Raw genomic sequence first — 57480 nt, forward strand, 5'->3', positions numbered from 1 at the left:
CGCCCTTCAGCGCTACCAGCAGCTGCGGGTCCACCTCTTTTACTTGGGCAGATGCAGCGGCGCTGAACACGCTCAGCAGCAGGGTGAAGAGGGCTTTTCTTATCATGGGGAGGGATTTTACGGGAAGGAGCCTGCTTTCGGTACTCTCATCGAGGACTTGTAGTTCGTGGCGGTTGATTAGATCTCGACACTAAATGTGAAGGTCGAGTGCTGGGTGGAAGGTTTCGAAAGCGTCGGCGACAGGGACGTCGCCGACGCAGCGTACAGGGAAGTATTAAAGGGGGCGCCTAGCTCGGTTTCGAAACCTTCCACCCAGTGCTTGGCCGCCACTGAGCTGCCTTACAAGGATCTGAAGCCGCAGTATCTCAGTGGGAAATCATTTCCAGCAGGGTGTCGATGATCTGGTCGGCAGAGAACTCCTGGTTTTCGCTATCGCGGCGACCCTTGTATTCGATATTGCCTTTCTCCAGGCCGCGGTCACCCACAACGATGCGGTGGGGAATGCCCATCAGCTCGGTGTCCGCGAGCATGCCACCCAGTCGCGCCTTGGGCTCGTCCATCAGCAATACGTCGATGCCCTTGGCGGTGAGCGCTTCGTAGATGTGCTCGCACTTCTGCTGCACCGCCTCGCTCTTGTGCATATTGATCGGCACAATCGCCAGCTGGAAGGGGGCAATGGCCTCCGGCCAGATGATGCCGGCGTCGTCGTGGTTCTGCTCGATGGCCGCCGCCACCACGCGGGAAACACCGATGCCATAGCAACCCATGGTCATCACCTGCTCCTTGCCGTTCTCGTCCAGTACCGAGGCCTTCATTGCCTCACTGTACTTGGTGCCCAGCTGGAAGATATGGCCGACCTCGATGCCGCGCTTGATTTCCAGTGTGCCCTGGCCGTCGGGGCTGGCATCACCGGGTACCACGTTGCGTAGATCCTCAACGCGCGACAGCGGCACATCGCGCTCCCAGTTCACGCCGGTCAGGTGGTAGTCATCCTTGTTGGCGCCACAGACAAAATCGGCCAGGTGCGCCGCTGCGCGGTCAACCACCACGTCGATCTTCATGCCCACAGGGCCGAGTGAACCAATACCGCAGCCCAGTTCTGCGGCGATGCGCGCTTCCGGGGCAAACTGCAGGGGGCTGGCGATACCGGGCAGTTTTTCTGCTTTCAGTTCGTTCAGGTCGTGATCGCCACGCAGGACCAGTGCGACCAGCGGAGCTTCTTTATCTTCACCCTCGTCTTCACTGTCGGTTTCTCCCAGAACGATCAGTGTCTTCACCGAGGCGTTTGCGGCGATCCCGAAGGCTTCCTCCAGGGCGGCAATGGTCTTTTGCCCGGGAGTGTGCAGTTCTTCCATCTCCTTGCCGGGAGCAGGGCGCTCGCCCGCGGGGGCAACCGCTTCTGCAAGCTCCACGTTCGCCGCATAGCGGCTCTTGGAAGAGAACGCGATATCGTCCTCGCCACTCTGGGCCAGAACATGGAATTCGTGAGAGTGCGAGCCACCAATGGAGCCGGTGTCTGCCAGTACCGGGCGGTAATCCAGGCCGATGCGGTCGAAGATGCGGCAGTAGGCATCGTGCATTACATCGTAGGTTTCCTGCAGGGACTCCGGGCTCAGATGGAAGGAGTAGGCGTCCTTCATGGTGAACTCACGCGCGCGCATCACACCAAAGCGGGGGCGGATCTCATCGCGGAATTTGGTCTGAATCTGGTAGAAGTTGGCCGGCAGCTGTTTGTAGCTGTTCACTTCGGTGCGGATCAGGTCGGTGATCACTTCCTCGTGGGTTGGGCCCAGGCAGAACGGGTTGTCGTGGCGATCCTGGATCCGCAGAAGTTCCGGGCCGTATTGCTGCCAGCGGCCGGATTCTTCCCACAGCTCTGCCGGCTGTACCACGGGCATCAGCACTTCCAGCGCGCCCGCACTGTTCATTTCTTCGCGCACGATCTTTTCCACCTTGCGCAGTACCCGCAGGCCGGTGGGCAACCAGGTATAGAGGCCGGAAGACAGGCGGCGGATCATGCCGGCGCGCAGCATCAGCTGGTGGCTAATGACTACTGCGTCATTGGGGGTTTCTTTCTGGGTGGCAATCAGATAGCGGGATGCGCGCATAGTGCTTTCTTTTAGTATCTAGTGTCGGTGAATTTCGAAGGGCGGCCATTTTACGCTGCCGGGGGCCCCTATTGGTAGAGGAGACGGAGTAGAGGGGCTCATATACAGAAAACCCCGCAAAAGCGGGGTTCTCTTGGCTGAAAGTGGCGAGACTCAGGACTCGGCCATTTCCTTCAGCTTCTTCAGCGGGCGGATTTTTACCTGGATGCTCGCAGGCTTGGCCTTGAACACGGTTTCTTCGCCAGTAAAGGGATTGATGCCCTTACGCGCTTTCTTGGCAGGCTTCTTCACGGTAGTGATTTTCATCAGGCCTGGCAGAGCAAATTCGCCGACCGCGCGCTTCTTCACGTGGCCTTCGATCAGATCGGTCAGCTCGTCCAGAACAGACTGTACCTGCTTGCGGGACAGCTCGGTGTTCTCGGCGATCTGGTTCAGGATCTGGGTTTTGGTGTACTTATCTTTGATTGCAGTCACTTTCTTGGCCTTGGGTGCGGCCTTGGCTGCTGCTTTCTTGGCTGGAGCCTTCTTGGCTGCAGTCTTCTTGGCGGGGGCTTTCTTAGCTGCTGCTTTCTTCTTCGCGGCCATAGCTAGCTTCCTTTTATTTAAGTGTTTTTTCCAGTGAAAGTGTGTGTACATCAAGGTTGACCCGGCTGCGGCGCCAGGGCGTACCCAAGTACTGAGCTGAAGTATATCCAGTTTTTGTCCGCACGCACGGGGTAAAAACAGAAAAAAAGTGCTTTTTTACAGGGTTTTGCTCGAAAAATGGCCCTCAATGGCGGTTGTGTACCGGCGTCGGGAGCACCCTGTCTGCGCAAAACATTGGCTCCTTCTTCCCTCGCGGGTGCTCATGTATAATCTGCGCCCCTTTATATTCAGTGAGATCCAGGTACACCGCGATGCCTATCTACGAATACCAGTGCAAGGCCTGTGGCCACCATATGGAAGCTCTGCAGCGTATGAGCGACGCTCCGCTGACAGACTGTCCCGCCTGTAACAAAGCGGAACTGAGCAAACAGATCAGTGCCGCCGGTTTTCGCCTCAAGGGCGGCGGCTGGTACGAAACCGACTTTAAAACCGGCAGCAAGAAGAATCTTGCCGGGGACGCCGCCAAGTCCACCAGCAGCGGAAATGGCACAGAATCCAAAGCCAGCTGAGAGATCTGGACCGGGCTGGATCCGGCAACCCTCAGATCAGCAAGCAGAATTGAAACATTACTAAGGGAATAAGACTCCATGCGCACCGACTACTGTGGCGCCCTGCGATCCGCCGATATTGACCGCGAAGTAACCCTGTGTGGCTGGGTAGACCGCCGCCGCGATCACGGTGGGGTCATCTTCATCGACCTGCGCGACCGCGACGGTATCGCGCAGGTGGTATTCGATCCGGATGCCGCAGAGCACTTCGAACTCGCCGACCGCGTGCGCAGTGAGTATGTCCTGAAGGTCACCGGCCGCGTGCGTGCCCGTGCCCCGGAAGCGGTAAACCCGAACATGGTTACCGGTGAGATCGAGGTGTACGGCCTGCAGCTGGAGATCCTCAACAGTGCGGAAACCCCTCCCTTCCAGCTGGACGAGCACACCGCTGTTGGCGAAGACGTGCGCCTCAAGTACCGCTATCTGGACCTGCGCCGCACCGAAATGCAGCGCAATCTGCGTTTCCGCTCGCAAATCACCAACGCCATCCGCAACTACCTGGACGGCGAGGGCTTTCTGGATATCGAAACTCCGATCCTGACCCGTGCTACCCCGGAAGGTGCCCGCGATTACCTGGTGCCGAGCCGCACCCACGGCGGCAAGTTTTTCGCGCTGCCGCAGTCTCCGCAGCTGTTCAAACAGCTGCTGATGGTGTCCGGCTTCGATCGTTACTACCAGATTGCCAAGTGCTTCCGCGACGAAGATCTGCGCGCTGACCGCCAGCCGGAGTTCACCCAGATCGATATCGAGACCGCGTTCCTCGATGAAAATGCCATCATGTCCATCACCGAGAACATGATCCGCAAGCTGTTCAAAGAGCTGAAAGGTGTGGAGTTGGGCGAATTCCCGCGCATGCCATTTAGTGAGGCGATGGCCAAGTTCGGTTCCGACAAACCGGACCTGCGTATCCCGCTGGAGCTGGTGGACATCAAGGACCTGATGACAGAAGTGGACTTCAAGGTGTTCTCCGGCCCGGCCAATGATCCGAAGGGGCGTGTTACTGCACTGAAACTGCCCGGTGGCAACGACAAGTTGACCCGCAAGCAGATCGACGATTACACCAAGTACGTCTCCATTTACGGCGCCAAGGGTCTGGCCTACATCAAGGTCAACGACAAGTCCGATCTGGAAAACGGCCTGCAGTCGCCGATCGTCAAGTTCCTGCCCAACGAGGTGCGTGGAGCGATTCTCGACCGCGTACAGGCGGAGAATGGCGACCTGATCTTCTTCGGTTCCGACAAGGGCAAAATCGTTTCCGAAGCGCTGGGTGCACTGCGCTGCAAGCTGGGTGAAGACCTCAACTTATACGTGGCCGAGTGGGCGCCGCTGTGGGTGGTGGACTTCCCGATGTTTGAAGAGAACGACGACGGCAGTGTCACCGCGCTGCACCACCCTTTCACCGCGCCGTCCTGCTCCCCGGAAGAGCTGGAAGCCAATCCACTGGAAGCCCTGTCCCGCGCCTACGACATGGTTCTGAACGGCACCGAGCTGGGTGGTGGTTCCATTCGTATCCACAACCAGGATATGCAGCAAACCGTATTCCGCGCCCTCGGTATCGCCGCCGAAGAGCAGCGCGAGAAGTTCGGCTTCCTGCTTGATGCGCTGAAGTACGGTGCGCCGCCCCACGGTGGTCTGGCCTTCGGCCTCGACCGCCTGGTGATGCTGATGACCGACAGCGATTCCATCCGCGACGTCATCGCTTTCCCGAAAACCCAGAGTGCGGCCTGTGTTATGACTGACGCACCCGGAGCGGTTGACGCCAAGCAGTTGCGTGAACTGAGTATTCGCCTGCGCCAGAAGGAAGAGCAGGTCGGCTAAGACGTAGGTTAATGTAGTAGTACCGCCGCAGGAGTCCGCCAGCGGGCTCCTGTGGGGAGACAGATTGAAGAAAGACCGGAGAAATATCGATGGCAGGACACAGTAAATGGGCCAACATCAAGCACCGCAAGGCCGCTCAGGATGCCAAGCGGGGCAAGGTTTTCACCAAGATCATTCGCGAGCTCACCGTAGCGGCGAAAGGCGGTGCCAACCCCGATGACAACCCCACGCTGCGCGCCACCATTGATAAAGCTCTTGGCGCGAACATGAAGCGCGATACCATCGACAAGGCCATCGCCCGCGGCGCCGGCAATGCCGACGGTGACAACTATGAAGCGGTGACCTACGAAGGATACGGCGTTGGCGGTGTAGCGGTGTTGGTGGAGTGCCTGACCGACAACCGTAACCGCACCGTCGCCGAGGTGCGCCACGCCTTCACCAAGCGCGGTGGCAATCTGGGCACCGACGGTTCCGTGGCCTACCTCTTCTCCCGCAAGGGGCAAATGTACTACGAGCCGGGCGTGGACGAAGATGCCCTGATGGAGGCGGCCCTGGAAGCGGGTGCGGAAGATATCGAGACCAATGACGATGGCAGCATCGAGGTCTCCACCGAGTTCACCGACTACATGCCGGTGAAGGACGCCCTGACCGAGGCCGGCTTCAAGCCCGATAACGCTGAAATCGCCATGATTCCCTCCACCACCATTCCGCTGGACAAGGATGGTGCGGAGAAGGTGCTGGCGCTGGTGGATATGCTGGAAGATCTGGACGATGTCCAGAATGTGTACACCAATGCCGAAATCCCCGAAGACGTTATGGCCGAACTCGCCTGATACGACTGCTTTCGCGATTTTTGCATTCGCGACCTGAACGCTCGCGACTTGAAAGTGCCCCGTATCCCGGGGCATTTTTGTATCTGGCTGATTTGCGCCCCTCCCGCCTTGACGCACCGCCGCCACCTTGGGACACTTCCCGCAACAATTGTATAAATGTACAGGGGGTAGTCCGCCGTGACCCGAATTCTGGGCATTGATCCCGGCTCGCGCAAAACCGGTTACGGCCTGATCGATGTCGAGCGCTCGAACGCCCGCTATGTCGCTAGCGGCGTCATCAAGCTCCCGGACGGTCCGCTGCCCGAGCGCCTCAAGCTGATTTTCGACGCCGTCAGTCAGATCGCCCAGCAGTACCAGCCCCAACAAATGGCCATTGAAAACGTGTTCATGTCCAAGAGTGCCGGTTCCGCGCTGAAATTGGGGCAGGCGAGGGGGGCCGCCATCGTCGCCGCCACCCATGCGGATCTGCCGGTCGCGGAATACGAAGCGCGAAAGGTCAAGCAGGCGGTGGTGGGTAACGGTGGCGCAGACAAGCTGCAGGTGCAGCATATGGTGAAAACCCTGCTGAAGTTGCCCGCTTCGCCGCAGGAAGACGCGGCGGATGCATTGGCCGTGGCGCTCTGCCATATGCATACCATGCAGACGCTGATTCAGTCGTCGGCGGGATCGCGGGCGCGCTTCCGCCGCGGGCGCCTGAGCGTAATTTAATTGATGAAATTGGAATAAGAATGATCGGAAGACTCACCGGCAAACTGGCTGCCGTGCAGCCCCCGCAACTACTGGTCGACGTTCAGGGCGTGGGCTATGAAGTGCTGGCCCCTATGACCACCATTTTTGAGCTGCCCCAGCTGGGCGGCAGTGTGCAGTTGCATACCCACCTGGCGGTTTCTGAAACCTCTCAGCAGCTATTTGGCTTTATCCGCGAAACGGACCGACAGCTGTTTCGTACCCTGATCAAGGTCAATGGTGTCGGGCCGAAGATGGCGCTGGCGATCCTCTCCGGCCTCGACGGTGCCGCCCTGGCGCGCTGTGTGGCGGACGACAACGTGGGAGCGCTGGTGAAAGTACCGGGTGTGGGCAAGAAAACCGCCGAGCGACTGATCATTGAACTGCGCGGCAAGCTCTCCCCGCAAACCGGCGATCTCGGCGATATCCCGCTGATGTCCACCAGTGCCGAGCCGAAAATTGACCACGCCGGGGAGGCGGAAAGCGCCCTGGCGGCGCTGGGCTACAAACCTACCGACGCCTCCAAGATGGTCGCGCGCGCTGCGAAGGAGCAGCCGGAAGCTGACAGCGCCACCCTGATTCGCCTTGCTCTGAAGAGCATGGCGCCAGCCTGACGCGATACCCGCGCCAGCGTATTGCCCTAGACGTAGTGTCCGAGAAAAGAATCGAGATAGCCCCGTGATTGAAGCCGACCGCCTGATTGCACCCGAACCCATAGGCCCCACCGGGCAAGAAGAGCAGTACGACCGCGCCGTGCGCCCCAAGTCCCTGTCCGACTATGTGGGGCAGCCGGTGGTGCGGGAGCAGATGGAAATTTTTATCCAGGCGGCCAAGCTGCGCAAAGAGGCGCTGGATCACACCCTGGTGTTTGGTCCGCCTGGTCTCGGTAAAACCACGCTGGCCAATATCATCGCGGCGGAAATGGGGGTGGCGATCAAGACGACTTCCGGCCCGGTACTGGAAAAAGCCGGCGATCTCGCGGCTATCATGACCAATCTCGAGCCTGGGGATGTACTGTTTATCGATGAAATTCACCGCCTCAGCCCGCACGTGGAAGAGGTGCTGTATCCGGCGATGGAGGACTATCAGCTGGATATCATGATCGGCGAGGGGCCTGCAGCGCGCTCCATCAAGCTGGATCTGCCGCCATTTACCCTGGTTGGGGCCACCACCCGCGCCGGCCTGCTGACCTCGCCACTGCGTGACCGCTTCGGCATCGTGCAACGTCTCGAGTTCTACTCGGTGGGGGATCTCACCAGTATTGTCGCCCGCTCCGCCAGGTTGATGGGTGTGGATATGGATGAGGGGGGCGCCCTTGAAGTGGCGCGGCGCGCCCGCGGTACTCCGCGTATCGCCAACCGCCTGCTGCGTCGGGTGCGGGACTACGCGGAAGTGAAAGGCAACGGCCACGTTTGCTCGGATACCGCCGACCGGGCGTTGAATATGCTCAATGTCGATGCAAGTGGTTTCGACCAGCTGGATCGCCGTGTGCTGCTGACCATGATCGAGAAGTTCGACGGTGGTCCGGTGGGTGTCGACAGTCTGGCGGCGGCGGTCAGCGAAGAGCGGGATACCATTGAGGATGTGCTGGAACCTTACCTGATTCAGCAGGGCTATCTGGCGCGTACCCCGCGTGGTCGTGTGGTAACCGCACTGGCGTACGAACATTTTGGCATTCCCAAGCCCGACCGCACCTGACGAACCGGTCGCGATCCTGTAGCATGTTCCGCCATCGCCGGTTCGAGAATTGAAGTCTCGCCGGCGGATCCCAAACCGCTATCAACAACAAAAACGCGTTTGCGGTCGGCAACTTAAGGACGGCATGTGTCAGAAGCCTTCTCCACAGAACCATTCAATATCCCCATCCGTGTCTATATCGAGGATACGGACGCTGGCGGAATCGTCTATTACGTCAATTATTTAAAGTATATGGAGCGCGCGCGCACAGAATTGGTCCGCGCCCTCGGCTATGATAAGCCCGCCATGCCACAGCAGGGGCTGTTGCTGGTGGTACATTCAGCGGAGATTCAGTATCGACGGTCTGCAATGCTCGACGACCAGTTGCGTGCCTCCGCCAGTATTGGCAAGCTCGGTCGCGCCGCCATTACCTTTGAGCAGAAAATCTGGCGCGACAATGAAATTATTTGTGAGGGCGTGGTCAAAGTGGCCTGTGTGGATGACACCAGCCGCAAACCCTGCGCATTACCTGAAACCATCTATCAAGCATTGAAGGCAGCGAGTTAAAACATGAATGCCGGTGAACAACTTTCCCTGTGGGGCCTGATTTCCAGCGCCAGTCTATTGGTGCAGTTGGTGATGCTGATGCTATTGCTGGCCTCGGTGATTTCCTGGGTGATGATCATTCAGCGCGGCACTTACCTGTCCCGCGCCCGCAAGTCCATGATCAATTTTGAACGCAAGTTCTGGTCCGGTTCGGATCTCAACCAACTGTTCCGCGATGGCAATGCTGCCGCCGAAAAGGGCAATATTGATGGTGTGGAATCTCTGTTCCGTGCTGGCTTTACCGAATTCACCCGTCTGCGTCAGCAGGGTAAAAGCAGCCCGGCGGCCGTGATGGAAGGTACCGAACGCGCCATGCGGGTGGCCATGTCCCGGGAGCAGGAGAAGGTGGAAATGAACCTGCCGTTCCTCGCTACTGTCGGTTCGGTCAGTCCGTATATCGGCCTGTTTGGCACTGTGTGGGGCATCATGAACTCCTTCCGTGGCCTTGCCACTATGCATCAGGCCACTATCGCCACGGTTGCCCCGGGCATCTCCGAGGCGCTGGTCGCGACCGCTATGGGCCTGTTTGCCGCGATTCCCGCGGTGATGGCGTACAACCGCTACTCGGCCAAGGCGGAGTGGCTGCTTTCCAGCTACGAGACCTTCGCCGAAGAGTTCTCCTCCATTCTCCATCGCAAAGTGCACGCTAGCTGAGGCGCGAGGACAGCGAAGCTATGAGCAATTTTCGCAAGGCCCCGAAGCGCAAGCTGGTCTCCGAGATCAATGTGGTGCCCTACATCGACGTGATGCTGGTGCTGCTAATCGTATTCATGGTGACCGCTCCGCTGCTGATGCAGGGCGTAAAGGTGGATCTGCCGGATGCCCCCTCGGCTCCCATTGATGACACCGACGATGAACCGCTGATTGTGTCAGTGAAGGCCGATGGCACTTATTACCTGAACCTTGGTGACGATGAAAAAGTTGCCAAGCCTCTGAAGGAAATCAAGGATACGGTGGCCAAGGTGCTTCGCCAAAAGCCGAAAACGCCGGTGCTGGTGTGGGGCGATACCGATGCCAAGTACGGCCTGATTGTGGGCGCCATGACCCAGCTGCAGCAGGCGGGTGCGCCCAGCGTCGGGCTTGTCACCGAGCCACCGTCAGAGTGATCCGGGGCGAGAGACGACTATGAAAGCCTCTTACGGCCCGGCTATCGTTATCAGTGTGGCATTGCACGCGCTTTTGATTGCGGTGCTCACCTTTGGGTGGGAGGCAGAGCACAAGCGTGAGCTCAAGCCCATGCCAAAATTTGTGCAGGCCAAGCTGGTTCAGTTGGAGTCCAAGTCCGACAAGCCCAAGGCGCCGCCCAAAGTAGATTTGCGCGAGAAGCGCCGCCAGCAGGAGCTGGAGCGTCAGCGTCAGGCGGAAGCCGAGAAAAAACGCAAAGCGGCAGCAGAGCGCAAGAAAAAGCAGGAAGTAGAGAAGAAGCGCAAGGCGGACGAGGCCCGTAAAAAGCGCGAAGCCGAAGAAAAAGCCCGTAAGGAAAAAGAGCGCAAGGAGCGGCTGGAGCAGGAGCGCATGAGCGCGTTTGAGGACGCACTCGAAGATGAAGAGGCACTGCAGGAGGCCAGCAATGATTCTGCGGCGGTCATGTCCGTTGCCCAGGCAATCCAGCAGCGCATCGAGGCGGTATGGAGCCGTCCACCCAGTGCCCGTAATGGCATGGTGGTGGAAGTGCAGATCAATTTTGTACCCACCGGTAGGGTGGTGGCCTCAACCATCACCAAAGGCAGCGGCAACGCCGCTGTGGATAGATCGGTGCTGACTGCGGTCAAGAAGGTAGAAGTATTCCCTGAAGTGGCCGACGTGGCCCGTGAAGAACCGTCGCTGTTTGAGCGCCAGATACGAACCACCAAACTGATATTCAGAGTCGAAGGCCTGCGCCAATGATGAAAAAAACAGTCTCTTACTTTTTTGCCACCCTGGTGAGCTGTGTATTGGCGGTGTCCGCCCACGCTCAGCTGGTGGTGGAAATTGTCGATGGAAACCAGGATCCCACGCCGATCGCAGTTGTTCCGTTCGACTGGTCCGGCAGCGGCGTGTTGCCGGAGGATGTCTCTTCCATTATTTCCGCGGACCTGCGCCGCAGCGGCCTGTTTGCCCCGGTGCCGCGTGACGACATGCTGTCATTTCCGAAAACACCGGAGCAGGTGAGTTTCCGCGACTGGCGTATGCTCGGCACCGAGTATGTGGTAACCGGACGTATGCAGCCACAGGCGGGAGGCTACCTGCTGAGTTTTGATCTGGTAAATATCTTTGGCCAGAGCAAGATGTTCACCAAGCAGGTAACCGGCGGTGCCCAGCAGTTGCGGGATATCGCGCACCGCGCCGCCGATGAAATTTTCGAGGCCATTACCGGTATTCGAGGGGCCTTTGGCACCCAGATGGTGTATGTGCAGGAGACCCAGCGGGGTGGTCAGCCCAGCTATGCGCTGATGTTGTCAGATATCGACGGTGCCCGCTCGCGTCAGATCCGCCGCTTCAGTGCGCCGGTGATGTCGCCCAGCTGGTCGCCCAACGGGCAGGAAGTGGCTTATGTCTCTTTCGAGACTGGTCGCCCGGCGATTTTTCGCGAGAACCTGCGCACCGGCGCCCGCCAGCAATTGACCAACTTCAAGGGGCTCAACAGCTCGCCGACCTGGTCGCCGGATGGCAGCAAGCTGGCCATGGTGCTGTCGAAAGATGGCAACCCGGAAATCTATGTGCTTGATCTGGCAAGCGGCAGGTTCACCCGTATGACCCGCCACTTCTCCATTGATACCGAGCCGAACTGGATGCCGGACGGAAAATCACTGGTTTTTACCTCGGATAGGGGAGGAAAGCCACAAATTTACCAATTGACTCTTGCCACGGGTCAAGTAGACCGCTTAACCTTCGACGGCGACTACAACGCGCGTCCGCGGGTTTCCCCGGATGGCAAAACGCTGGTTATGGTGCATCGTAGCAGGGGGGTATTTACTATCGCTACGATGGACATCGTATCCGGCAGAATGCGTGTCCTTACGGAGACGCGCCTGGACGAATCCCCGAGTATTGCGCCCAATGGCGCGATGCTGATGTACGCCACCAAGCGGGGGAGCAAGGGTATTCTAGCTGCGGTGTCGCTGGATGCCGGGGTTAAATACAGCCTGCCTTCTCAGCAGGGAAATGTCCGCGAGCCGGCGTGGTCGCCTTACTTTGATTGATGCAGTACTTGGCGCATTTCTTATTTTTTTGCGCCAAGTGTGAGATCAGACAAATAAGAAGAAGCGAAACCCTGATTTAATACCGGGTTTTACCCCTTACAGGATTTCTCGATAACACTAAAGCGGAGTTGTTTATGTTTAAATCAGTAAAAACCGGCTTGGGTCTGGCTTGCGTACTGGCAGTAATGGCCGGTTGTTCCAGCACCGACACCGATGACAGCGCCAACCAGATGGTTGAGCAAACCCCTCCTCCGGTAGTTGATGAAACTCCGGTTACCGAAACCGTAGTTCCGCTGGACAACGTCGTTTACTTCGACTTCGACCAGAGCCTGCTGAAGCCCTCCACCCGTGAGCTGCTGATCAAGCACGCTGACCGTATGCGCGCCTCTACCAGCGGCACCGTACGTCTGGAAGGTCACGCTGACGAACTGGGTACCCGTGAGTACAACCTGGCTCTGGGTGAGCGTCGTGCAAACGCCGTTCGCGACTTCCTGGTGCTGCAAGGTGTAAACGCAGCCAACCTGGAAGTGATCAGCTACGGTGAAGAGCGTCCTGCGCAGGAAGGTTCCAGCGAGAGCGCCCGTGCCATGAACCGTCGCGTGGTAATCAACTAATCCGGAAGCATGCAATTGTCTTTTCTGATTAGAAGTATCGCGGTAGCCGCAGCCTTTATGGCTGCGGCTTCGCCCGTATTCTCGCAGGCCCCGATTGTTGATCTGTCCAGTGGCAGCACCAGTAATCGCGGCACTGCAACGCCCCCGCCTCCTAGCTATCCCCACCTGGCAAGCCGCGCCGATACATCGGCTGGCAGCCTGCAGGCAAATCCCCAGGCCGAGGCCTACTACCAGATGCAGGTTCTGCAGCAGGAAGTACAGGAATTGCGCGGTGCGGTTGAAGAACTGAGGCACGAGGTCAAGCGGTTGCGCCAGCAGCGCACCGAAGACTACATGGACCTCGATCGGAGAATTTCCAAGCTGACCGGCGATACGCCGGCGAGCGACGCCCCGGTATCCGGCAATGCGGACGCAGATTCGGCCTCGCAGCAGCCCTCGGCGAACGGTAGCCCCGCGCCAGAAGCCAGTGAAAATGAGCGCGACCGCTACCAGGCCAGCTTCGGTCTGGCGCGGAATGGCGATTACGATGGTGCCAGCAAGGCATTCAAGAGCCTGCTCGATGACTACCCCAATGGCCAGTATGCCCCCAACGCCAATTACTGGCTGGGTGAAATAGCGCTGGTACAGGGCAATATCGAAGAGGCCCGCACCTGGTTTGTGGCATTGCTTGACGGCTATCCCAATTCCAGCAAGGTCTGGGACGGACGCTACAAGCTGGGAACCGTTTACTACCAGTTGGGTGACAAGACCAAGGCCAAAGAGTTGCTGGAGCAGGTTGCTGCCAGCGACCAGCGAGCCTCCGGGCTGGCGAAGCAGTACCTGAAGGAAAACTTCTAGTAGGCGACTGCCCTGCGCCGGCAGGGTGCTGGTTTTGTGATCAAAAAAACTCTATGATCCCGCGCCCGGGTGGCATTAGCCTCCCGGGCGTTTTTATATGGGTGTCCGGCGCTGCTAATCGCCGTTGACACCAGAGAGGTAGCTGCGGCGAGATATGGGTGAAGCAAACATAGAGCAATCCGGGATGGTTCCGACGAGCATCGACCTGACCGCTGAGTCGCTGCGGATCAGCGAACTCTTTTATTCTCTGCAGGGGGAGGCTCGGGATTCCGGACTGCCCACGGTATTTGTGCGTCTCACTGGCTGCCCGCTGCGCTGCACCTATTGCGACTCCGAATATGCCTTCTATGGCGGCGAGCGTATGACGCTGGCGGAAATCTTGCAGAAGGTTGATAGTCACCCCGCCCGCCACGTGTGTGTTACCGGTGGCGAGCCGCTGGCACAGCCCAACTGTATCCCGCTGCTGAGAGCCCTATGTGACGCGGGCTTCAAGGTGTCACTGGAGACCAGTGGTGCCATGCCGGTGGATGCGGTAGATCCCCGGGTCTCGCGGGTGGTGGATTTGAAAACCCCTGCCTCCGGCGAGCAGTCCCGCAACCGGATGGAGAATATTCCGTTGTTGGGGCGCCACGACCAGGTCAAGTTTGTGATCTGCGACCGCGGCGATTACGACTGGGCCAGGTTTACCCTGGACCAGTATCAGCTGGCGGACCGTGTCGGCGAAGTGCTTTTTTCCCCGAGCTACGAGCAGTTGGCCCCGCGCCAATTGGCGGAGTGGATCCTGGAAGATGGTCTACCGGTACGTATGCAGATGCAGTTGCACAAACTACTGTGGGGCGATGTGCCCGGGGTCTGAGCGCGGGCTAAACCGAAACCTGAGAATATGGATTGTGCTATGAGTGACAAGAAAGCTGTCGTTTTGCTGTCTGGAGGACTGGACTCCGCTACCGTTCTCGCCATGGCTCGCGCCGAGGGCTATCAATGTTTTGCACTCGGGTTTGATTACGGTCAGCGCAGCAGCGCGGAGCTGATGGCTGCACAGCGGGTGGCCGCGGATCTTGATGCCAGCGAGCACAAGGTGGTTAAGCTCGACCTTCGGGTCATTGGTGGCTCGGCGCTGACCGACGACAACATTGATGTGCCGGAAGAGGAAACCTCTGGTATTCCGGTCACATATGTGCCCGCGCGCAACACCGTCTTCCTGTCCATCGCTCTGGGATGGGCCGAGGTGCTGGGGGCTCAGGATATTTTTGTGGGCGTGAACGCCGTTGACTACTCTGGATACCCGGATTGCCGACCCGAGTACATCGATGCCTACGAAAAAATGGCTAATCTGGCGACAAGGGCCGGCGTTGAGGGCAACAAGCTCACGATACATGCGCCGCTGATGAAGATGAGCAAGGCGGACATCGTCAAGCGCGGGACGGAGCTGGGTGTTGACTATAGCCTGACGGTGAGCTGTTACCAGGCGCAAAGCGACGGTGCGGCTTGTGGTCGCTGCGATAGTTGCCGCCTGCGCGCTGCGGGCTTTGCTGAGGCAGGGCTGGAAGATCCTACGATCTACGCCTGAGGGCATACCTTGGCTTCCGCCAAGGGCGCTCGTTAGCTTGGGTCCATGGCTCCTTGCGGCCTCAGCTGAGGGCTCCTAAGCCCTTATATTTGCAGGTAATTTTTTTGTAATCGGGTCTTGTGTTTTCGAATTAGATCCGTAAGATACGCAGCTCCTCAGGTTGAGGGGTCAAGGGTCGTTAGCTCAGTTGGTAGAGCAGTTGGCTTTTAACCAATTGGTCGCTGGTTCGAATCCAGCACGACCCACCATCTTCCCTCCTGTTGCTGGCTTTCCGAAGCGTTTTTTCGAGCCAGTAACCATTAAAGAACCTGCCGCAAGTCGGGTTATACAAGTAGTTAGCCGAGCGTCGACCGATAGGGTAGGTGTCAGGCAATCTTAAGGGTCGTTAGCTCAGTTGGTAGAGCAGTTGGCTTTTAACCAATTGGTCGCTGGTTCGAATCCAGCACGACCCACCATTTCCTCAAGATTATCCCCCCCAAAAAAATTTCAGGGCAGTTCGGTGCCACGGCTTCGCGACCTTAGAATTTCCTGTGCAAAAGACCACTGGTTCGCGGTACCTATTCCCGACTATCGTCCGTCGGCTATCGTTTGCGTAGTCCGGCGAAATTTTTCCGGATCGGTATAATGCCGCCTTTTCCCGGCAGTATCAGAGACTCATGACAGACAGCAGCGAAAAAATTGCCAGCAGCCCGGCGCCCAATGCGATTGATGCGCGTGACTTCATCCAGGATCACCTGGCGCACCCGGCAGTGCACGAATATAGCGAAGAGGAGTTGAACCTCTGGCGCGAGCGTATCAAACGTCTGCTGAAAGAGCAGAATGCGGTGCTGGTTGCCCACTACTACACCGACCCGCTGATTCAGCAGCTGGCCGAAGAGACCGGCGGTTGCGTGTCAGACTCGCTGGAGATGGCGCGCTTTGGTGCCCAGCACCAGGCGGATACCCTGATCGTGGCCGGGGTGAAGTTCATGGGGGAAACCGCCAAGATCCTCACCCCGAACAAGCGCGTATTGATGCCGACCCTGGAGGCTACCTGCTCTCTGGACCTTGGCTGCCCGATCGAAGAGTTTTCCGCGTTCTGCGATCAGCACCCAGACCGCACGGTAGTGGTTTATGCCAATACCTCGGCGGCGGTAAAGGCGCGCGCGGACTGGGTGGTGACATCCAGTATTGCGCTCGACGTCGTCGATCACCTGGACGCCCAGGGAGAGAAAATCCTGTGGGCGCCGGACAAGCATCTCGGTAGTTACGTGCAAAAGCAGACCGGCGCTGACGTTCTGTTGTGGGACGCTGCGTGTATCGTGCACGAGGAATTCAAGGCGAAAGGGGTGGCGGACCTTAAGGCGCTCTACCCTGATGCGCTGGTGCTGGTACACCCGGAATCCCCGGCGGCAGTGGTGGAACTGGCAGACGTCGTCGGCTCCACCTCGCAGATTATCAACGCGGCGAAAACCCGCCCCAACAAGCAGTTTATTGTTGCGACGGATCAGGGCATTTTCTACAAGATGCAGCAGGAGTGTCCGGACAAGGAGCTAATCGTTGCGCCTACTGCTGGCTCTGGTGCGACCTGTCGCAGCTGTGCAAACTGCCCGTGGATGGCCATGAACTCGCTGGAAAATCTGTGTGGGGTTCTTGAGCGCGGGGACAACGAAATTCTTGTCGATCCGGAGCTGGGCAAGCGGGCGATGATACCGCTGCAGCGGATGTTGGATTTCCGCAAGCCTCTGGACTGAGAATAAAAAAGAGCGGCAATTACCGCTCTTTTTTTTACAAACTCAGGAAAAAATCAAAGCTCTTTTGCCTTCTCCTGCATCTTGATCACATCTTTCATCCGCTGTTCCAGAATCGCATGGGTCTGGTAATCGTTCTTGGCCAGGCGCACACCGTGGCGCAGGTGTTGTAACGCCTTGTCGAACACGCCGTTGAGAATGTAGTACTCCGCGCGGGCCTCATGCACACCGACGATATCGCCAGCGAGACCGTGGGTTTCCGCGAGTAGATACCAGACAGCGGGATCCTTGCGGCGGATACGACTGTGTTTTTTCAGGATGCGCTCGGCGGCCAGGTAGTTGCCGGCTTTGAAGTGCGTATTCGCCAACCCCATGATCAGCGCGTGGTTTTTCGGATTCTTGTTCACCGCACTCTGCAGGCGCCGGGTAGCGCTGCTGTAGTCATGGCGCGCTACGTCGACATCGGCTCGGGCGAGGATAAAGGCGTCTTTATCCGGCTCCTTGTCCAGTAGCGGCTGAAGTGTTTCCAGTGCGGTATCCGGTTTGCCGGCGGCGGTTTGCGCCAGGGCCAGGCCGTAGCGGGCGGCATCTTCGTTGTCATTGATACCGCGCAGCTCTGCCTGGAAGCGCTTCACCGCCTGCTGCGGCGTGGCCTCGGCGTTCACGCGGATACGCGCGCGCATGAGGTGGTACTCGCGGCTATCCCGCAGAGGAACCTTGTCCATACGGTTGGCGCGCAGCTTGGCATCTGCGATCCGCTTTTCTGTCACCGGGTGGGTGAGTAGGAACTCGGGTGGGCGACGGTAGTAACGGGTCGCCTTGAGCATCTGTTCGAACATCTCGCCGGCGGCCTGTGGATCCAGTCCCGCCTTGGCCAACGTTTCAATTCCGACCCGATCCGCTTCCTGTTCGTTCTGGCGCGAGAAGCGCAGTTGATTGTCCAGTGCCGCGGCCTGGGTGGCCGTCATGGCGGCGAGCCCCGCATCGCCCCCGGCGGTGGCTGCCAGTACCAATGCGCCGAGCATCCCGGCCAGAGTCGGTATGGTGCTATTGCGCTGGGCTTCTAAAGAGCGGGCGTAGTGGCGCTGGCTGAGGTGCGCCAGTTCGTGGGCGAGTACTGAGGCAAACTGGTCTTCGTTCTCAGCGAACAGGAACAGGCCTGTGTGCACACCGACCACACCTCCGGGTACGGCGAAGGCGTTCATGGTGTCGTTGTTGACCACAACGACATCGAGGCTTTTGTCTTCCAGGGGGCTGTATTCGGCGAGGGACTTGAGGGAATTCTCCACATACTGCTGCAGTAGCGCGTCGCTGGAGGTGCGCACCTGGCTGCGGAACATGCGCAGCCACATTTGACCAAGATCCTTTTCCCGCGCTCGGGATACCAGGCCGCTGCTGGAATCTCCCAACTGCGGGAGCTGGATGTGGTGGTCGTCCTGGGCGGTGGCGGCGATGGGAGCGGTGCCCAGCAGCAGGCCGGCAGCCACGCCGGCAGTACCCCGACACAACCGCTGCCAGCGGCGCTTCCAGGGTTGGCTGAATGATGTAAGGATCTCGGTCATATTCTCTACTGCGCCTGCCGGGTTGCCCACCGCTAACACTATACGTAACCCTGTGAGACTGTCGAGGTTTTGATCAGTTTCGCGGTAAAAGGTTCTGCTCGATGACCCATTGACCGGGAGGCGCCGTTATAATTCGCGGCGTTAACGGTTCTTTACTACATCAACGTATTATGACCAATAAGTCAAAGGTCGCTGCGGCAGCCGCGGAGTTTGATTGGGACTCTGCTTACAGGGTAGATGCCCGGGGCCTTCCCTGCCCGCAGCCTCTGCTGGCGATGCGCAGGGCGATGAAGCAACTGGCGCCGGGGGCGCTGTTACACCTGGCGGCTACGGATCCAGCATCTGAGCGGGATATACGCAGCTTTTGTGCGCTCAGTGGTGTACCGTTGCTGCGTGCTGAAACCCGCGGGGCGGAGTTTCACTACTGGCTGCAACGGGTGGCCGAAAGTAACTAAATAAATAACCTTGTCGGTTGAACTACACAATCAGACAAGCACCGTATTTCGAGAGAACAGGTTTCTATGCTTGCGATTATTAGGGGTTGGATAAATCGCTATTTCAGCCAGGAAGAGGTAGTACTGCTGGTATTGCTGCTACTGGCCGCCATGGTCGTTCTGGCGACACTGGGGAGCGTGCTGGCGCCAGTGTTGGCCGCACTGGTGATCGCCTTTCTGATGCAGGGAATGGTGCAGCGGCTACAGTCGTGGAAGGCGCCACACTGGTTGGCGGTTACTATCGCCTGTCTGGTGCTGGTGGGCACCATCGTCGGCCTGCTGTTTGTGGTGATGCCGATCATCTCGCGCCAGACGGTACGACTGTTTTCCGAGCTGCCGAACATGATCGATCGCGGGCAGGAATTGCTGTTGCTACTGCCTGAGCAGTACCCGCGCTTGGTTTCTGCGCAGCAGATTGATGAGATCTTTACCACGCTGGGCAGCGAACTCGGAACAATGGGGCAGACGGTGTTGACCTTCTCCCTCGCCAACCTGCCGATACTCGCTGCCGTACTCATCTATGTGGTGATTGTGCCAATTCTGGTATTTTTCTTCCTCAAGGATTCGAACAAGCTGCTGGGCTGGTGTGCATCCTTTCTCCCCAACCAGCGACCGATGCTGCGCCAGATCTGGTACGAGATGAACGACCAGGTCGCCAACTATGTGCGTGGCAAGGTGATCGAGATCGCCATTGTGGCGGTGGTCAGCTACATCGCTTTCCTGCTGCTGGGTGTTAACTATGCGTTGCTGCTGGCGGTTGCCGTGGGCCTATCGGTACTGATTCCGTATATAGGCGCTGCTGTGGTGACCATTCCGGTGGCGGCCATTGGGCTCTTCCAGTGGGGCTGGAGCAGTGAATTTTTCTGGCTTATGTTCGCCTACGGCATGATCCAGCTGCTGGATGGCAACGTGCTAGTGCCGATCCTGTTTTCCGAGGCGGTAAACCTGCACCCGGTAGCCATCATCCTCGCGGTGTTGGTGTTCGGTGGAATTTGGGGATTCTGGGGTGTGTTCTTCGCGATTCCTCTCGCTACGCTGACAAAGGCCATCCTGAACGCCTGGCCTACCAGCGAGCACCAGGCGGAATGGCAGGCACGGGAGGGGTTGGAGGCACCGTTGGTCGATGCGCCAATGGATTCCGCAGACGAAACGATCCGCGACTGATCGCTCGCGCGAGCCCACAGTGAGACTGCTGCGAGTACGCAAAGAGGCTGTCTCGAATCGTCCCGATTTGCTAGAGTTCGCCGCCTGTTTCGGGGGTAGTCCCGATTAACCAATTAGGAAATTCCATGAGCCTTGCCGACAAAGTACTGGCAGTAAACAACGACCTGCCAATCCGCACCGACAAGCCTGTTCACAGTGGCAAAGTCCGCTCCGTCTACTGGTTGACTGAGGCGGACAGCCGCCGCCTGATCCAGGAGAAGGGCTACCCGGTGGCACCGGATGCACCGCTGGCAGTCATGGTGATCTCCGATCGTATTTCCGCTTTTGACTGTATTTGGACCGGCGAAGGCAACCTGCGCGGTGTGCCGGGCAAAGGCGCGGCGCTCAATGCGATTGCCAACCACTGGTTCAAGCTGTTCAAGGAAAAGGGGCTGGCGGACAGCCACATCCTGGATATCCCGCACCCGGCGGTGTGGATTGTGCAAAAGGCGCGCCCAGTGATGATCGAGGCGATCGCCCGCCAGTACATTACCGGTTCCATGTGGCGTGCTTACAGTAAAGGCGAGCGCGAGTTCTGCGGTATTCAACTCCCCGATGGCCTGAACAAGGACCAGAAACTCCCAGAGCTGCTGATTACCCCCTCCACCAAGGGAATCCTGAAAGGGATTCCCGGTGTCCCCGAGGCGGACGACGTCAATATCACCCGCAAAAATATCGAAGACAACTTTGCCGCGTTCAATTTCCGCAGCGCCGGGGATATCGGCCGTTACGAGCAGCTGCTGAAAGAGGGCTTTGATGTTATTTCCGCAGAGCTGGAAAAACTGGACCAGGTATTTGTCGATACCAAGTTTGAATTCGGCTATGTGACGGATGTGGATGGCAATGAAAAGCTGATCTATATGGACGAGGTAGGTACTCCGGATTCCTCGCGCATCTGGGACGGCGCCCAATACCGCAGTGGCCAGGTGGTGGAAAATTCCAAAGAAGGTTTCCGTCAGGCTCTGCTGAATCATTTCCCGGACCCCGACATCCTGCTGAACAAGGATCGTATGGACGAACGCGAAGCGTTGGCCAGGGACAACGAGCTCCCCGAATCCATGTTGATGGACGTGTCCGCCACTTACGTGGGTATCGCGGAAAAGATCATCGGTGAGAAGCTGGAAATCTCTGATAACCCCAAGGCGGAAATCGTCAAGGTGTTGCGAGAGGAATACGGCCTGATCGAATGACCGCTTTGTGAGGAATAAAAAAACCCGGCAAGCTTGCCGGGTTTTTTCGTTTCGGAGGCTGGAAAACAGCGGTCTGGAAAGTCAGGCGGCTTCCAGCGCCTTTCTCACACTCGCCAGCTTCACACACAGTACAAAAACCGACATGGCGGTATCCAGCTCTTCCAGAGGCGGGAAGCTCGGGGCGATACGGATGTTGGTGTTCTCCGGATCTTTTCCATAGGGGAAGGTGGCGCCGGCCGGGGTCAGTTTTACTCCCGCTTCAGCGGATAGGCGGATCACTTCCGAGGCCACACCCGGGCGGGTATTGAAGGAAACAAAGTAACCGCCAAGTGGCGTCTCCCACGTGCCCACATCGGAGTCGCTGAAATTTTTGTCCAGGTGATCCAGTACGCACGCGAACTTCGGGCGCAGGATCTCCGCATGCTTCTGCATGTGCTCCTTAAGCTGGGTCAGTTCAGGGAACAGGCGCGCGTGGCGCAGCTGGTTGACTTTGTCCGGGCCGATGCTCATGGCCGACATCTGCTGCTTCAGAGATGCCAGGTTCGCGGGGCTGGCGCTGACGAAGGCGACACCGGCACCGGCATGGGTGACTTTGGAAGTGGAGGCAAACTGCAGTACCGAGTCGGCCGTTTCATTGCCCAGGGCTGCGTCCCGGATATTCGGAAGCGCAACTTGATGGTCCAGGTCGTGGATCGCGTAGGCGTTGTCCCAGAAAATACGGAACCCCGGGTTGGCGATCTTGCCCAGTTGCGCCAGGCGGTCGACGGTGTCCGCGTCGTAGGTAACGCCGGTTGGATTGGAAAACTTGGGTACACACCACAGACCGATAACCTGGTCGTCTTCGCGAACCTTCTTCTCCAGCACATCCATGTCCGGGCCTGTGGCGGTCATCGGTACCGTTTCCATCGCGATACCCAGTTGTTCACAGATGGAGAAGTGACGGTCGTAACCGGGCACCGGGCACAGGAACTTGGGTGCGCTCATGTCTTTCCACGGCTGGTTGCCGGCAAAACCGAACAGGTAGCCGGTGAGTACCGCGTGATACATGAGAGTCAGGGAGCTGTTGCCACCCGCGAGAACCTCTTCATATGGAACCTGCAGTATATCGGCCCCCAGTTCGCGGGCCACGGCGATACCTTCGAGGCCACCGTAATTGCGGGTATCGGTACCGTCGGGTGCGCGATAGTCGCCGTTGAGAATACCGTCGAGGTCGTCGGACAGGCTCAGTTGATCCGCCGCCGGTTTACCGCGGGTAATATCCAGGCTCAGGTTATGCTGGCAAATACGCTGGTACTGTTGCTCCAGCTCTTTTTCCCATTGTTGCAGCTGTTCGCGTTGGGCGGTGTCGATACGCACGGAAATTCCTCTCCTGTTGACTGGTGTTTGCGGAGCAGGAGCTTATCAGGCGCGGACAGATGGCGTCATGTTTTCTGACATTTTTTTAACGAAAATCCCGGTAAAAACAGGGTTTATTGGCAGAAAATTTGTTTCGGGTGAAACGGTATGGCATCAATCCATTTTTATTCGGACTTTGGTGTTGTTCTCCATGACACTCAGTGTTCCTGGGCAGCGAGGATCCGAAAGTCCGAGGCATAATCGAGCAGGCTGGATTTCAGGTGGGCACGCTGCTCTGGGGTGGTACTTTTCAGTACGTCACCGGCCAGTGACCTGGCCTGCGCACGCAATTGCTCCTGCATCTTGCGGTAATCCTCGGGCCACAGCGACTGCGGATTGATGAGCATTTCCCGCAACTGACTCTCATACCCCTCAGGCTTGCTGCGCAGTGTTCCAATAAACTGTTTTGCCCACAGTTGGCGTTGCGCATCCCGGCGCTTGGGGTCAAACGTGGTGGTGGCTACCTGGTGATCGATCATGGCATCCTGCTCCGGGGTCAGGTCGCCAAGCCAGCGTTCCGCCTGTTTGCGAAATTCTTTTTCCCGTTTACGTTTGGATTTTTCCCACTTCTTCAGGGATTCCTCGCGCTCCTCGCGCACGTTTTCCTCCAGCCGGTCAATTTGTTGATCGTCCAGCTGAATCACCAGCGGAAGCAACAGGTCACTCAGCATTACCACCGATGAGTGCCAGAAGGTATCCACCTGGTCTTCGATGTGTTTCAGCTTTTTCAGGTTGGCGTCGGGTGAATCGACATCGGCAGCGAGTGATTCAAGATAGGCAGCGTAGCGGGGCAGTTGAGTCTGGCGATGCCAGCGGTGGAATTCGTCCACGCGCAGCGACAGCAGGTCTTCCTGGGCGCCATCGAGGTCGAGGTATTTATTGAGGTTTCGGTCCATCCACCAGTCGAGGTGGCCGTAGACAAGGCGCACACTGGAGCAGCCGCTGGAAAACAAAAGCAGCAGCGCCAGGGCGGCGCAGAATAGGCGGAGGATCGATGGCGGTCGGCTCAGTGCTAGCTGCTGCGTTAGCTGCTGTGCCAGGTGCCGAGTGAGGTGAGAGGCATTCATGGCGATAAATATAGATCCTGCCCGACGCCTCCGCGACTTTCATACGCTTAGTTGATCCAGACTTCCACCCGGCTGTTTTTGACCGGTCCGTGTTCGCTGTCCACGGTCAGGGGCGCAAAGGCTCCAACAGACATGATCTTGCTGTCGCCCATCTGGTGACTGCGGAGTAGCGCGCCCTGTACTTTGAGGGCGCGAAAGCGGGAAATCAGGTCGGATATGTTCTGGTTGGACTTGCGGTCGGAGAAGCCAACTAGTGTCAGGGACAGGTCGCTATTTTTTTCTTCTCCCATAAAGTCCCGCAACCTTTGCAGGTCGCGCAGGGCGCGGTTGTCGAGTTCGGTGCTGCCGTCGGCAAAACGAAAGGAAATGCTCAAGCGCGAACCGTTTTCCATCAGCTGGCGGTAGTTGTCTGGCGCATTGGCATAGGGTGCCACTTCCAGCGCCACTGGTGTCAGATTGATAAATCCGATATCCGCCACCACCTGCTGGCCGTTTTGTGACTCGACAAATTGGATAAAGGCATCCACATGGGCATTGAAGCGCCCCGGATTGCGGTAGAGGTAGAGTCGCCGGGTGAGGGGGAAGTCCTCGGTGGCGATGATGCCACGGTCGGGCACCACAGCGGCGAGGTCACCAGACTTGATTGCCACCTTGTGCAAGCCATGCGCGTCGGCAAATGGCAGGTAACCGATGGCGGCGCGATCCTGCTGTACCAATGAGCGAGTCTCGTGGTTGCCTGATACTTCATAAACAAAGGGTTTGGCACTGTGGCTGCCGCCGAACACTTCGGCGTCAAATGTGGCCCTTGTACCGGACTCGATATCCCGATGCAGTGGCCGGATGGGCAGGTTGGGGCCGCCGAGCTGCGCCCAGTTTCGAATTTCTCCGCGGTAAATCTGTGCCAACTGGGTCATGCTGAGCTGGGAAACCGGATTGTCCCTGTGCACGGTTACCACCAATGCATCCAGGCCGATCACGTGTTCTGCCTGTGGCCCGGTGAAGTCGCCAAAACGGGAGAGTTTGGTAACTTCTTTGGGTTTGATCTTGCGCGAGGCCATGCCGATATCGGCGCTGCCTTCGTCGAGTGCTTTAAAACCTGTGCTGGAGCCGAGGGCAATGATTGGTACTACCACCTTCTCACCCTTGAGTCTGGCGTGGATCCAGTGCTTTTCACCCTCACTGCGCTGCGCAATATCCGTAGCACCAATGGTGTGCAGATAGCTTTTGACGTGCGCGGGAGCAAGGTCGGCACCGATAGTGTTTGAACCAGTGAGGCGGAATAGGGGCTTCGCGCTTGGCTGGGCTGCGGCATCACCGCAAGCCAGCAGAAAAAGTGCGGCGGTAAAAAGTACAGTGGTCAAAACTGATAATGATGCGCTCCTGATGACTCGCCGGCGTCCCATCGATCTCCCCTTGCAGGTTCCTGTTTCTATTAATAGCTGTTACGGCAGCCCACCGATTCCGTGTGTCTGCTCTTCCTGTAGGCGCGCGCTTTATCGCAGAAAAGTGTGACGAAGTTATTGCAATCAGAGTGAACTGATGGCGCCAGAGTCGGCACATCCTGACCTGTGGCCAGGATGTGCAGGGATTTTGGGTGGGTGTTTGTTTTTTGTGCTCTAGTGCCGTAGTCTGCCGGCTTAACCGATTTTTGCGATAGTTTGGTGCCGCTTGAAACGGGAAACGGACATACAATTAGAGAATTCACGGTTTTTTTTGAAAAAGGGCATGACAACGCTGTCATTTGTCTTGTAGTATTTCTCCCATATTGGCACAGGCGTCAATCAAGACGTCGAGTCGGATCACCCTGGGGCGCAAGCAATTGCGGTGGGGAATCCGGTAAGGACAGATAACAATAGAAAATCTTAGGGGCCGGTTCAGATGGTTGCTTTGAGAGACAGCAGGGACATACTTTACGTTGGCGTCGATGGAGGTGGCAGTAAATGCCGGGCTTCCATTTTCGATGCGGACAATCGCCTGCTGGGTACCGGCGTTTCCGGACCCGCTAATCCCCTTCATGGTTACGCCCAGACGATCGATTCCATTGTGCGGTCCGCTGCACTGGCGGTAGCCGACGCGGGTATGCCTGCGGAAACCATGGGCGAACTGGTCGCCGGTGTCGGCCTGGCCGGCGTGAACATGCCCCGTCTCTACAATGAGATGAATGCCTGGGCGCACCCTTTCAAACAGATGTTTCTCACTACCGATCAGCACTCCGCCTGTCTGGGCGCCCATCGTGGCGGCGACGGCGCAGTCATTATCGCTGGCACCGGATCCGTGGGTTACTCCTGGGTAAATGGCCGCAGCGAGATTGTCGGCGGTCATGGCTTCCCGCACGGCGACAAAGGCAGTGGTGCCTGGCTGGGGATGGAAGCGGTGAAGTACCTGCTGATGGCGATGGAAGGCCTGGCTGCCGAGTCCATGCTGCAGCGAGAACTGCAGAAAGCCCTGGGTACCGATGATCCCTACGATGTTATCGAAATGATGGCGGGCAAACCCTCCAGTCAGTACGCCAAGTTGGCGGTTCCGGTTGTGGAATGCGCTGAGGCGGACTGTCCGGTTGCTGTATCGATCATGCGCGATGGTGCGGCTTATATCAGCGATCTTGCGGAGAAACTGATGGAAGGCAAGCCGCCTCGCCTGGCCATGATCGGCGGCCTGGCGCCGCGTCTGAAGCCCTGGCTCAAGCCCCAGGTGGCGGAGCGGGTATCCGATCCACTGGATCCGCCGGAGCTGGGGTGTGTCTACTTTGCGCAACACTCCCTGGCCGCATTGGCGGATGGCGAATCTCGCTCGGCGGACGACGTCGATGCAAAAGCGCTCTTTGGATAAGCGCGCGGACTAGCTAGAACACACAGGTTATTACACAAGCGTTGTAAGACCACAAAAGTCATACGGATTTACGGACAGATTTTTATGAGCGCAGTGACTCCTGCGGAGGCCAACAAGGCGGATACATCTATGGCGATGACAGTAATGGAGACCGAGGCACGCGAGGCCCCGAGTCGAATTGCCGAACAGCTGCAAAATAATGCTCCAATCATGGACGCGCTGGGTGAGCGCCTGCGCAACAAGCCGCCGCGCTTCGTGATGATCGTGGGCCGCGGCTCTTCTGACCACGCGGGTGTGTTCGCGAAATACCTGATTGAAATTGAAACCGGCACGCCCACTTTTGCGGCGGCACCGTCCGTTTCCAGTGTCTACGGCAAGAAACTGAAGCTGGAAGACGCACTGGTCATTGTTATATCCCAGTCCGGTCGCAGCCCGGATATTCTGGCCCAGGCGCAGATGGCGAAGGACGCGGGTGCCTACACCGTAGCCCTGGTGAACGATGAGACCGCACCAATCAAAGATATTGTCGATCAGGTGATCCCCCTGAAGGCGGGGCCGGAGCTGGCCGTTGCGGCGACCAAAAGCTACCTGTGCACCCTGTCTGCAGTGCTGCAGCTGGTTGCCAACTGGACCCAGGATGCGGAGCTGAAGGCTGGCGTGGAGATGCTGCCGCAGACACTGACCGACGCTATCGAGTCCGACGTGCAGCTGCGCCCGGAAGACCTCGCTGCAGTGAAGAACCTGGTGGTTCTCGGCCGCGGCCCCGGTTATGGCATTACCCGCGAGCTGGCGCTGAAGTTGAAGGAAGTGTGCAGCGTGCATGCGGAATCTTTCTCCAGCGCGGAATTCCTGCACGGTCCTGTCACTCTGGTAGAACAGAAGCTGACCGTGGTCAACGTGCCCATTGAAGACGAATCCTATCAGGCCCACAGCGAGCAGATCGCCGACATCATTCGTCGCGGCGGCACCCTGATCAATCTGCATGTGCCAAGCAAGGGCGTGCATCCCCGCGTTGCACCGCTGGCGCTGCTGCAGCGTTTCTATCTCGACGTGGCCCACGTCGCCGTCAGTCGCGGTATTAACCCGGACGAGCCGGCGGGCCTGAAAAAAGTCACCCAGACTGTTTAATCGCAGTCAAAGGTCTAGCGGGATACGGAGCGGGCAAGTGGTACAGGCATTTATTGCAGACAGGTTATTCGACGGCGAGCAGCTGCACACCGATGTGGCGCTGACCATTGAGGGCGGCAAGGTGGTTGCGCTTGGTGGCGAGCCGGCAGCAGGTGCGGTGCGCCTCAAAGGCCTGCTCGCGCCGGGATTGATCGATGTTCAGGTCAACGGTGGCGGTGGAGCATTGTTCAACAATGACACCACTGTGAATGCCCTCGGAAAAATGTCCGCGGCCCATGCCCAGTTCGGCACCACCGGGTTTATGCCCACACTGATCACTGACCAGGTGGACGTGATGCAGAAGGCCGCCGATGCGGTCAGCGCTGCGCTGAAGGAAGGGGTGCCCGGAGTTCTCGGGGTGCATTTTGAAGGGCCGCACCTGAGTACGCCCAAAAAAGGTACTCACGAAGAAAAATTCATTCGCCCGCTCAGCAGTGAAGAGTTGGCGATTTACGCCCGTGAAGACCTCGGTCTGAAAATGGTTACCCTGGCGCCGGAGAATGTCTCAGCGGAAGATATTCGCAAGCTGGTCGATCTGGGGGTCAAGGTCTGCCTGGGGCACTCGAATGCCGATGGCAAAACGGCAGCCGCTGCCGTGGCCGCCGGTGCGGCGGGCTTTACCCACCTGTATAACGCCATGTCGCCACTGCACTCGCGTGACCCGGGTATGGTGGGCACGGCACTGATTAGTGACAACTGCTGGTGTGGCTTGATCGCGGATGGGCACCACGTGAGTGCTGAGGCCATGACCCTCGCGTTGAAGGCCAAGCCGCGCGGCAAGATTATGCTGGTGACGGATGCAATGTCACTGGTGGGTAGCGATGAGAAGAGTTTTCCACTGTTCGACCGTATCGTGACCCGCGACGGTGACAGGTTGACCTCCACCACCGGAGAGCTGGCTGGCTCGCACCTGGATATGATCGGCGCGGTGCGCAATATCCGCGACTGGTGCCATGTGGAGCTCAGCGAAGCCCTGCGTATGGCGGGGCTCTATCCCGCGGAATTTCTGGGCACTGACCTTGGGCGCATCCGGGAAGGCGGCGCCGCAGACATGATTTTATTGGATGACGATTTACAGGTTCAAAAGACCTGGATCAGCGGACAGGAAGTGTTTTCCGCAAATTAATACAACCCGATGACGAACTTAATCGACGCTAAATAACGATAATTAAAGGTGAATCTATGAATACCGCAGTTATCAGCCAGAGTGAAACGCGCAGCAGCGTTTTGCCGATGACCATCATCGGTCTGCTGTTCTTTATCTTTGGCTTTGTAACCTGGCTGAACGGGGCTCTGATCCCGTTCCTGCAAACCATCTGCGAGCTCAGTGCCTTCCAGGCCATGCTCGTGGCTTCAGCGTTTTACATCGCCTACACCGTGATGGCGCTGCCCATGGCGGCGATTATCGAGCGCACCGGCTATAAAACCGGTATGGCGCTGGGGTTGGCACTGGTTGCCGTTGGGGCACTGATTTTTATTCCCGCAGCCTATAGCCGTATGTTCGGCATCTTCCTGCTGGCCCAGTTTGTGGTGGGTTCCGGTCTCACCATTCTGCAGACCGCTTCCAACCCCTACGTGGTCAGAGTGGGCTCCGCGGATACCGCCGCGGTACGTATCTGCATCATGGGCCTGCTGAACAAGGGTGCCGGTATTGTTGCGCCGCTGGTCTTTGCCGCGCTGGTGATGTCTGGCATTAGCGGTGTGAGTGACGCCGAGCTCGCCGCACTGACCACTACCGCCAAAGACGCCAAGCTGGATGAGCTGGCTGGCCAACTGGTAACCCCGTACATCGGCATGGCTATTCTTGGCCTTGTGTTGGCGGTTGCGATGATGTTTGCACCGCTGCCAGATATTGAAGACGAAGTGGTTGAAGGCCAGGAAGAAATGGCGGTAAACCTGCCGGCACTGATGAAGTTCCCGCAGCTGATCCTGGGTTCCATTGCGCTGTTCTTCTACGTGGGTGTGGAAGTGATTGCCGGTGATGCCATTGGCCTGCTCGGCAAACAAGCGGGCCTGGATACGGCCGTCGCTTCCGTCCTGACTTCATACACCATGGTGTTTATGGTGCTGGGTTATATCTGGGGCACCATCGCCATCCCGCGCTTTATCAGCCAGCAGACTGCGCTGTTGATCTCCGCACTGCTCGGTATCGTATTTACCATTGCAGTGATGGCCGGCTCTATGGAAAGCACCGTAATGTCCTCTGCGACCCTAGCCCTGTTCGGTCTGCCGGAAATTCCGAATGCGGTTTATTTTGTTGCACTGCTGGGTTTTGCCAACGCTATGTGCTGGCCGGCAATCTGGCCGCTGGCGCTGGAAGGCCTGGGCAAGTTCACCTCCAAGGGTGCCGCCCTGCTGATTATGGGGATTTCCGGGGGCGCCGTGTTGCCGCCGCTCTACGGTCACTTTGCCGACACCGGCGACGGTCAGCTGGCTTACGTGATCTCGATCCCGGCTTACCTGTTTATCCTGTTTTACGCTCTTAAAGGGCACAAGATGCGCAGCTGGAAATAGTGGTTACCGTTTCCCGGCCGTATCGCAATCAGTCAGTTTTGTACGTGTTTAGGACGTTGTTTTGAAAAGGATGTTGGTTTTCTGAACTTCTTTACGAAGTTTCTCTCTTTGGTTCTCGTCATCTTTGCCCTCCTAGTGAGGGCTTTTTTTTGTGCGGGAATCGCCGAATAGCCGCTGCGCGGTTGCCTGGCGATCCTCAGGTTATGGAGGTGCTTCTTTTTAGGTGGGGGAGTCGCCGGTGGAGTCGCGCACCAGTAGTTCCGGTACAAACTTTTTCATGATGCCCGCATCCTTGTTGGCGGCGGCAGTCTCCGCGGCGCTTTTGCTACGGGCCTTGTTCAGCACCAGTGCAGCGGCGCATTTGGCGATTTCATTGTTTGGCTGGTGGGCGGTGGTGAGCTTTGGCCAGGTCTGGCGGGAGAAGGGGCTGTCCTCGAAGCCGACAATGGAAAGCTGCGCCGGAATTTCGATATGCATCAGCCGTGCGGCGAACAATGCGCCGGCCGCCATTTCATCGTTACTGGCAAAAATTGCGGTGGGGGGATTGTCCTGCTCCAGCAGGTGTTTCGCCCCGGAGACGCCGGAGTCGAACGAGTATTCGCCGGGCACGATGAGTTCCGGGTCTATGGTGATCCCGGCTTGTTGCAAGGCTTGTTTATAGCCGTCCAGACGGCCGTGCGTCGAAATGTGTTCCTCGCCACCGCAAAGGAAGCCAATGCGTTTGTGACCGTGCTCGATAAGGTGCTTGGTGATGTCGTAGGCTGCCGCCGCGTCGTCGACCTGAATGCAGTTGTCTTCATCTCCTTCGGCGGCGCCGCTGGATACGATGCGAACATAGTCGAGCCCCAGTTTTCTCACTTCGTCGATTACCGACTGTGTCTCGGAGAAGGGTGGGGTGAGCACAACACCGGCCACCTTGGAGTGCTCGACCAGGGCGCGCAGTTCATCATTGACCGTATCAGACTTGGAATTGCTCGGGTGGATCAGCAGTTCGTAACCGCGGGCCTTGCAGGCCTCGAGGATACCGTTCTGCATGTCGATCACGTAGTAGGCGTTTGGGTTGTCATAGATCAGCGCAATGGTATAGCTGCGGGTGCCCGCCAGATTGCGCGCTGCCAGATTGGGTTGGTAGTGGAGCTCCTCCACTGCGTCCATCACCTTCTTGCGTGTGGCGGGTCGCACAGAGGGTTCGTTATTGATAACTCGGGAAACGGTCTTGATTGACACCCCGGCCCGCGCGGCCACGTCGTTGATGGTGCTCTTCATGATCGGCAATGTTCCTTATCCATACCCAGCCGCGCAGTTTACCCGTTTGGGAGCTGTGGGACGATGGCTTTATGGTCATTTGTTTTCACTTTACATCGAGTTTCCCGCAAAACCGGCATTTTCACGGCGGTTACCTTCAAGTTTAGGGGACTTAAGCCTTTGACGCTGCGACTACGGATGCCTTGTCGGCGCACCATCTTGTGCTGGGCTTGAGTTTTGAAAGAAAACTACAAACTCGATTGACAGGGTTTGCCGGCTGTGTGACCCTTTTGCCAAATTGACAGCGTTGTCATTCGCTTGTTTGGTGGCGGGCTGGCCCGGGGTTCAGGCGTTGTCGATTGGGTAAACAAGAATAACTGGTGTCCGCCACCGCAAGGTGGGCGCCACCGTCAGGGGCACATCATGCAAGATGCACACTCTCACTCCGCTATTTCTCAAACTCCCATTTGGCAGGCGCTACAGGCCCAGGCCGCGACGCTGAAGCAGCGTCGCCTCAAAGACCTGTTTGCCGAAGATCCGTCGCGCGCGCGCGACTTTTCCCTGGAGCTGCCGCATTTCCTGCTGGATTTTTCCAAAAACCATATCGACCGGTCAGTTTTTGTAAATTTATTACGTCTTGCAGAGGCGGCAGGGCTTGAGCAGTGGCGGCAAGATTTTTTTGCGGGCAAGCCGATCAATGCCACCGAAGGTCGGCCGGTTCTGCACCCCGCGCTGCGCGGGGGGCTCGAGGACGATATCGAAATCGGCGGGGTATCCGTCACAGGGGCCGTGGAGGCGGAGCTGCGGCGCTTGAAAGAGCTTGTAGTTTTACTACATAATGGCCACCTGACTGGCTACAGCGGTAAACGAATCGCCAATGTGGTCAATCTTGGTGTCGGCGGCTCCCATCTCGGGCCGCAGACTGCCATCGAAGCACTGCGAGCCCATCGGAAGGGCGATGTCGCAGTGCATTTTGTTTCCAATGTGGATGGAGCCCAGCTCACGGACGTGCTGGCCGGCCTGGATGCCGGTTCGACTTTGTTCATCGTCTCGTCCAAGACATTTACGACCAGTGAGACGTTGACCAACGCGCGCAGTGCACTTGAGTGGCTAAGGCGCGCGGCACCGGAAGTGCCGGCAGAAGAGCTGTTGCAGCAGCATTTTGTGGGTGTCACCGCGAGCCCGGAGAAGGCGCAGCAGTTCGGCATCCTCCCGGAGCGGACTTATGGCTTCTGGGATTGGGTCGGCGGTCGCTACTCATTGTGGTCGTCCATTGGCCTGCCGATCGCCATCGCCTGCGGGTTCGATAACTTCCGGACGCTGCTCGACGGTGCGGCAGAAATGGACCGCCATTTTCACGAGACACCGTTTGAGGAGAACGCGCCGGTAATCATGGCGCTGTTGAGTGTCTGGTATTGCACCTTTATGGGGTATCCCGCCCAGGCGGTTTTGCCTTATGACCAGGCGCTGCACATGTTGCCCGCATATCTGCAGCAGGCCGATATGGAGAGCAACGGCAAATCTACCACCCGTGCAGGGGTGGAGGTGGATTACGCAACCGGCCCTCTAATATGGGGGCAGACGGGCATCAACGGGCAGCATGCTTTCTACCAGTACCTGCACCAGAGCCCGGAAGTGGTTCCCGCCGATTTTATTGGCAGCGTGGCACCGGGGCACGACCTCGACGGTCACCACGAGATTCTGCTGGGGAACATGTTCGCGCAGAGTCAGGCGCTGATGAACGGTGTGGATGCGGAGTCCGTCACTCTTGAGCTGGCAGCCAAAGGGCTGTCGCAAGAAGAAATAAGAAGGCTCACCCCTTTCAAAGTACACAGGGGTGGAAAGCCAAGTAACACAATACTCTTGAAGGAGTTGGACCCCCGATCACTGGGAGCGCTGATCGCACTCTATGAGCACAAGATTTTTGTTCAGGGTGTGATTCTGCAAATTTATTCCTTTGATCAGTGGGGAGTGGAACTGGGTAAAGGTCTTGCCAGCAAACTGGAGCCGAAACTGGCCTCCGGCGATCTGGCGGACGAAGACGGTTCAACTGCCCAACTGATCGAATACTACCGCCGGATAAACGGCGCGGTTACGTCCACGGAGCTACCTGAAGTTAAGGTGGCTGAGCCTGCCGGAGAACAGGCTTAACTGCAGTCAACGCGATCGCGTGGAACGGGCTGATAAAAAACGAAGAGTTGATCAAAAATGGCAAACAAATCAGTGGTAAACAGTCGCATACAGGCGGTGACCGATAGGATCATCCGCCGCAGCGAAGAAACCCGGGCCAGCTACCTGGCTCAGGTGGAACGCGCGCAGGGCAAGGGCCGTGCACGTCACAAATTGTCGTGCGGAAACCTGGCGCACGCGATGGCTGCGTCCAGCGATCACGACAAGAATCTGATCGCCTCCGGACAGGGCCCCAACCTGGCCATCATCAATGCCTACAATGATATGTTGTCGGCACACCAGCCTTACGGTACCTACCCGGAAATGCTCAAGGCAGAAGCCCTGCGCAATGGTGCAACCGCACAGGTTGCCGGCGGTGTACCAGCCATGTGCGACGGCGTGACCCAGGGCCAGCCGGGTATGGAGCTGTCACTGTTTTCCCGCGATGTCATTGCCATGGCCACCGCCATCTCCCTGTCCCACGATATGTTTGACGGCGGCATGTATTTGGGGATCTGCGACAAAATTGTCCCGGGTCTCGTTATCGGCGCCCTGTCGTTTGGTCACCTCCCCGCAGTGTTCATACCGGCGGGCCCCATGCCAACCGGTCTCGCCAACGCGGAAAAGGTGCGCGTGCGCCAGCTTTACGCAGAAGGCAAAGTAGGCCGCAAAGAATTGCTGGAAGCGGAGAGCGCTTCGTACCACAGCGCCGGTACCTGCACCTTTTACGGAACCGCCAATAGCAACCAGATGCTGGTGGAAATCATGGGCCTGCAGTTGCCAGGCAGTTCCTTCGTCAATCCGGGCACCGAGCTCCGCGATGCGCTCAACCACGAGGCGGTCAAACAGCTGGTACAGATTACCGAACCCAGCAACTACACCCCTATTGCCAAGATCCTGTCCGAAAAAGCGTTCGTTAATGGCATCGTTGGCCTGCACGCTACCGGTGGTTCCACCAACCACACCATGCACCTGATTGCCATGGCGCGTGCCGCCGGTATCCAGATCACCTGGCAGGACATGGCGGAGCTGTCTGAAGTGGTACCACTTCTGTGCCACGTATACCCGAACGGTACCGCGGACATTAACCACTTCGCCGCAGCCGGCGGTATGCAATACCTCATTCGCGAACTGCTGGGCGCCGGCCTGCTGCACAACGATGTAAGCACGGTGCTTGGTGATTCCGGTATGGAGCCCTACACCTATGATCCGTTCCTGAATGAAGACAAGGACGGTCTGGTGTGGCGCCCGACAGCGGAAGAGTCCGGCAACCCGGACATTATCCGCCCCGCAGCCGATCCTTTCTCCAGCCACGGTGGCCTGCAGTTGCTGGAAGGCAATCTTGGCAACAGTGTGATCAAAGTGTCTGCACTGAAAACCCCGCAGCTGAAAGTGAAAGCGCCTGCCGTGGTGTTCAATAGTCAGGACGATCTTTTGGATGCGTTCAAGGCGGGTGAACTGGAAAAAGACTTTGTCGCCGTGGTGCGATTCCAGGGACCTCAGGCCAACGGTATGCCGGAGCTGCACAAACTGACACCTTCGCTCGGCGTTCTGCAGGACCGCGGCTTTAAGGTGGCGCTGGTCACTGACGGCCGCATGTCCGGAGCCTCCGGTAAAGTGCCGGCGGCAATCCACCTTTCCCCGGAAGCCCTGGAAGGTGGTGTGGTGGCAAAAATCCAGGACGGAGATGTGATCGAGCTGGACGCGGAAGCCGGCGTTCTCAAAGTAGAAGTAAGTGATGAAGAGCTGGCCGCACGCGTGCCGGCGGAATGTGACCTGTCTGCCAATGCTACAGGCATGGGTCGTGACCTGTTTACCAATATGCGCAAACTTGCGAGTGGCGCGGAAACTGGCGGAAGCATTCTTTTTTAACTGAATTCGCGCGGGCTGCGGTGAAGCATCGAGTTCGCGCAACTGTTTGAGAGCATAGCAATGGCAAACTCATTTGACATGGTACTGTTTGGCGGCGGCGGAGATCTGTCGCTGCGCAAGCTGATCCCGGCGCTGTACCGGGCTTACATTGAAGGTGGCCTGAATAAAGATACCCGCATTCTGCCGGTGGTTCGCCGCCAGGAAGATGCGGACTCTTATATGAAAACCGCACAGGCGGCGCTGAAAACCCACCTGCGTGATGGTGAATACAGCGATAAGAGCTGGAAAGAGTTCAGCGCATTGTTGCGCGCCGTTTACCTGGATATCGCCAAGCCCGACGAGCAGTGGGATGAACTGGTGGATATTCTGGGTAAAGACACCGAGCGCACTCGCCTGTTTTATCTCGCGATCCCGCCGGCGGTATTTGGCCCCTGCTGCGAAAACCTCTCGATAAAAGGCCTTATCCACGAAAACTCCCGCGTGGTTGTGGAAAAGCCGCTGGGCTACAACGCCAAGACTTCCGACGAGATCAACAGCAAGATTGCCGAGTATTTCCCGGAAGACAGCATTTTCCGTATCGACCACTACCTGGGTAAGGAAACCGTACAGAACCTGCTGGCGTTGCGCTTCAGCAACGTGCTGTTTGAACACCTGTGGGACGCGAAGACCATCGATCATATCCAGATCAGTATTTCTGAAACTGTGGGTCTGGAAGGGCGTGCGGGCTTTTACGATGACACTGGTGCGATGCGCGACATGGTGCAAAACCACCTGTTGCAACTGCTTTGCCTGATCGCCATGGAATCCCCCAACAGCATGTCCGCGCGCAATATCCGCTCGGAAAAAATCAAGGTATTGGAAGCGCTGCGCCCGCTGACTGGCGACGCCGTAGATACCAACATCGTGCGCGGCCAGTACGTTGCCGGCGGCCTTGGCAAGGAACTGGTGCCGGGTTACCTGGAAGAATTGAAAGCGGCGAACAGCACCACTGAAACTTTCGTTGCTATTCGGGCGCACATCGATAACTGGCGCTGGACCGGCGTGCCTTTCTATCTGCGTACCGGCAAGCGCATGGAAAAACGCTGTGCGGAAATCGTGATTCAGTACAAGAACGTTTCCCATAGCGTGTATCAGCCAGAGGCCGGAAAAGTACTGCCGAACCGCCTGGTAATCCGCCTGCAGCCTGAAGAGAGCATCAAGATGGTGCTGATGGCGAAGAAGATGGACAGCCTCACTATGGAGCTGCAGCCGGTGGAGCTGAACCTGACGTTGTCCGATACCTACGACAGCTTCAAGAGTGATGCCTACAAGCGCCTAATGCTGGATGCCGCAGCAAACAATTCAGCGCTGTTTATCCACCGCGAGGAAGTTGCCGCGGCCTGGGCTTGGGTCGACCCGATTATTGATCACTGGCGCGACACCGCCAACCAGCCGCAATTGTACCGCGCAGGTACCTGGGGGCCGCAGGCGTCCAATCAGTTGCTGGCTGAAAACGGTCACCACTGGTTCAACCCCTGAGTGGTCCGGCAAAACCTTTAGCAAGGTCTGAGAGAACAAGGTCTGAGAGACATGGTTGAAGAAAAATTTTTTGCAGACAGAGAGCGGCTCACCCTGGCGCTGGCCAATGAATGTGCTGCGGCACTGCATGCTGGCATCAAGGAAAATGGACAGGCTACTTTCCTGGTCAGTGGTGGCAGTTCCCCCGAACCGGTCTACCGCGAACTTTCCCGTCGCCCACTGCCCTGGGGGCAGGTCAATGTGGCGCTGGTAGATGAGCGCTGGGTAGAGAAGGATGAAGCCGGCAGCAACCTGGCATTCATTTCCAATAGCCTGTTGCAAAACGAAGCGGCCAAGGCGCCCTGCCTGGGCATGAAGAATGCCGCGGCTACGCCAGCAGAAGGTGAAGCGGATTGCGAGCGCGCTTATCAGGAGCTCTCCCGTCCTTTTGATGTGTGTGTGCTGGGTATGGGCAGTGATGGCCACACGGCGTCTTTCTTCCCCTACGCGGAGGGCCTGGACGAGGCTCTGGATACAAAAAGCGAGAAGCTCTGCAAAGCCATTACCGCGAAGCAGAGCGAGGTGACGGGCGCCCATACCGAGCGAATGACCCTCACACTTGCTGCCATTTTGCAGGCAAAAGAAATCAAGTTGCTGATTACCGGTGAAGAAAAACTCAAGGTTTACCGTCAGGTATTGCTCGGCGATGACGTGAGTGAAATGCCGGTGCGCAGCATTCTCAAGCAGGGTGCGAAACCGGTCACTGTGTACTGGGCCCCATAAATCAAATAACGATCGAATAGCGACGAGTTTTAGGAATTGACCATGCAACAGACTCTGGTACCCGTATTGGAACAGGCTGGCGTTGTGCCGGTAATTGTAGTGGACAAGGTGAGCGATGCGCTGCCGCTGGCGCAGGCTCTGGTTGAGGGTGGACTGAACGTACTCGAAGTCACCTTGCGCACCGAGGCAGCGCTGGCTGCAGTGGAAGAGATTGCCAAGCACCTGCCAGATGCACACGTAGGTACCGGAACTGTGCTGAACGCGGGAGATATCCAGCGCTCCGTCGATGCTGGCGCTACCTTCATGGTGAGCCCCGGTGCCACCGAAGCGTTGCTGAATGCTGCCGACAATGTGTCAGTACCCCTGCTGCCCGGTGCAGCCAACCCGTCTGAAGTTATGCGTCTGCTGGAGCGTGGTTATGGCTACCAGAAGTTTTTCCCGGCGGAAGCCGCGGGTGGCATCCCCATGCTGAAGTCCATCGGTGGTCCGCTGGGCAAAGTGAAATTTTGCCCCACCGGTGGCATTAGCCCGAAAAATGCAAGCGATTATCTGAGCCTGTCCAACGTTGTGTGCGTGGGCGGTTCCTGGATGGCAGCCCCACAACTGGTTGCCGAGAAAAATTGGGCGGAGATTACCCGTTTGGCCAAGGAAGCTTCCCTGCTGAAAGGGTAATTCCCATTTGGCGTTGCTTGACAGCAGTTTCACAGAGTAGCGCAGTGCTCGGGGGGGATATATCGCCCGGCACGAACAACAAAAATTCATAAACTTTAGACATAGAGGCTGTAGCGATATGAAACTCAGAATTGCTATCAACGGTTATGGGCGTATCGGGCGCAATGTCACTCGCGCAATTTACGAGTCTGGCTATAACGACCGCATCCAGCTGGTTGCGATTAATGATCTGGCACCGGTTGAGGCCAATGCCCACCTGACTCGTTTCGATACTGTACACGGCCGTTTCAATACCGAAGTAGCCGTTGACGGTGAGAACCTGGTGATCGGTGGTGACACTGTAAAGGTTTGCCAGGAGCGTGATCCTGCCGCTCTGCCGTGGGCCGAGCTGAAAGTTGATCTGGTGCTGGAGTGTACTGGCCTGTTCACGGATAAAGCGGCGGCCTCCAAGCACATGGCAGCCGGTGCAAAGGCCGTTTTGATTTCTGCCCCGTCTAAAGATGCTGATCTGACTGTGGTTTATGGTGTAAACGACGACAAGCTGACCGCGGAGCACAAGGTTGTTTCCAACGCGTCTTGCACCACCAACTGTCTGGCGCCGGTGGCGAAAGTTCTGAACGAGTCCATCGGTATCGAGCGTGGCTTTATGACCACCGTGCACGCTTATACCAACGACCAGAACACCCAGGACGCGGTTCACAAAGACATTTACCGCGCGCGCGCCGCCGCCGACAACATGATCCCGACCAAAACCGGCGCAGCTGCCGCGGTTGGCTTGGTGCTGCCAGAGCTGCAGGGTAAGCTCGACGGTATGGCGGTTCGCGTTCCGGTCAACAATGTTTCTCTGGTGGACTGCCAGTTTATCGCCAGCCGTGAAACAACTGCGGAAGAAATCAATGCGATCCTGCAGGACGCAGCCGGCAGCATGAAAGGCGGTGTACTGTCTTACTGCGACCAGCCGCTGGTTTCTGTGGACTTTAACCACACCTCCGCATCCAGCCACTTTGATGCCAACCACACGCGTGTAAACGGCAACCTGGTGAAAGTCATGTCCTGGTACGACAACGAGTGGGGTTTCTCTCATCGTATGCTCGATACTTCCCTGGCTATGGCGAAGGCTCAGGGGCTTTAAGTCAGCCCGAAAAAATGGCTGTAACAACAGTCTGATAACGTTTCGTTATCCTGCCGGGGTGGGTGCAATACCCGCTCCGGTTTTACTTTCAGCAGTCAACGCTGATTGCCATAAAAAATACGATTATCAAAAACCGTCTCACATCCACTCGATAAACGAATACCACCACTATGATTCGCCATACAAAAATTGTTGCCACACTCGGCCCGGGTACAGACAAGCCGCGTGTAATTGACGAGATAATCCGCGCCGGCGTCAATGTTGTACGCCTGAACTTTTCCCACGGCAGTGCCGACGACCACCGCAAGCGCGTGGAAGAAGTGCGCCGCGCCGCCGCTGAGCAGAACCGGCTGGTAGCGGTGCTTGGCGACCTGCAGGGGCCGAAGATTCGCATCGCCCGTTTTGCCGAGGGCAGCATCTTTCTCGAGAACAATGCGGAGTTCACTCTTGACGCCGATTGCCCGAAAGAGGGCGGTAATCTGCAGCGCGTTGGTGTGGACTACCCTTCGCTGATTGCGGACTGCAAGCCCGGCAATATCCTGTTGCTGGACGATGGCAAGATCCGCCTGGAAGTTACCGGTGGTACCAGCAGCAAACTGTTCTGCCGCGTATTGCAGGGTGGCAAGCTGTCCAACAATAAAGGTATCAACCTGCTGGGTGGCGGCCTGTCTGCACCGGCACTGACGGAAAAAGACTACGAAGACATCAAGCTCGCGGCCGAGTTGGATGTGGATTTTCTGGCAGTAAGTTTCCCGCGCAGCGGTGAGGATCTGGAAATCGCCCGCAATGCCATGCGCGAAGCGGGCAGCAACGCCGCTATCGTCGCCAAGGTTGAGCGCGCCGAAGCCGTTGGCAATGATGAGCAGATGGATGACATCATCCTCGCCTCCGACGTGATTATGGTTGCCCGCGGTGACCTGGGTGTTGAAATCGGTGATGCGGCGCTGGTGGGTGTGCAGAAGAAACTCATTAACCGCGCAAATGCCCTTAACCGCGGCGTGATTACCGCCACCCAGATGATGGAGTCCATGATTACCAATCCGACGCCGACCCGCGCGGAAGTAATGGACGTGGCCAATGCGGTACTGGACGGCACCGATGCCGTAATGCTGTCCGCGGAAACGGCCGCGGGTGATTTCCCGGTAGCTGCTGTGGAATCCATGGCCGAAGTTGTGGTGGGCGCTGAGCAGTATCTGGGTACCACCTCGCGTCCGGCCGCAGATCGCTCCTCTTCCGAGACCATCGATACGGTCATTGCCCAGGCGGCGATTGAATCTGCGGCGCGGGTTGAAAACTTGTGCGCGGTTGCGGCACTCACCGAATCCGGCCGTACGCCGCGCATCATGTCCCGTGCTACCAGCCAGTTGCCGATCTACGCGCTGACGCGCCACTCCCGTGTTGCGCGCCAGCTGGTGCTGCTGCGCGGTGTCGACCCCATTGAATTCGATCCGGCATCCGTGCCGCTGGGTCACCTGACCGATGCTATCGTCGAGGTACTGGGTTCGCGTGTTACCCTGGAGAAAGGCCAACGTATCCTGATCACCCAGGGTGAGCGCCTGAACATGGGCGGGGGTACCAGCTCCATGCGCATCAAGGAAATCGAGTAAGCCTCCACTCGAGTTCGTCATCAGCTCCCGGCTTTTGCCGGGAGTTTTGTTTTGGGGCTTATCAATTCCTGAACCCGAACGCTGAGGTGTCGCCACTCAGGCCGCCGATGCCAGTCGGGAGCGGGGTGTTGTACGAATTTTGTACTGTCCTGACCCTTAATCCGGCGCTATTGCACTCCGAGCTGTCATAAAAGGCAGTTTGAGGTTACAAGAAACTACGAAATATCCGGATAATTTCTCCCCGGGCCTGTAGCTTTTTCAATTCATTCTGTGTATTGTCGAACGTGAGAATGACAGCGCTATCATAAAAACGAATGACAGCGCTATCATTTGGCGGTACAAGGTGAATAAAAAAGTTTCTAACCAAACCTTTATATCTATAAAAAAGGAAGGGGAAATCGATGCTAAAGCGCAATAAACTCGCTCTCTCGATCAGTGCGGCTGTACTCGGTGGTAGCCTCGTGGCTCCGCTGGCGGTTGCTCAACAGGATGAGGCTCTGGAAGAGATTACCGTAACCGGTATTCGTGGGGCCCTGCAATCCGCTCTGGACACCAAGCGTGACGCCAATGCGGTCGTCGACGCTATTTCTTCTGAAGATATCGGCAAGTTCCCGGACAAGAACATCGCTGAATCTCTGCAGCGTATCCCGGGTATCGCCATCAACCGCGGTTTTGCCGGTGAAGGTAACGAAGTGTCCATCCGTGGTGTTGACCCGGAACTGACTCAGACTCTGGTTAATGGACAGTTTGTTGCGTCCACCAGCTGGTTCTCACTGTCCTTCAACAAGCGCAGCTTCAACATGGACCTGATGCCGTCCGAAGTTGTTAAGTCTGTTGAAGTGTACAAATCTCCGACTGCTTCTCTGGACGAGGGCGGTGTAGGTGGTACCGTTATCCTGCACACCCGTAAGCCGCTGGAAATGGATCCGTTCACCGTATTCGCTTCCGCCGAAACCATGACCAACTCCCTCGACAGCGGTACTTCTCCGACTGTAAATGGCTTGGTTAGCTGGAAAGACGACTCCAATCGCTTCGGTATCCTGACTGCCGTTTCCTACGCTGAAACCATCGGTCGTGCGAATAAAGCGGAAAACTACTGGGAAGAAGGTTGGGGTGCATCCGGTATCGCCAACTTTAACCAGGATCGTGAGCGCCAGGCATTTGATATCAATGCGCAGTTCGCCGCTACTGACGAGCTGACCCTGGGTGCCCATTACTTCGAGACCTCTCTCGATGCTCAAAACACCAACCAGAACCTGCTGGTGTTCTCTACAGGCAACACTCAATACAGTGATGCCTCTAGCGATATCGCATCCACCAATGGTGTGCCGCTGAAAGGTACGCTCATCGGTGGTCAAGCTGGTGATGATGGTTCCCCCGCATGGCAGGTTCTGAACGACGTTAACACTCGTAGCCCGGAACTGAAAACTGATCTGGTAGAATTTACTGCTGATTATGAAGGCGATGGTTATCGTGTAAGCGGTGTGCTGGGTTCTACTAGTGCGAAAGGCGGTAACGGTGGCAACGTAAACTCCGGCTGGGGTATCTACGGTGAAGATCCTCGCTGGGCCGTTAATGGCGGTGACCTGAGTGTCGACTTCGACATGACCCTCGATGAAGGAATGGTTATTGATTTCGTTGGCGCCGACCCGATGCAGGGAGATTGGCTGACTAGCTTTGGAGCTTCCATCTCAGAGGTCAAACTGTGGGATGAAGAGACTTTCGCGCAGGCCGATTTCGAGCTGGATGTAGAGTACGGAGCGATTAAGACTCTGAAAGCTGGTGTCAAAGTGCGCGAGCATGAATTTGGCAAGTCTCAGTTCAACTTCGCTCTGAGCGAAGAAGCTGCCGAGGCGTTGGCTGGTCAGACTCTGGCGGGAAGCGGTTTCGCAGGTGACGTGATCGACGCTGGCGGTGTAATGGGTCCCGGTTCTGACTCCTCATACCTCGGTGTTGATGGCGATGCCGTGAATGACTTTGTACGCGCGAACGTTGGTGAAGGTGTTTTCGTACCCACGGCTTTCGGTGAGGTTACTGAAGACATCAACGCTTTCTATGTGCAGGCTGACTTCGAAGGTGATCGCTATCGCGGTAACTTTGGTGTGCGTTATGTGACCACTGATACGAGCAGCCAGACCTTCTTGGTGAATGGCGATAGCCTGGTAGCAGAAAACGATTACTCCGATGTTCTGCCTAGTGTGAACTTCGCCTACGACCTGACTGACGAAGTAATCATTCGTACATCTGCGGCAAAAGTAATGAGCCGTCCTTCTTACGGTACTTTGAACCCGGCCATTGGCGGTATTAACCCGAACGCGAATACCGCGTCTGCTGGTAACACTGCAATGAATCCGTTCCGTGCAAACCAGTTTGACCTTGGTGTCGAGTACTACTTCGCCGAAAATAGCTACGTGAGTGCTGCTGGTTTCTACAAGGATATCGAGTCTTTCGTGACCAGTACCACTGTTGACATGATGTTGCCGGAAGAAGAAAGCGAGCTCACTAACATGCCCGGCTTCGATGGTATCGAACCGTACACCGTATCCATTCCTGTGCAGGGTGCCGGTGGTTATGTTCAGGGTATCGAGCTGAGCTATCAGCAGATGTTCGGTAACTTCGGTGTGGTTGCCAATACCACTATCGCCGATTCCGAAGGTGAGGCTGCCGACGGAAGCAAGACCAAGCTGCCCGGTAACTCCGACCTGTCTTATAACCTGACTGGTTTCTACGAGGACGATATGTTCTCAGCGCGTGCGGCTTACACCTACCGCGATGAGTTCCTGGCCGAGGGTACTGCTCTGTCCGGTGCTCTGGATACTTTCGACGGTCAAAGCTACCTCGACCTGACTTTCACTTGGCACGCGAGCGAGAACATCGACGTAAGCCTGCAGGGTGTTAACGTTCTGGAAGAGATCACTGTTCAGCGTCACACTGTTGGTGAGCAAACCAACCGTGTTACCACCGAGAACGGTGCTCGCTACTTCCTGAAAGCCACTTACCGCATGTAAGCTGCTTTCTTCCCCCGGCGATGTCAGGGGGAACATGGAACAAAGAAAAAGGAAGGCTTTGCCTTCCTTTTTCTTTTTCCGGCCCCTGTGCGGTTGTCAGGGTCTCGGAAAACAGAGAGAATCGAGCGCAATAACGATAAAACCTAGCCCCCGAGAGGTTCAGGGTGGACACGAATCAAGATAATAAAGTCAGATCCATAGTCATTCTTGGTGGTGGCACTGCTGGCTGGATTACTGCAGCGAAGCTCGCAAAGCAACTGAACCTGAAGCCGGGCTCGGAGTATCAGGTAACACTGGTGGAATCCCCCGATATTCCGATAATCGGCGTGGGGGAGGGAACCTGGCCGACCATGCGCAAAACCCTGTCTGAACTGGGTATTGATGAAGCCGAGTTCATTCGCGAATGTGGCGCAACCTTCAAACAGGGAACGCGTTTCGTAAACTGGAAGCGTGAACCTGATCAGGTAGATAACCACTACTATCACCTTTTTAGTTCAATTTATGATCCTGCAGATTTTAATCTGGCGCCATACTGGGAGTCGGGTGTTGCTGGCGATCAGATTAGCTATGCCGATGCAGTGAGCGCTCAAGGAGAGGTTTGCAAGCGTGGTCTTGCGCCGAAGCAAATAACTACTCCCCAATATGACGGCATCATGAGCTATGCCTATCACCTGGATGCAGGAAAATTTTCCAAGTTTCTCGCTCGCTTTGCGGTTGAGAAACTGGGTGTCAAACATATCTATGCGAACCTCCAAAGTGTCGATTTTGATACCTATGGAGATATTTCCGAGTTAGTACTGGATACCGGTGACACCATTTATGGTGATCTGTTTGTTGACTGTAGTGGTTTTCGCAGCCTGCTACTCGGCGATGCTTTGGGTGTAGGCTTTAAGCCAGTTGATGATGTACTGCTTACCGATTCTGCTATCGCGATTCAGATCCCTTACGATGAAAAAGATGCGCCAATTCCTTGTCTGACATCTTCTACTGCACAGAGAGCTGGCTGGATCTGGGATATATCCCTGCAGGATCGCCGTGGCACTGGCCATGTCTATTCATCCGCTCATATGAGTGAAGATGAGGCAGAAGCAACCCTGAGAAGTTATTTGGGTGAGCGCGGTCGCGACCTGGATGCCCGCTCGCTCAAAATGCGCATCGGATACCGAGAGCGTTTCTGGCACCGCAACTGTGTGGCAATTGGGCTTTCGGCCGCTTTTGTTGAGCCATTGGAGGCTTCTGCGATATTCCTGGTTGAAGCTGCGGCAAACATGCTGTCTGAAATGTTGCCAGACAACCGTAAATCAATGGGGTATGTGCAGAAAACTTTCAATGACTCCTTTCGCTTCCGTTGGCAGAAAACAATCGACTTTATCAAGCTGCACTACGTGCTTTCCGAGAGACAGGGCCCCTTCTGGATCGACAATAGGAAGCCGGAAACAATACCTGAATCCCTTGCGGAACAGTTGGTGTACTGGCAGCTTCACGGTGTGAGCAAGTATCAATTTGATAGTGCCTTTGAGCCATTTCCGCAGGAAAGTTACCAGTATGTACTGTATGGGATGCGAGAGCGTACTATGTCTAGAAAACAGGCAATGCTACCGCGTGTAGAAGAGGCTAAAGCTCGTTTTCAGCAGGTGGAAAAAATAACTGAGGCGGTAGTTCGAGAATTACTTCCTCATCGAGAGTTGATCAACAAAGTAATACATTACGGCATTCCAAAAGTATAAATATTCAGGAGTTAAAAATGACGAAAATTAAAGCGCTGGATAAAACCGCACACAAAAACATCAAGGTCGGACAGGACCTGACGTTTTCTCATGTGAAGGAGAACCATGTATTGCCATTGGTTCTACACGAAGTGGTTCAGGCGAGTCAGAGTTTTCCAGTCCTGTTTGTAAAAGATCAGAACACCGGGCAGTTTAAAATCGTCGCGTTGGCGGGTTTGCGTCCTGGTGAGAACCTGTTTTCCGGATCAGAAGCGTGGGATGGTGATTATATCCCCATGCAGGTTCGCACCTATCCTTTCGCTCTGATCAAAAATCCTCAGAATGAGGATGAAGCCGTTTTGTGTATCGATGAAGATTCTGAAATGGTCGGAGAATCAGAGGGCGAATTGCTCTTTGGTGACGACGGAGAGCAGACGGAGTTTCTGAAAAACCGCTCTCAGGCAGTGGTTGAAGTGGCACAGCGAATCCATGTCACGGATCAGTTCATCGAGTATCTCGTATCCAAAGATTTGCTCAGCCAAAAGAAACTCACTTTGCAGGTGTCTGAAGATGAGCAGCCGTACGATCTCACGGGATTTTATGTGATTGACGAGGAAAAGTTGAATCAATTATCGGATGAGGATTTTCTGGAGCTGCGGAAAAAAGGTGTTATGCCGGCTATTTATGCAGCGCTGATGTCTTCGATGCGCGTGCAAAATCTGGTACGTAAAAAGCGTGCAGCATAATCAGGGTATCCAGTAGCAAATACTACTGGGCCAGTTTTGTCTCTAAGTGGTTGGAAGGTCATGGTTTCTCGTATTGACGAAGTGTTGATTGTTGGCGGAGGCACAGCCGGTTGGCTCACGGCGGGGATTCTCGCTGCCAGGTTAAATTCCACCCGCGAAGATGCTGTGAAGATTACATTGGTTGAGTCACCCAATGTACCCATCATGGGCGTTGGCGAAGGTACCTGGCCGACCATGCGCACCACTTTGCAGACGATTGGGGTTGATGAGGGTGAGTTCATGCGAGAGTGCGAGGCCACTTTCAAGCAGGGCTCAGAGTTTGTTAACTGGCTGGACTCTCCGGAAAGTGTAGGTCGGCACAGTTATTACCACCCATTGAGTGCTGTCTTCCACTCTGCTCATGAGTTCAATCTCGTTCCTTACTGGTTACTTGGCGAAGCGGAAGGCAGGCCATATGACGAGGCCACGGCATCGCAGGTTTTTGCCTGCCAGCAGGGGCTGGCACCAAAGAAAATTACTACCCCTGCATACGATGCGATTCTGAATTATTCATATCATCTGGATGCGCATAAATTTGCTGCGTTTCTTACCCGGCACTGTACTGAGAAACTCGGTGTAAAACACGTTCGCGCAAATGTAACTGACGTCCATCTTTCTGAAGACGGTTCTATCGAATCGGTTGATACGGACCACGGTGAGCATTCTCGTTTGAAGGCGGATTTCTTTGTTGATTGCTCTGGCTCACGGGCTTTATTGCTCGGTGGGGCACTTGATGTTCCCTGGAAGAGCGTACGGGATCAGGTTTTCAACGATACGGCTCTGGCGATTCAGGTGCCATATGACAGTGAGAGTGCACCCATAGCGACACACACCATTGCAACGGCGCATAAGCAGGGTTGGACGTGGGATATCGGTCTTAGCTCCCGCCGGGGTGTTGGTTTTGTTTATAGCAGCAGTCATTGCTCGGTTGATGAAGCGGAGCAAACCTTAAGGGAGTACATTGGTCCCTCGGCAGATAATCTCGAAGCGCGGAAAATCGGTTTCGACTTGGGGTATCGCGAACAGTTCTGGAAGAAAAATTGTGTCGCACTGGGTATGTCAGCCGCATTTATAGAGCCGCTGGAAGCCTCTGCCATTTTTCTGATTGAGGCGGGTGCCAATATGTTGGCCGAACAGTTCCCGCGTCGAAAAGAAGCCATTCCACTGGTAGCGAAAAAATACAACAGTACTTTTGCACTTCGCTGGCACAAAACCGTTGACTTTATCAAGCTGCACTACTGCATCTCCCGCCGACGGGACAGTGATTACTGGATAGACAATTGCGACGAAAGCACGGTCCCGGACTCTCTCAAAGAGCGTTTGGAGCACTGGAAATATCATCCTCCTGGGAAGTTTGATTTCGACTATGCCTATGAGCCTTTTGTGCTTGATAGTTATTTGTTTGTTCTCTACGGGATGCAGTTTGCTACCGAGATTGACTACAACAAAAGTGCCTATGTTCAGTCACAATCGGCGCGCCGGCGATTTGCTGAGATCCAAAAGCTCAACCAGGCACTGCAGGCGGAGTTGCCGTCCCAGCGTGAGCTGGTTGACAAGGTATATAAGTATGGATTTCAGCGGATCTAACGTATCGCTGGGGTCTGTTACGGGTGCTTGATGGGGTGGGACAAGGTTTGGCAAGATGCCAATGGCAAGATTTTGGTGCGAGTGAAATTTTCACTTCCCTTTTTTCGCACGAAAAATATACTAGGCGAGCTTTTTAGAATAACTTCCAAATCTTAAGGTGTTGTATGGCCACTGTAGAAGCCCCAAAAATCGTTCCTCTGCGCAGCGACGTCCACGGCAAGCTGAAAGTCCGTGAATTGGGGACCTTTGAGCACGTGAAGAACGCGCACATGGTGCCGGTTACTGCTCACGAATTCTCCCGCCTGGGTGCTGAATTCCCGATCGTATTCGTCAAGAACTCCGAGACTGACCAGTTCCAGTCTGTTGCCCTGCTGAGCCTGAAAGTAGGCGAAAACCTGTTCGTAGATGGCGAAAAGTGGAAAGGCGTTTTCGTACCGGGCGCTGTGCGCAACCATCCTTTCATTCTGGCCCCTGCCGGTGAAGACAAGGAAAAGCTGATGGTCGGCCTGATAGAAAACAGCCCGGTTGTCGGCGAAGAAGAGGGCAATGCCCTGTTCGAAGAGTCCGGTGAAGAGTCCGAGTACCTGAAGGCCAAGAAAGAGTCTCTGGTGGGCTACCTGGAAAGCGACCAGATGACCAAGGCGTTTATCACCATTCTGGCCGAGAAAGATCTGCTGACTACCCAGAACGTTGCTGTCAACGCGGGTGGCGAGAAGATCAATCTGACCGGTATCTACATGGTCGATGAGAAGAAGCTGGGCGAGCTGAGCGAAGAAGACTTCGCTGACTTCCGCAAGCGCGGTTTCCTGGCGCCGCTGTACGCGCAGCTGGGCTCCATGCATCAGTTCTCCCGTCTGGCCCGGATGCAGGCTGAAGCCTGATCCGTATCGTCAGGGAGTGCTCTGCTCCCTGACCTTCCCGGCCTCCTTCAGAGGTCGGGATAAATTCCCCGGTTATCCCCCATGTTTTTTTCCCGCTACGCCGCCTGGCTGACCTTTCTCGGAGTTTTTTACGGGCTCTGGGCGCTGTTCGTGTTTGGTCAGAACCTGTGGGCGACGGTGGTGGAGCACTGGCCCATGGCGCTGTCCATGGCCGTCGGTAGCTATGCCGCCGGCTCTACTCCCATGGGGGGCGGCACCGTTGGCTTCCCGGTGCTCGTGCTGCTGTTTGATATGCCTGCGAGCCTTGGGCGGGACTTCAGTTTTGCCGTGCAGTCTATCGGTATGGTCAGTGCCAGTATCTTTATTTTCTGCCGTCGCCAGCAGTTGGCCTGGTCCATGTTGCGTGGCGCGCTGCTGGGCAGCCTGGTGGCCACGCCACTGGGTGTTCTTTTTTTTGCCCCCCTTGTGCCCGAGCTGTGGGTGAAGCTGTCGTTTGCCGTGATCTGGGGTAGCTTTGGCATTCTGCATCTGTATCGATTGCGAGAAATTACCGGTCACGATCATGCCGGTGACCCCCGCTGCCCCGCGGATTTTCGCGTTGGCCTGGTGCTGGGTGGTGTTTCCGGTTTTGCCGCAGTGTCGGTTACCGGAGTCGGAATCGACATGGTGATCTACGCGGCGCTGGTGCTGTTGAGCCGTGTGGATCTGAAGGTGGCCATCCCGACCTCCGTGGTCATTATGGCGTTCTCTTCGGTGGTGGGTGTGGCGGTAAAGAGTGTCACCGGAGACTGGCAGCCGGGCGTACTGGGTAACTGGCTGGCTGCGGCGCCTGTGGTAGCACTCGGGGCCCCCCTGGGGGTATTCGTCGTCGGGTTGATTGGTCGTAAGCCAACGCTGCTTGTAGTGGCGCTGTTGTGCATCGTGCAGCTCGTCTGGACCTGTGTCTCGGAAAGGGCGACCCTGGGAGTGCTCGGCACTGTTGCGGCCGCGGTGGCCGTGCTCGTTTGCCTGGGTGGATTCGAAGCCTTGCGCTCTCTCGGGTTGCGCAGAGAGCGCCGACGCGAAGGCGCTGGTGAGGTGGGTGGAAGCTTCCCTGTGGGTGGTGGGCTGGTGTCTGGCTCCTAGCCTTCCCTTTTTATCCCTCCTTCTCGTTTACCTCTGCTTCTCGTTGATCTCTGCTTCTCGTTGATCTCTGTTTTCTCGGGCTGCTGTGCGAGCAATAAAAAAGGCGATCTCTTGCGAGATCGCCTTTTTTGAAGATGGCTGGGGTGGAAGGATTCGAACCTTCGCATGACGGGATCAAAACCCGCTGCCTTACCGCTTGGCTACACCCCAGTATCGGGTTTCGTGAAGCTGGACTCACGAGAAGAAAATGGTAGCAAGGGGGAGACTTGAACTCCCGACCTCAGCATTATGAGTGCTGCGCTCTAACCAGCTGAGCTACCTTGCCACTGAAAGTCTCGGCTAACCGAGGGCGCGCATTATCGGGCGACCTCGGAGGTCTGTCAACACCTTTTTGGTAAATTAATCAGTAGGTTAGCGCGCTAACCACTTTTCCCGTGCTTGGATCCGCTGGACTAGCGGCCGCGGCCAATGGCGGCGAGCAGTGATCCCACTACGACGGTTATCGCGCCAACCCAGCTAATCCAGTTCATTGGCTCTACTTCGATGTAATCGGGCCACAGGGCGCCGATAAGGGCGCTGAGAGCCAGGGTCATCAGGGGTACCAGTGCCAGGGTGGCGCTGACCCGTGATGCTTCCCACGCCGCCATCGCCTTGGCGAAGGCGCTGTAGGCAATCAGTGTGTTGGCGGTCAGAAACAGCAGTAAGCCCCAGCCTAGGGCATCCAGTTGCAGTGCGCTGGTGGGCTGGGATATGGGCAGGAAGCAAAGGCTGCCAGCGATGTAGATCAGCACCAGTAGGTTCTGCGGGCGCGACTGGGCGACGATCTTTTTCTGGAACAGTCCATACACCGCCCAGGTCACTGCCGCGATCACTACCAGCCCGACGCCGATCAGGTACTGCCGGTCTTCCCCTCGCAGCAGCTCCGGTATCCGCAGATTAAAGAACAGCGCAAGGCCGATGCACACCATTCCCACACCCATCCACTGGCGTGCGGAAAAACGCTCCCCCAGCCATAACACGCTGAATACCAGCAGGAGCAGTGGCGCCAGCTGGATCAGTACCTGCAGGGCGCCCGGGGTTATGTAGTTCAGCCCGGTGGCGTAGGCGATGTAGTTACCCAGCAGGCCGCCTACCGCCAGCAGTGTGTAGGGGAGGAGGCGGCCAGTGAACAGTTGCCTCAGCTCGAGTTGCCGACGCCAGCCGTACCAGGTGCCGGCAAACAGGGCGGCGCCAAAAAAGCGAAACCAGGTCACGGTGGTGGAGTCCATGTCGGCGATCAGGCCTTTCATCGCAATGGGCAGGAGGGCCCACAGAAAGGCGGTGGTCAGTGCCAGCGGCAGTCCGATTCTCCAGTTGGATTGGTACATGGCAGCCTTTGGTGGTGGTGCTAATGGTGTGCTGGGTGGTGCGCTGAGCGGTGCGATGTAGTGGTCCGCAGAACGCGGGGCAATTGACCCGGCGCTTTGGTGGCGCGCCGGGTTTGCCGGAGGGGGTGGCAGGCGGGGATCAGACGTTGAAGCGGAAGTGAATCACGTCGCCGTCGACCACCACATACTCTTTGCCTTCCAGGCGCCATTTGCCCGCTTCTTTGGCACCAGCCTCGCCTTTGTTGGCGACAAAATCGTCGTAACCCACCACTTCCGCGCGGATAAAGCCCTTCTCGAAGTCGGTGTGGATCTTGCCCGCGGCCTGGGGAGCGGTGGCGCCCTGGGGGATGGTCCATGCGCGCACTTCCTTTACACCGGCAGTGAAGTAGGTGTGCAGGCTCAGTAGGTTGTAGCCTGCGCGGATAACGCGGTTCAGGCCCGGTTCTTCCATGCCCAGCTCTTCCAGGAATTCGGCTTTCTCGTCGTCGTCCAGCTCGGCGATCTCGGATTCGAGTTTGTTGCAGATGGGTACCAGAACCGCATTCTCTTCCGCGGCAATGGCGGATACGGCATCCAGGTGCGGGTTGTTCTCGAACCCGTCTTCATCCACGTTGGCGATATACATGGTGGGCTTGACGGTAAGCAGGCTCAATTCGCGCAGGTCGGCCAGCTCATCGTCGCTCAGGCCGAACGAGCGCAGCGGCTTGGCTTCGTTCAGGTGCGGCTGAATCTTTTCCAGCAGCGCCTTCATCTTGATCGCGTGCTTGTCTTGGCCCTTGGCGGCGCGGGTGTAGCGCAGCAGCGCTTTTTCCACAGTATCCAGGTCAGCCAGCGCCAGTTCGGTGTTGATCACCTCGATGTCGGCCACCGGGTTGATCTTGTTGGCCACGTGAATCACGTTGTCATTTTCGAAGCAGCGCACCACGTGGGCGATGGCGTCGGTCTCGCGGATGTTGGCGAGGAACTTGTTGCCCAGACCTTCACCCTTGGAGGCGCCGGCCACCAGGCCCGCGATATCGGTGAATTCCATGGTGGTGGGAATGACTTTCTGCGGCTTCACAATCTCGGCGAGTTTGTCGAGACGCTGGTCCGGTACCGGCACGATGCCGGCGTTCGGCTCGATGGTGCAGAAGGGGAAATTCTCCGCATCGATACCCGCTTTGGTCAGGGCATTGAACAGAGTGGATTTGCCTACGTTGGGCAGGCCGACGATGCCGCAAGTAAAACCCATGGTGTGAATCCTGTAGTGAATCTAGTGGTGCGTTGCAGTGGCGGTGTCCGAGGAGGCCGCGGTCTGCTTGCTACCTGGTGCTATTTAGATTTGGTGTGCAGCGTTTTCATGGCGCCACCCCAGTCGCCACTGGCAGCGGTGGGGAGTGCATCCACAGCGCGGTCGATGGCTTCTGCCAGTTGGTCCTGCTCTACCCTGGGTGCGCGCTGCAGTACGTAATTGACTACATCGCGGGCGTTGCCCGGGTGGCCGACGCCGAGGCGCAGACGCATGAAATCGCGATTGTTCCCGAGAGCGGCGATGATATCGCGCAGGCCGTTGTGCCCCCCGTGGCCACCACCGCCTTTCAGGCGCGCAGTACCGCAGGGCAGGTCCAGCTCATCGTGAGCGACCAGAATAGCCTCGACGGGAATCTTGAAAAAATTCGCCAGCGGGCCCACTGCCTGGCCGCTGCGATTCATATAGGTGGTGGGAATCAGCAGGCGGATATCCTGCCCGCCGATTCGCACACGGCCGGTGAGGCCGTGATATTTGCTGTCTGGCGCGAGCTGGGTGCCGTGGATACGGGCCAGCTCGGAGACGAAGTCGGCCCCGGCGTTATGACGCGTCCGGTCGTATTCGGGGCCTGGGTTACCCAGGCCCACAATCAACTGGATGGGCGTGTCCGGAGCCTTGCTCAAGGTACTTTTCCTTTATCAGGAGACCTGAACGAGAGTCGGCTTATGCTTCGCCGGACTCTTCACCTTCACCTTCGCCTTCTTCAGCGTCGGCTTCAACAGCACCGCGCGGCTTGTGCACAGAGGCAACAACCAGGTCGTGGTCTTCGCCGTGGGCCAGGTCCACAGACTCAACGCCAGCCGGCAGCTTGATGTCGGAGATGTGAACGGTGCCGTCCAGTTCCAGGTCCGCCAGGTCTACTTCGATGAACTCAGGCAGCTTGGAAGCCGGTGCAGAGATGTCCAGCTCGGTCAGGGTGTGGGACACGATGCCGCCAGCCTTGACGCCTTTACACTTGTCTTCGTTCAGGAAGTGCAGCGGCACTTTAACGTGAACTTTGGTGTTGGCGGAAACGCGCTGGAAGTCAGCGTGCAGCAGGATAGGCTTGGCCGGGTGACGCTGCAGATCGCGCAGGATCACGGTTTCTTCTTTACCGTCGACGCTCAGGGTCAGTACGGAGGAGAAAACAGCTTCGTTTTCCAGAGCCTTGAACATATCTTTCTGCAGCAGAGAGATGGACTGCGGCTCAGCTTTGCCACCGTAGATGATGGCCGGAACTTTCGCTTCCAGGCGACGCAGGCGGCGGCTCGCACCTTTCCCTTCGTCGCTACGGACGCTGGCATTCAGTTTGAAATCAGACATGGGGTAAACCTCAGGTTGTCTGTCCAGAAGGCCCTGCGACCGGAACCCTCTGGCGTTGCTATAAAAGGGGCAGAATCTATTGAAACGCCCAATAGTAAACGCCCGGCAGTGCCGGGCGGGCGCGTATTCTAAGGGGAAGCGCAGGCGATTGCCAGCGCTTAAAGCGGAAGATTCGGACCGTGGCTCGCGAGCGGAGCTTACGAGCGGAACATCGCGGACAGGGATTCTTCGTTGCTGATGCGGCGCATGGATTCCGCCAGCATGGCAGACAGGGTCAGCTGGCGGATCTTCGGAGCTTTTTCCATTTTGTCGCCCAGCGGAATGGAGTCGGTGACTACCAGTTCATCCATCACGGAGTTGTTCAGGTTTTCGATCGCCTTGCCGGACAGGACCGGGTGGGTACAGTAGGCCACAACTTTTTTGGCGCCGTGATCCTTCAGTGCCGCCGCGGCGTTGCACAGGGTGCCGGCGGTATCAACCATATCGTCCACCAGCAGGCAGGTGCGGCCGCTTACTTCACCGATGATGTTCATGACTTCGGCCACATTTGCCGCCGGGCGGCGTTTGTCGATGATCGCCAGGTCGCAGTCCAGGCTCTTGGCGACCGCGCGGGCGCGAACCACACCGCCGATGTCCGGGGAAACCACAACCAGATCCTCATAGCCCTGGCGCTCGATGTCGTCCAGCAGTACAGAGGAGCCGTATACGTTATCCACAGGCACGTCGAAGAAGCCCTGAATCTGCTCGGCGTGCAGGTCGACGGTCAGAACGCGATCGATACCCACGCTCACCATCATGTCCGCCACAACCTTGGCGGAAATTGGTACACGCTGGGAGCGCACCCGGCGATCCTGTCGCGCGTAGCCGAAGTAGGGGACTACCGCGGTGATGCGGCCAGCCGAGGCGCGGCGCAGGGCATCCACCAGCAGAATCAGTTCCATGATATTGCGGTTGGTGGGCTGGCAGGTGGACTGCACCACGAACACATCGCGGCCGCGCACATTGTCAGTGATCTCCACCGCGATCTCACCATCGGAGAAGCGTTTTACCACGGCTTCCCCCAGCGGTATCGCCATATGCTCAACAACCTTTTGTGCCAGTTCCGGGTTTGCGTTGCCGGTGAAGACCATTAAGTCAGCCACTGCGAGTACCTTTTTCGTTGGGAGTAGATGATGTTAGTGAAATTCAGGGGTTTTCGGAGCGCGAACTGCTTGCAGGTGAGTGTGATGCCGTTTCATTGGGCGACCATTTAATGCAAGTGTAGAGGGTGGCCCTGATTGGCCGGTTATCGGGGTTGGACCCGAAGCTCCAAGGCGGGCCATGGATGGCTCGCCCGCAAACCAGTGCAGCTGGTTTGTCGGGAGCTAAGTGCGGACATGCGCCGCGCTTAGCGTTTTTCAGGAATTCATGGAGGAACTCCTGAAAACTAAGAAAGTGGCTGGGGTGGAAGGATTAGCTTCGCCTGCGGCTCGCTGGTCTCCGCTGGCTGCGCCAGCTTCGGCTCGAACCTGTCAGAGTGCGTTGCTTTCGCTACATTCACTGCCAACCTGAAAATATGGCTGGGGTGGAAGGATTCGAACCTTCGCATGACGGGATCAAAACCCGCTGCCTTACCGCTTGGCTACACCCCAGCAATGTTGCAGTTAGTCAATTTAGACTGTTGCTGCAAATTTCGCGAGTTGCTTGTGAGTGGGGGATTTATCCACACCTCGAGCAACAAAGGCGCTCCATCCTTCAGGTCGCCCGGCATACGCTTTCTGCGCTGCCGACTCTGACTCGAAGCCGGCAAATACACATGCGCCGGTTCCTGTCAGTTGCGCCTGCCCGTGTTGCGAAAGCCATTCTCTGGCTTCGCGTACCTCGGGGTAGAGGCTCTCAACCAGTGGCTGGAAATCGTTACCGGCATGATCGTTCAGCCAGTGTGTGTTCAGCCGCCTGTCGCGAAGGGCCGCTAATGTAATTGCGGCGGAATCTCTTGTCAAACGCGGATCGGAAAAAAGCGCCGCGGTGCTCACGTGGCAGTCAGGTGTGAGCACCAGGTACCAGCGGGGCTCAATGGAAACCGCGGTCAATCGTTCGCCAACGCCCTCAGCAAAGGCCGAGTGGCCTCGTACGAATACCGGTACATCCGCGCCCAGTTGTCGCCCCAGTTCAGCGAGTGCGTCCAGCTCAAGCTCGCACTGCCACAGCTGGTTCAGCCCCAGCAGGGTGGTTGCGGCGTCACTGCTGCCGCCGCCGATGCCGCCGCCGGCAGGGAGAGTTTTTTGCACGGAAATACGTGCCCCGAGATCGGCACGGCCACAGGTCTGTCTCAGCAATTCTGCCGCACGGTAAATCAGGTTCTGTTCGGGACTCACGTCCACACCCGGGCAATGCAGGTGAATGCTGCTGTCGTCAGTAACTTCAAAGTGCAGCGTGTCGCCAAAATCCAGCAGCTGAAAAACCGTTTGTAGCTCGTGATAGCCGTCTTCGCGGCGGCCGAGTATGCGCAGCATCAGATTCAGCTTTGCCGGCGCAGTGAGGGTAAGGTGATGCCCATGCTTGGGGGCGGGTCTGGAGAAGGATGTGTTCATTGAGCGGTGGGTATTGGATTGCTGGCGGCCAGTTTAACAGCCGCCAGCATCTTCGGGGAGGCACCTAAAGCAGATGTCCTTTAAGGTCGACTTATCTGGGAACCCACTCCTTGATCACCACGGTAACGCTTACCGGACCAGCTGCATTATTGGTGGCCGCCTTGATGCGACTGGGAAGCTGGAAGGCGCCGACGGACTGGTAGCCACTGAAATTCAGTTGCCAGCCGGACTGTTGCAGGCTTTGCAGTAGTCCTTTGGAATCTTTCTTTTGCCCGGCGACCGCGCCTGGTGCAGGCAGGCCGCGCACCCAGTAGAACATCTCTGAAACCGGTAGTGGCCAGCCCATGATTTGCTCTGTCAGTTGCGCCGGGTCAGAGGCCATTACAGCGGGGTCGCTGCCCCTTTGCAGGCTGACGCCGCCCGGTGATCCACTGATGGTGGTGGCGCCGGCGCCCAATGGGCCGCTCAGGTGAATGCGGTAGTTGGCGTTGGCCTGCTGCCAGATCAGGTTGGCGCTACCGTTTTCTTTAGGTGAACGCACACCCAGTTTGCCTTTGGCCTCCCAG

The 57480-nt window shown here is 57.1% G+C and carries 51 protein-coding genes and 5 tRNA genes (2 of these 56 running past the window's edge); 38 read left to right on the forward strand and 18 right to left on the reverse strand.

What is annotated here, in order from left to right:
* From LC059_RS16120 to LC059_RS16130, 3 genes are all read right to left on the reverse strand, one after another.
* A protein-coding gene (locus LC059_RS16120; protein ID WP_226704901.1) for a lytic transglycosylase domain-containing protein crosses the window boundary here: on the reverse strand, positions 1 to 106 show its start. The gene continues 455 nt to the left of window position 1, outside the view; the window shows 106 of its 561 coding nt (coding positions 1-106); the start codon lies at positions 104 to 106; its stop codon lies beyond the left edge, outside the window.
* Positions 107 to 365: 259 nt separating this feature from the next.
* Positions 366 to 2108, reverse strand: coding sequence for a proline--tRNA ligase (locus tag LC059_RS16125; RefSeq protein WP_226704902.1), 1743 nt, complete (start codon positions 2106 to 2108; stop codon positions 366 to 368).
* A 153-nt stretch (positions 2109 to 2261) separates the two neighbouring features.
* A complete protein-coding gene (locus LC059_RS16130; RefSeq protein WP_161857704.1) occupies positions 2262 to 2693 on the reverse strand; it encodes an HU family DNA-binding protein in 432 nt (143 codons plus the stop codon).
* A 311-nt stretch (positions 2694 to 3004) separates the two neighbouring features.
* Here LC059_RS16130 and LC059_RS16135 point away from each other — a divergent pair, with 311 nt between their 5' ends.
* From LC059_RS16135 to nadA, 18 genes are all read left to right on the forward strand, one after another.
* On the forward strand, positions 3005 to 3262 hold the full coding sequence (locus tag LC059_RS16135) for an FmdB family zinc ribbon protein (RefSeq protein ID WP_226704903.1): 258 nt from the start codon (positions 3005 to 3007) through the stop codon (positions 3260 to 3262).
* A 78-nt stretch (positions 3263 to 3340) separates the two neighbouring features.
* Positions 3341 to 5119: an aspartate--tRNA ligase gene (gene aspS / locus LC059_RS16140; protein WP_226704904.1), complete on the forward strand. Its 1779-nt coding sequence runs from the start codon at positions 3341 to 3343 to the stop codon at positions 5117 to 5119.
* An 89-nt stretch (positions 5120 to 5208) separates the two neighbouring features.
* A complete protein-coding gene (locus LC059_RS16145) occupies positions 5209 to 5952 on the forward strand; it encodes a YebC/PmpR family DNA-binding transcriptional regulator (RefSeq protein ID WP_226704905.1) in 744 nt (247 codons plus the stop codon).
* Between the two features lie 177 nt (positions 5953 to 6129).
* Positions 6130 to 6660 (forward strand): crossover junction endodeoxyribonuclease RuvC, encoded by a 531-nt coding sequence (ruvC, locus tag LC059_RS16150; RefSeq protein WP_226704906.1) that lies wholly within the window; start codon positions 6130 to 6132, stop codon positions 6658 to 6660.
* A 20-nt stretch (positions 6661 to 6680) separates the two neighbouring features.
* Positions 6681 to 7292, forward strand: a complete 612-nt coding sequence (ruvA, locus tag LC059_RS16155; RefSeq protein WP_226704907.1) for a Holliday junction branch migration protein RuvA — start codon at positions 6681 to 6683, stop codon at positions 7290 to 7292.
* Positions 7293 to 7356: 64 nt separating this feature from the next.
* Positions 7357 to 8376, forward strand: coding sequence for a Holliday junction branch migration DNA helicase RuvB (gene ruvB / locus LC059_RS16160; RefSeq protein ID WP_226704908.1), 1020 nt, complete (start codon positions 7357 to 7359; stop codon positions 8374 to 8376).
* 126 nt (positions 8377 to 8502) lie between these two features.
* On the forward strand, positions 8503 to 8922 hold the full coding sequence (ybgC, locus tag LC059_RS16165) for a tol-pal system-associated acyl-CoA thioesterase (RefSeq protein WP_226704909.1): 420 nt from the start codon (positions 8503 to 8505) through the stop codon (positions 8920 to 8922).
* A gap of 3 nt (positions 8923 to 8925) precedes the next feature.
* Positions 8926 to 9615, forward strand: a complete 690-nt coding sequence (gene tolQ / locus LC059_RS16170) for a protein TolQ (RefSeq protein ID WP_226704910.1) — start codon at positions 8926 to 8928, stop codon at positions 9613 to 9615.
* Positions 9616 to 9635: 20 nt separating this feature from the next.
* Entirely contained in the window at positions 9636 to 10067 is a 432-nt protein-coding gene (tolR, locus tag LC059_RS16175; protein WP_226704911.1) for a protein TolR, read from the forward strand.
* A 19-nt stretch (positions 10068 to 10086) separates the two neighbouring features.
* Positions 10087 to 10848, forward strand: a complete 762-nt coding sequence (gene tolA, locus LC059_RS16180; RefSeq protein WP_226704912.1) for a cell envelope integrity protein TolA — start codon at positions 10087 to 10089, stop codon at positions 10846 to 10848.
* Positions 10848 to 12143 (forward strand): Tol-Pal system beta propeller repeat protein TolB, encoded by a 1296-nt coding sequence (gene tolB / locus LC059_RS16185; RefSeq protein ID WP_226705024.1) that lies wholly within the window; start codon positions 10848 to 10850, stop codon positions 12141 to 12143. Before tolA ends, tolB begins: the two co-directional genes overlap by 1 nt.
* A 134-nt stretch (positions 12144 to 12277) precedes the next feature.
* Entirely contained in the window at positions 12278 to 12757 is a 480-nt protein-coding gene (gene pal / locus LC059_RS16190) for a peptidoglycan-associated lipoprotein Pal (protein ID WP_226704913.1), read from the forward strand.
* Between the two features lie 9 nt (positions 12758 to 12766).
* The gene (gene ybgF, locus LC059_RS16195; protein WP_226704914.1) at positions 12767 to 13594 is read left to right on the forward strand and encodes a tol-pal system protein YbgF; all 828 of its coding nucleotides are present in this window, start codon (positions 12767 to 12769) and stop codon (positions 13592 to 13594) included.
* Between the two features lie 184 nt (positions 13595 to 13778).
* Positions 13779 to 14450, forward strand: a complete 672-nt coding sequence (gene queE / locus LC059_RS16200) for a 7-carboxy-7-deazaguanine synthase QueE (RefSeq protein ID WP_226704915.1) — start codon at positions 13779 to 13781, stop codon at positions 14448 to 14450.
* A gap of 39 nt (positions 14451 to 14489) precedes the next feature.
* Positions 14490 to 15164 (forward strand): 7-cyano-7-deazaguanine synthase QueC, encoded by a 675-nt coding sequence (gene queC / locus LC059_RS16205; protein WP_226704916.1) that lies wholly within the window; start codon positions 14490 to 14492, stop codon positions 15162 to 15164.
* A gap of 172 nt (positions 15165 to 15336) precedes the next feature.
* A tRNA-Lys gene (locus LC059_RS16210) sits at positions 15337 to 15412 on the forward strand.
* Between the two features lie 131 nt (positions 15413 to 15543).
* A tRNA-Lys gene (locus LC059_RS16215) sits at positions 15544 to 15619 on the forward strand.
* Positions 15620 to 15820: 201 nt separating this feature from the next.
* The gene (gene nadA, locus LC059_RS16220) at positions 15821 to 16897 is read left to right on the forward strand and encodes a quinolinate synthase NadA (RefSeq protein WP_226704917.1); all 1077 of its coding nucleotides are present in this window, start codon (positions 15821 to 15823) and stop codon (positions 16895 to 16897) included.
* A 53-nt stretch (positions 16898 to 16950) separates the two neighbouring features.
* Here nadA and LC059_RS16225 read toward each other — a convergent pair whose 3' ends face one another.
* Entirely contained in the window at positions 16951 to 18456 is a 1506-nt protein-coding gene (locus LC059_RS16225) for a M48 family metalloprotease (protein WP_226704918.1), read from the reverse strand.
* A 170-nt stretch (positions 18457 to 18626) separates the two neighbouring features.
* Between LC059_RS16225 and LC059_RS16230 the strand changes: the two genes are divergently transcribed.
* The 3 genes from LC059_RS16230 (at position 18627) to LC059_RS16240 (ending at position 21343) form a co-directional block, all read left to right on the forward strand.
* Positions 18627 to 18911 carry a sulfurtransferase TusA family protein gene (locus LC059_RS16230; protein ID WP_226704919.1) on the forward strand — a complete coding sequence of 95 codons (285 nt, stop codon included), beginning with the start codon at positions 18627 to 18629 and terminating at the stop codon, positions 18909 to 18911.
* Positions 18912 to 18977: 66 nt separating this feature from the next.
* The gene (locus LC059_RS16235; RefSeq protein ID WP_226704920.1) at positions 18978 to 20114 is read left to right on the forward strand and encodes an AI-2E family transporter; all 1137 of its coding nucleotides are present in this window, start codon (positions 18978 to 18980) and stop codon (positions 20112 to 20114) included.
* Positions 20115 to 20239: 125 nt separating this feature from the next.
* Positions 20240 to 21343, forward strand: coding sequence for a phosphoribosylaminoimidazolesuccinocarboxamide synthase (locus tag LC059_RS16240; RefSeq protein WP_226704921.1), 1104 nt, complete (start codon positions 20240 to 20242; stop codon positions 21341 to 21343).
* An 81-nt stretch (positions 21344 to 21424) separates the two neighbouring features.
* On the opposite strand, the gene LC059_RS16245 is transcribed toward LC059_RS16240, so the two are convergent.
* From LC059_RS16245 to LC059_RS16255, 3 genes are all read right to left on the reverse strand, one after another.
* A complete protein-coding gene (locus LC059_RS16245; protein ID WP_226704922.1) occupies positions 21425 to 22699 on the reverse strand; it encodes an aminotransferase class I/II-fold pyridoxal phosphate-dependent enzyme in 1275 nt (424 codons plus the stop codon).
* 197 nt (positions 22700 to 22896) lie between these two features.
* A complete protein-coding gene (locus tag LC059_RS16250) occupies positions 22897 to 23805 on the reverse strand; it encodes a DUF6279 family lipoprotein (protein ID WP_226704923.1) in 909 nt (302 codons plus the stop codon).
* 47 nt (positions 23806 to 23852) lie between these two features.
* Positions 23853 to 25166 (reverse strand): PstS family phosphate ABC transporter substrate-binding protein, encoded by a 1314-nt coding sequence (locus LC059_RS16255; RefSeq protein ID WP_226704924.1) that lies wholly within the window; start codon positions 25164 to 25166, stop codon positions 23853 to 23855.
* A 517-nt stretch (positions 25167 to 25683) separates the two neighbouring features.
* Between LC059_RS16255 and nagK the strand changes: the two genes are divergently transcribed.
* The 4 genes from nagK to LC059_RS16275 all read left to right on the forward strand — a co-directional run bounded on the left by nagK (position 25684) and on the right by LC059_RS16275 (position 30315).
* A complete protein-coding gene (nagK, locus tag LC059_RS16260; protein ID WP_226704925.1) occupies positions 25684 to 26634 on the forward strand; it encodes an N-acetylglucosamine kinase in 951 nt (316 codons plus the stop codon).
* An 84-nt stretch (positions 26635 to 26718) separates the two neighbouring features.
* Complete coding sequence (gene nagB-II, locus LC059_RS16265; RefSeq protein ID WP_226704926.1) at positions 26719 to 27762, forward strand: glucosamine-6-phosphate deaminase NagB-II; 1044 nt, start codon at positions 26719 to 26721, stop codon at positions 27760 to 27762.
* A 37-nt stretch (positions 27763 to 27799) separates the two neighbouring features.
* Positions 27800 to 28927 (forward strand): N-acetylglucosamine-6-phosphate deacetylase, encoded by a 1128-nt coding sequence (nagA, locus tag LC059_RS16270; protein ID WP_226704927.1) that lies wholly within the window; start codon positions 27800 to 27802, stop codon positions 28925 to 28927.
* Positions 28928 to 28983: 56 nt separating this feature from the next.
* Entirely contained in the window at positions 28984 to 30315 is a 1332-nt protein-coding gene (locus LC059_RS16275; RefSeq protein WP_226704928.1) for a sugar MFS transporter, read from the forward strand.
* A 219-nt stretch (positions 30316 to 30534) separates the two neighbouring features.
* On the opposite strand, the gene LC059_RS16280 is transcribed toward LC059_RS16275, so the two are convergent.
* Positions 30535 to 31581, reverse strand: coding sequence for a LacI family DNA-binding transcriptional regulator (locus LC059_RS16280; protein ID WP_226704929.1), 1047 nt, complete (start codon positions 31579 to 31581; stop codon positions 30535 to 30537).
* Between the two features lie 402 nt (positions 31582 to 31983).
* On the opposite strand from LC059_RS16280, the gene pgi reads away from it, so the two are divergent.
* From pgi to LC059_RS16345, 13 genes are all read left to right on the forward strand, one after another.
* Positions 31984 to 33711: a glucose-6-phosphate isomerase gene (pgi, locus tag LC059_RS16285; RefSeq protein WP_226704930.1), complete on the forward strand. Its 1728-nt coding sequence runs from the start codon at positions 31984 to 31986 to the stop codon at positions 33709 to 33711.
* Between the two features lie 57 nt (positions 33712 to 33768).
* Positions 33769 to 35601 (forward strand): phosphogluconate dehydratase, encoded by a 1833-nt coding sequence (gene edd / locus LC059_RS16290; protein WP_226704931.1) that lies wholly within the window; start codon positions 33769 to 33771, stop codon positions 35599 to 35601.
* 60 nt (positions 35602 to 35661) lie between these two features.
* Positions 35662 to 37119 carry a glucose-6-phosphate dehydrogenase gene (gene zwf / locus LC059_RS16295; protein ID WP_226704932.1) on the forward strand — a complete coding sequence of 486 codons (1458 nt, stop codon included), beginning with the start codon at positions 35662 to 35664 and terminating at the stop codon, positions 37117 to 37119.
* A gap of 51 nt (positions 37120 to 37170) precedes the next feature.
* On the forward strand, positions 37171 to 37881 hold the full coding sequence (pgl, locus tag LC059_RS16300; RefSeq protein ID WP_226704933.1) for a 6-phosphogluconolactonase: 711 nt from the start codon (positions 37171 to 37173) through the stop codon (positions 37879 to 37881).
* Between the two features lie 42 nt (positions 37882 to 37923).
* Complete coding sequence (eda, locus tag LC059_RS16305) at positions 37924 to 38553, forward strand: bifunctional 4-hydroxy-2-oxoglutarate aldolase/2-dehydro-3-deoxy-phosphogluconate aldolase (RefSeq protein WP_226704934.1); 630 nt, start codon at positions 37924 to 37926, stop codon at positions 38551 to 38553.
* Between the two features lie 118 nt (positions 38554 to 38671).
* On the forward strand, positions 38672 to 39685 hold the full coding sequence (gene gap / locus LC059_RS16310) for a type I glyceraldehyde-3-phosphate dehydrogenase (RefSeq protein WP_226704935.1): 1014 nt from the start codon (positions 38672 to 38674) through the stop codon (positions 39683 to 39685).
* Positions 39686 to 39855: 170 nt separating this feature from the next.
* Positions 39856 to 41292, forward strand: coding sequence for a pyruvate kinase (gene pyk / locus LC059_RS16315; RefSeq protein WP_226704936.1), 1437 nt, complete (start codon positions 39856 to 39858; stop codon positions 41290 to 41292).
* A gap of 401 nt (positions 41293 to 41693) precedes the next feature.
* Positions 41694 to 44300 carry a TonB-dependent receptor gene (locus LC059_RS16320; protein WP_226704937.1) on the forward strand — a complete coding sequence of 869 codons (2607 nt, stop codon included), beginning with the start codon at positions 41694 to 41696 and terminating at the stop codon, positions 44298 to 44300.
* A gap of 164 nt (positions 44301 to 44464) precedes the next feature.
* Positions 44465 to 46027, forward strand: a complete 1563-nt coding sequence (locus LC059_RS16325) for a tryptophan halogenase family protein (protein WP_226704938.1) — start codon at positions 44465 to 44467, stop codon at positions 46025 to 46027.
* Positions 46028 to 46044: 17 nt separating this feature from the next.
* Positions 46045 to 46752 carry a SapC family protein gene (locus LC059_RS16330; protein ID WP_226704939.1) on the forward strand — a complete coding sequence of 236 codons (708 nt, stop codon included), beginning with the start codon at positions 46045 to 46047 and terminating at the stop codon, positions 46750 to 46752.
* A 60-nt stretch (positions 46753 to 46812) separates the two neighbouring features.
* Positions 46813 to 48378: a tryptophan halogenase family protein gene (locus LC059_RS16335; protein ID WP_226704940.1), complete on the forward strand. Its 1566-nt coding sequence runs from the start codon at positions 46813 to 46815 to the stop codon at positions 48376 to 48378.
* Between the two features lie 164 nt (positions 48379 to 48542).
* Positions 48543 to 49259 carry a SapC family protein gene (locus LC059_RS16340; RefSeq protein WP_226704941.1) on the forward strand — a complete coding sequence of 239 codons (717 nt, stop codon included), beginning with the start codon at positions 48543 to 48545 and terminating at the stop codon, positions 49257 to 49259.
* An 81-nt stretch (positions 49260 to 49340) separates the two neighbouring features.
* Positions 49341 to 50384: a sulfite exporter TauE/SafE family protein gene (locus LC059_RS16345; protein ID WP_226704942.1), complete on the forward strand. Its 1044-nt coding sequence runs from the start codon at positions 49341 to 49343 to the stop codon at positions 50382 to 50384.
* 135 nt (positions 50385 to 50519) lie between these two features.
* On the opposite strand, the gene LC059_RS16350 is transcribed toward LC059_RS16345, so the two are convergent.
* The 10 genes from LC059_RS16350 to lolB all read right to left on the reverse strand — a co-directional run.
* Positions 50520 to 50594, reverse strand: a tRNA-Gln gene (locus LC059_RS16350).
* Positions 50595 to 50632: 38 nt separating this feature from the next.
* A tRNA-Met gene (locus LC059_RS16355) sits at positions 50633 to 50709 on the reverse strand.
* A 127-nt stretch (positions 50710 to 50836) separates the two neighbouring features.
* Positions 50837 to 51751, reverse strand: a complete 915-nt coding sequence (locus LC059_RS16360) for a DMT family transporter (protein WP_226704943.1) — start codon at positions 51749 to 51751, stop codon at positions 50837 to 50839.
* 139 nt (positions 51752 to 51890) lie between these two features.
* The gene (gene ychF / locus LC059_RS16365; RefSeq protein ID WP_226704944.1) at positions 51891 to 52982 is read right to left on the reverse strand and encodes a redox-regulated ATPase YchF; all 1092 of its coding nucleotides are present in this window, start codon (positions 52980 to 52982) and stop codon (positions 51891 to 51893) included.
* An 80-nt stretch (positions 52983 to 53062) separates the two neighbouring features.
* Positions 53063 to 53662, reverse strand: coding sequence for an aminoacyl-tRNA hydrolase (pth, locus tag LC059_RS16370; RefSeq protein ID WP_226704945.1), 600 nt, complete (start codon positions 53660 to 53662; stop codon positions 53063 to 53065).
* Between the two features lie 40 nt (positions 53663 to 53702).
* Positions 53703 to 54341, reverse strand: a complete 639-nt coding sequence (locus LC059_RS16375) for a 50S ribosomal protein L25/general stress protein Ctc (protein ID WP_226704946.1) — start codon at positions 54339 to 54341, stop codon at positions 53703 to 53705.
* Between the two features lie 197 nt (positions 54342 to 54538).
* A complete protein-coding gene (locus tag LC059_RS16380; RefSeq protein WP_264189690.1) occupies positions 54539 to 55471 on the reverse strand; it encodes a ribose-phosphate pyrophosphokinase in 933 nt (310 codons plus the stop codon).
* Positions 55472 to 55897: 426 nt separating this feature from the next.
* Positions 55898 to 55972, reverse strand: a tRNA-Gln gene (locus tag LC059_RS16385).
* A gap of 21 nt (positions 55973 to 55993) precedes the next feature.
* Positions 55994 to 56914 carry a 4-(cytidine 5'-diphospho)-2-C-methyl-D-erythritol kinase gene (ispE, locus tag LC059_RS16390; protein WP_226704948.1) on the reverse strand — a complete coding sequence of 307 codons (921 nt, stop codon included), beginning with the start codon at positions 56912 to 56914 and terminating at the stop codon, positions 55994 to 55996.
* 91 nt (positions 56915 to 57005) lie between these two features.
* On the reverse strand, positions 57006 to 57480 hold the 3' portion of the coding sequence (gene lolB, locus LC059_RS16395; RefSeq protein ID WP_226704949.1) for a lipoprotein insertase outer membrane protein LolB. It continues 188 nt past the right edge of the window; only the last 475 of its 663 coding nucleotides appear in the window; the start codon falls outside the window, past its right edge; it ends in the stop codon at positions 57006 to 57008.

Source organism: Microbulbifer elongatus (genome assembly GCF_020524885.1).
GTDB classification, from domain to species: Bacteria; Pseudomonadota; Gammaproteobacteria; order Pseudomonadales; family Cellvibrionaceae; genus Microbulbifer; species Microbulbifer elongatus_A.

What these genes read in the sequence shown, in the direction of transcription:
- tolA (WP_226704912.1), top strand. Translation starts at nt 10,087, where the DNA reads ATGAAAGCCTCTTACGGCCCGGCTATCGTTATCAGTGTGGCATTGCAC.
- LC059_RS16250 (WP_226704923.1), bottom strand. Translation starts at nt 23,805, where the DNA reads ATGAATGCCTCTCACCTCACTCGGCACCTGGCACAGCAGCTAACGCAG.
- LC059_RS16135 (WP_226704903.1), top strand. Translation starts at nt 3,005, where the DNA reads ATGCCTATCTACGAATACCAGTGCAAGGCCTGTGGCCACCATATGGAA.
- ruvA (WP_226704907.1), top strand. Translation starts at nt 6,681, where the DNA reads ATGATCGGAAGACTCACCGGCAAACTGGCTGCCGTGCAGCCCCCGCAA.
- gap (WP_226704935.1), top strand. Translation starts at nt 38,672, where the DNA reads ATGAAACTCAGAATTGCTATCAACGGTTATGGGCGTATCGGGCGCAAT.
- LC059_RS16225 (WP_226704918.1), bottom strand. Translation starts at nt 18,456, where the DNA reads ATGACCGAGATCCTTACATCATTCAGCCAACCCTGGAAGCGCCGCTGG.
- queC (WP_226704916.1), top strand. Translation starts at nt 14,490, where the DNA reads ATGAGTGACAAGAAAGCTGTCGTTTTGCTGTCTGGAGGACTGGACTCC.
- LC059_RS16340 (WP_226704941.1), top strand. Translation starts at nt 48,543, where the DNA reads ATGGCCACTGTAGAAGCCCCAAAAATCGTTCCTCTGCGCAGCGACGTC.
- LC059_RS16240 (WP_226704921.1), top strand. Translation starts at nt 20,240, where the DNA reads ATGAGCCTTGCCGACAAAGTACTGGCAGTAAACAACGACCTGCCAATC.
- LC059_RS16235 (WP_226704920.1), top strand. Translation starts at nt 18,978, where the DNA reads ATGCTTGCGATTATTAGGGGTTGGATAAATCGCTATTTCAGCCAGGAA.
- pgl (WP_226704933.1), top strand. Translation starts at nt 37,171, where the DNA reads ATGGTTGAAGAAAAATTTTTTGCAGACAGAGAGCGGCTCACCCTGGCG.
- nagB-II (WP_226704926.1), top strand. Translation starts at nt 26,719, where the DNA reads ATGAGCGCAGTGACTCCTGCGGAGGCCAACAAGGCGGATACATCTATG.
- LC059_RS16320 (WP_226704937.1), top strand. Translation starts at nt 41,694, where the DNA reads ATGCTAAAGCGCAATAAACTCGCTCTCTCGATCAGTGCGGCTGTACTC.
- LC059_RS16375 (WP_226704946.1), bottom strand. Translation starts at nt 54,341, where the DNA reads ATGTCTGATTTCAAACTGAATGCCAGCGTCCGTAGCGACGAAGGGAAA.
- LC059_RS16230 (WP_226704919.1), top strand. Translation starts at nt 18,627, where the DNA reads ATGACCAATAAGTCAAAGGTCGCTGCGGCAGCCGCGGAGTTTGATTGG.
- tolQ (WP_226704910.1), top strand. Translation starts at nt 8,926, where the DNA reads ATGAATGCCGGTGAACAACTTTCCCTGTGGGGCCTGATTTCCAGCGCC.
- LC059_RS16360 (WP_226704943.1), bottom strand. Translation starts at nt 51,751, where the DNA reads ATGTACCAATCCAACTGGAGAATCGGACTGCCGCTGGCACTGACCACC.
- tolR (WP_226704911.1), top strand. Translation starts at nt 9,636, where the DNA reads ATGAGCAATTTTCGCAAGGCCCCGAAGCGCAAGCTGGTCTCCGAGATC.
- LC059_RS16345 (WP_226704942.1), top strand. Translation starts at nt 49,341, where the DNA reads ATGTTTTTTTCCCGCTACGCCGCCTGGCTGACCTTTCTCGGAGTTTTT.
- nagK (WP_226704925.1), top strand. Translation starts at nt 25,684, where the DNA reads ATGGTTGCTTTGAGAGACAGCAGGGACATACTTTACGTTGGCGTCGAT.
- LC059_RS16125 (WP_226704902.1), bottom strand. Translation starts at nt 2,108, where the DNA reads ATGCGCGCATCCCGCTATCTGATTGCCACCCAGAAAGAAACCCCCAAT.
- LC059_RS16380 (WP_264189690.1), bottom strand. Translation starts at nt 55,471, where the DNA reads ATGGTCTTCACCGGCAACGCAAACCCGGAACTGGCACAAAAGGTTGTT.
- LC059_RS16130 (WP_161857704.1), bottom strand. Translation starts at nt 2,693, where the DNA reads ATGGCCGCGAAGAAGAAAGCAGCAGCTAAGAAAGCCCCCGCCAAGAAG.
- pyk (WP_226704936.1), top strand. Translation starts at nt 39,856, where the DNA reads ATGATTCGCCATACAAAAATTGTTGCCACACTCGGCCCGGGTACAGAC.
- pgi (WP_226704930.1), top strand. Translation starts at nt 31,984, where the DNA reads ATGCAAGATGCACACTCTCACTCCGCTATTTCTCAAACTCCCATTTGG.
- edd (WP_226704931.1), top strand. Translation starts at nt 33,769, where the DNA reads ATGGCAAACAAATCAGTGGTAAACAGTCGCATACAGGCGGTGACCGAT.
- LC059_RS16335 (WP_226704940.1), top strand. Translation starts at nt 46,813, where the DNA reads ATGGTTTCTCGTATTGACGAAGTGTTGATTGTTGGCGGAGGCACAGCC.
- ychF (WP_226704944.1), bottom strand. Translation starts at nt 52,982, where the DNA reads ATGGGTTTTACTTGCGGCATCGTCGGCCTGCCCAACGTAGGCAAATCC.
- zwf (WP_226704932.1), top strand. Translation starts at nt 35,662, where the DNA reads ATGGCAAACTCATTTGACATGGTACTGTTTGGCGGCGGCGGAGATCTG.
- nadA (WP_226704917.1), top strand. Translation starts at nt 15,821, where the DNA reads ATGACAGACAGCAGCGAAAAAATTGCCAGCAGCCCGGCGCCCAATGCG.
- queE (WP_226704915.1), top strand. Translation starts at nt 13,779, where the DNA reads ATGGTTCCGACGAGCATCGACCTGACCGCTGAGTCGCTGCGGATCAGC.
- LC059_RS16145 (WP_226704905.1), top strand. Translation starts at nt 5,209, where the DNA reads ATGGCAGGACACAGTAAATGGGCCAACATCAAGCACCGCAAGGCCGCT.
- LC059_RS16280 (WP_226704929.1), bottom strand. Translation starts at nt 31,581, where the DNA reads ATGAAGAGCACCATCAACGACGTGGCCGCGCGGGCCGGGGTGTCAATC.
- LC059_RS16275 (WP_226704928.1), top strand. Translation starts at nt 28,984, where the DNA reads ATGAATACCGCAGTTATCAGCCAGAGTGAAACGCGCAGCAGCGTTTTG.
- aspS (WP_226704904.1), top strand. Translation starts at nt 3,341, where the DNA reads ATGCGCACCGACTACTGTGGCGCCCTGCGATCCGCCGATATTGACCGC.
- LC059_RS16330 (WP_226704939.1), top strand. Translation starts at nt 46,045, where the DNA reads ATGACGAAAATTAAAGCGCTGGATAAAACCGCACACAAAAACATCAAG.
- eda (WP_226704934.1), top strand. Translation starts at nt 37,924, where the DNA reads ATGCAACAGACTCTGGTACCCGTATTGGAACAGGCTGGCGTTGTGCCG.
- pal (WP_226704913.1), top strand. Translation starts at nt 12,278, where the DNA reads ATGTTTAAATCAGTAAAAACCGGCTTGGGTCTGGCTTGCGTACTGGCA.
- ybgF (WP_226704914.1), top strand. Translation starts at nt 12,767, where the DNA reads ATGCAATTGTCTTTTCTGATTAGAAGTATCGCGGTAGCCGCAGCCTTT.
- tolB (WP_226705024.1), top strand. Translation starts at nt 10,848, where the DNA reads ATGAAAAAAACAGTCTCTTACTTTTTTGCCACCCTGGTGAGCTGTGTA.
- ispE (WP_226704948.1), bottom strand. Translation starts at nt 56,914, where the DNA reads ATGAACACATCCTTCTCCAGACCCGCCCCCAAGCATGGGCATCACCTT.